Genomic DNA, 48,446 nt, shown 5'->3' with positions numbered 1-48,446 from the left:
AGTTAAGCTCTCTAGCGCCGATGGTAGTTGGGACCTTGTCCCTGTGAGAGTAGGACGTCGCCAAGCAACTAAAACACAAGTCTTTTGACTTGTGTTTTTTTGTATTGTTAAACAGTGCATAAAAGAAGTAATGGTAATACAAACACGTTGCCCAAGAGTAAATCATATTATATAAGAGATGGATGTATATTTTTCTGTAAATTGTTAAGGAATAGAGGTATCAAATATGTTTATTTAAATACAGGGAGGGAAGGTTATGAAATTACAAAGTGAAATTTGCATTGTTTGTGAGACAAAAAGAGAAGAAGGTATATATGTTTATAATAATTTGATATGTCATGAATGTGAAAAAGATATGGTGAGTACTGAGACAGATGATCCAAAATATATATATTATTTAAAACAGCTTCGGAAGTTAGAAGTATTATATTTATAAATAGGCATCTGCCTATTATTTTTTTTGCCTTAATATCTGTATAATAGATACAGAATGAATAATAAGGAAGAGATAGATATGAATCAAAAGCGTATGCCTTTATATGAGGCGTTAATAGAGTTTAAAGAAAGAGAACCACTGTCCTTTCATGTTCCAGGTCATAAGAATGGTGTAAACTTCCCTCAGGAAGCCATTGGGGAGTTTAAAGATATACTATCCATTGATGTAACCGAACTAACAGGGTTAGACGATTTACATAGTCCGTTTGAATGTATAGATGAAGCACAAAAATTATTAGCTGATGTATATGGTGCGGAAAAAAGTTATTTTTTAATTAATGGTTCAACGGTCGGAAATCTAGCAATGATTTTATCTTGCTGCGGTGAGCGTGATATTGTCCTTGTACAAAGAAATTGTCATAAATCGATCATTAATGGATTAAAACTAGCGGGTGCGAATCCAATTTTTCTAGACCCATGGATTGATGAGGCATATAACGTACCAGTAGGAATTGGTGATGAAGTTATTAAAGGGGCAATTAAAAGATATCCTAATGCTAAAGCCCTCATTTTAACGCATCCTAATTATTATGGTATGGGGATAGATTTAGAAGCAAGTATTGCTTATGCACATGCACATAAAATCCCTGTTTTAGTAGACGAAGCTCATGGAGCACACTTTTGCTTAGGGGAACCATTTCCAAAGTCAGCATTAGCATATGGTGCAGATATTGTGGTTCATTCTGCACATAAAACATTACCTGCGATGACAATGGGATCTTATTTACATATAAATAGTCATTTAGTGAATGAAGAAAGAGTTTCTGCTTATTTGAGTATGCTACAATCTAGTAGTCCGTCATATCCAATTATGGCTTCACTTGATATAGCGCGCTTTACACTAGCAAGTATAAAGGAAAAAGGTCATGATGAAATTGTCGAGTTTTTACGGAGATTTAAAAAAGGATTGTGTTCCATTTCGCAAATAGCTGTTTTACAATATCCGTTGCAAGATGATTTAAAGATTACTGTACAAACTCGTTGTCAGTTATCAGGATATGAATTACAGTCTGTATTTGAAAGGGCCGGAATATATACAGAAATGGCAGATCCATATAATGTCCTACTTATTTTACCTCTACAAGCAAAAGAGGAGTACATGAGGGCTATAGAGATAATTCGAGTTGCGTTGGAACATTATGAGGTGAAAGACAAGAACGAATCTATTCGTTATACTTATAAAAGAGAATCCTCTCCTTTACCGTATACATATAAACAATTAGAAGGATACAAAACAAAAGTAGTACCTATAGAAGAAGCGGTAGGGATGATAACGGCGGAAATGATAATTCCATATCCGCCTGGAATTCCATTGATTATGTATGGAGAGAGAATTACTTCAGAACATAAAGAACAAATTATGTATTTAGAGAAAACAGGAGCTCGTTTTCAAGGTAGCACGAAAGATATGAAAGTGTATGATATAGAAAGTAGGTTTTAGGATGAAGGGATTATTTGTAACAATTGAGGGGCCAGAAGGTTCGGGTAAAACAACGTTAATTAAAAAATTATTACCATACTTTGAGCAAAAAGAACAAAAGGTAATGGCGACGAGAGAACCAGGTGGTATAGCAATTTCTGAAGATATTAGAACAATTCTACATAAACAAGAATATACGATGATGGAAGCACGTACAGAGGCGCTTCTTTATGCTGCAGCACGTAGACAACATTTAGTAGAAAAAGTTATGCCAGCGCTTAATGAGAACTATCTTGTATTATGTGATCGTTTTATAGATAGCTCTTTAGCGTATCAAGGATATGCAAGAGGCTTAGGAATGGATAAAGTATTTGAAATAAATCGCTTCGCAACAGAAGACTGTATGCCTAGTGTAACAATTTACTTAGACATTGAACCAGAGATTGGTTTAGCTCGCATTGAAAAAGATGCGGGGCGCGAAGTGAATCGATTAGATATGGAAGATATCTCTTTCCATAACCGTGTACGTGAAGGGTATTTACAAGTTGTAGAACGTTTTTCTGATCGTATTGTATTAGTAAATGCTGATCAACCAATGGAAAAACTTATAGAAGAAGTTGTTCAGATTATAGAAGATAAATTGTTATAATAGAAGGAAAGAATGAAATAAGTGAGGTATGCATTATGACGAAGACGTGGGAGCAGCTTTCTGCTATACAGCCCATCGGTGTAAAAATGTTGATGAATAGCATTGCAAAAGAGCGTATATCCCACGCTTATTTGTTAGAAGGAGGGAAAGGAACAGGGAAGTTTGCAACAGCGATTCAAATGGCAAAGAGTTTCCTCTGCTCTCAAAGGAATGAGGTAGAACCATGTCATGTATGTACAAATTGTAAACGAATTGACTCAGGTAACCACCCTAACCTACATATTGTAAAACCAGATGGATTATCTATTAAAAAGCAACAAATTCATGATTTACAGGAAGAATTTTCAAAAACAGGATTAGAGGCAAATAAAAAAGTTTATATTATCGAGCATGCAGATCGTATGACAGCAAATGCGGCAAATACACTATTGAAATTTCTAGAGGAACCGAGTAGTGATACAACAGCTATTTTACTTACTGAACAAAGTCATCAAATTTTAAATACGATTTTATCTCGCTGTCAAGTTGTTACATTTAGACCGTTACCTACGGAGTCTTTAAGTAGAAGATTACAGGATGAAGGCATTACATCCTCTTTATCAACTCTAGCTGCACAGCTTACGAATAGTTTTGATGAAGCTTTAGCTTTATGTAATGATGAATGGTTTGCACAAGCACGAACTTTAGTGATAAAATTATGTGAAGCGCTCGAAAAAGATAAAGCCTCTATTTTTTTTGTACAAGAAAAATGGGGAAAACACTTTGGAGAGAAAGAACAGTTACAGCAAGGTTTAGATATGTTGCTCCTTATTTATAAGGATTTATTATATGTTCAACTTGGAGAAGAAGATCGTCTTGTTTTTCATGAGCAGAAAGAGATGTTTGAATCTTTTTCCTATGCTCAGAAGCGCATTGTATCAGCTCTCTTTAATATATTAGAGGCAAAAAATAGAATCAACGCTAATGTAAATGCGCAGCTTGTGTTCGAACAGTTAGTGTTGCGGTTGCAGGAGGGATGACCGTTTTGTATGATGTAGTAGGTGTTCGCTTTAAGAAGGCCGGCAAGGTATATTACTTTGATCCGAATCAGTTCGATATCTCTGAGAATGAGTTTGTAATTGTAGAAACGGTAAGAGGTATTGAATACGGAAAAGTAGTTATTACCAAAAAGCAAGTTGATGAAAACGATGTTGTGTTACCGTTAAAAAAGGTTATTCGTATCGCAAATGAAAATGATCGTACCATTGTTGACGAGAACAAACATGCTGCGAAAGAGGCATATCAAGTTTGTCAACAAAAGGTAGTAGAGCATAATCTAGATATGAAACTTGTAGATGTAGAGTATACGTTCGATCGTAATAAGATTATTTTCTACTTTACTGCAGATGGTCGGATTGATTTCCGCGAACTAGTGAAAGACTTAGCGGCAATTTTTAGGACGAGAATTGAACTAAGACAAATTGGTGTTCGTGATGAAGCGAAGATGCTTGGTGGTATTGGTCCATGTGGTCGTATGCTTTGTTGTTCTACTTTTTTAGGAGATTTTGAACCTGTATCCATTAAAATGGCAAAGGATCAAAATTTATCATTAAATCCTGCAAAAATTTCTGGTTTATGTGGTCGCTTAATGTGTTGCTTAAAATATGAGAATGATGAATATGAGGCAGCAAAGGAACAACTTCCTGATTTAGATCAACGTATACAAACACCACATGGTACTGGCCGTGTTATCGGATTAAATATTTTAGAAAGATTAATTCAAGTGGAGCTAGTAGACAAGGAACGGATAGTAGAATATACGTTAGATGAGTTAGTGAATAAAGGGGTCGTTTCGAGTCAAACCACAGATTAATGAGGTGGGTGCTTGTGGAGAAAAAAGATATTTTTGCATCGGTTTCTAGTATGGAAGAGCAAATTGGACATTTATATAAACAGTTGGGTGAATTAAAACAACATCTTGCAGAGTTGTTGGAAGAAAATCAACATATAAAAATGGAAAATGAAAATTTGCGACACCGTTTTGAAGAAGTGCAGAATAAAGAAAAACAAAAAGCTCAAAAACGTAAAGAAGTGAAGCCGAAGACGGATATTGGTGAAGGCTATGACAATTTAGCAAGACTATATCAAGAAGGTTTCCATATTTGCAATCTACATTATGGAAGTGTACGTAAAGAGGGAGATTGTTTATTCTGTCTGTCATTTTTAAATAAAAAGTGAAATTACCTTTCCAATTATAATTGGAAAGGTAATTTTTTATACATGAGAATAGAACAAAATGTATTTGTATATTAGTAGAAGATGAAATAGGGTAGGTTAAGTGTAAGAAAAGGAGTAATATATGAATTTATACGAAGATGAACGTTTAGATTATTTATTAGCGCAAGATATGAAGATTATACAAAGTCCATCGGTGTTTAATTTCTCTTTAGATGCCGTTTTACTTGCAGATTTTGCTTGGGTGCCAATTCAAAAAGGAAATTTACTTGATTTGTGCACAGGTAATGCGGTTGTGCCCCTTCTATTAAGCACGAGAACAAAAGGGAATATTACAGGTGTGGAAATTCAAGAACGTTTATATGATATGGGAATAAGAAGTGTTCAATACAATAAGTTAGAAGAAAGAATTCAACTCATACATGGAGATTTGAAAGATATGCCAGAGAAACTTGGGCGCCATCAATATGATGTTGTTACATGTAACCCTCCTTATTTTCAAACACCTCAAACGTCTGAGAAAAATATGAATGAACATTTAGCAATAGCTCGTCATGAAATTATGTGTACGTTAGAAGATGTTGTATCTGCAAGTAGTCAGCTAGTAAAACAAGGCGGGAAAGTAGCGTTTGTACATCGCCCAGGTCGTTTACTCGACATTGTTACATTAATGCGTAAATACAAAATTGAACCAAAGCGTGTGCGATTTGTTTATCCTAAGGCAGGTAAAGAAGCAAATACATTGTTAATTGAAGGAATTAAGGATGGGAACGCAGATTTGAAAATCCTACCACCTCTTTTTGTATACGAAGAAAATAACGAATATACAAAGGAGATTCGTTCAATTTTATATGGAGAAGAATAAGCATTGTTTTTATGTGGTGGAATGTTCGGATGGAAGTTATTATGCTGGATATACAAATCATATAGAAAAACGGATTCAGACTCATAATAGTGGAAAAGGTGCTAGATATACACGTGCTAGACTTCCAGTTGTTTTAAGGTATGTAGAGAATCATGAGGATAAACGAACAGCTATGCAGGCTGAATATCATTTTAAGCAGTTAACGAGAAAACAAAAAGAAGAATATATGCAAAAAGGAGAACGCTATGTGGCAGCAAAAAAGCTTTCAACAAAATGAAAAGGGGATGTTATATCTAGTACCTACTCCAATTGGAAATTTAGAAGATATGACATTTCGTGCAATTCGGATTTTAAAAGAGGTAGATGTTATTGCAGCGGAAGATACAAGACAAACCAAAAAACTTTGTAATTATTTCGAAATTGAAACACCTGTCATGAGTTACCATGAGCATAATAAAGAAGTAAGTGGAAAGAAAATATTAGAGAAGCTAGAGGAAGGGAAGAATATAGCACTTGTTAGTGATGCTGGTATGCCGTGTATTTCCGATCCAGGCTACGATATTGTTGTCGAGGCCGTAGCTGAGCAATATCATGTGGTTCCGCTTCCTGGGGCAAATGCAGCCCTTACAGCGTTAATTGCATCGGGTCTTGAAACAAAGCAGTTTTATTTCTATGGATTTTTACAAAGAAATAAAAAGGAACGAAAAATGGAATTAGAAAAACTTCGCTATGTGCAAACTACAATGATGTTTTATGAAGCACCTCATCGTCTAGATGACACTTTAATCTCGATGCAAGAAATATTAGGCAATAGGGAAATTGTATTATGTCGAGAGTTAACGAAAAAGTTTGAGGAATTTATTCGAGGAACAATCGAAGAAACAATTGAATGGACGAAGCAAAATGAAGTTCGTGGTGAGTTTTGTATTTTAGTAGCTGGTTCAACGGAAGAACCTGCTCCAGAAGAACAATGGTGGGAATCTATTTCGGTATATGATCATATTGAACATTATATAAATGAAAAAGGCATGAATTCAAAAGAGGCGATAAAAACAGTCGCTAAAGATCGAGATTTGTCGAAACGCGATGTGTATCAAATCTATCATGTCGATAAAAAATAAGCTTCTCATAATTGAGAAGCTTATTTTGCTGTTTCGATATAATCTTGAAGTTCGTTTAAGATTTGCTCAGCGCCTTCTTTGCTTAAGATAATTTTACCTTCAGCTAAAGATAGGTTACCATCAGATACTTCACCAGTTACTTGGCAAGTCATGTTTGGTTTATATTTTTTTAAGATGATTTTTTCGTCATCAACATAAATTTCAAGTGCATCCTTTTCTGCAATACCTAAAGTACGGCGTAATTCGATTGGAATTACAACACGACCTAATTCATCAACTTTACGAACAATACCAGTAGATTTCATAATTCTTTTCCTCCTAAATAAATAGTTTATAAGTTTCGAGTCTATTTTTTTGATTCGTCATTTTTCGACAAAATACCCTATGGACATATGATACCAATCATTTACATTTCCGTCAATTCTTAAATTCTATATTTTTTAAAAAGATTTATAGATTTCTTACTTCTTATATATAATAGAATGGGAGTAATTTTTGCAATTATTTTCTGAAAAATATATTTATTTAAAAGTAGGGTTGTATATTTTGTTTGAATATGAGTAATAGATGATAAAGATATGTAGCATTAACTGGTGTTTATCCCGCGTTAACGAGCAATAAGATTCCCGCTTTAAAATGCGGTTGGAGCAAAGAAGTTAAGTTGGAGTCGGGCTGCTCGTAAAAGATTGATTAGTGAGAGTTAATAATTTGTGGGGGATAAACACCCCTACGGATTAAAGTTTCACTTTATATATGAGTTTTTGATATACTATTTATAAATACATATGAGGTTATTCGGGAGGTCCAAAACAATGACAAAGGAAAATAAGTCCTTTTATATTACTACCCCAATTTATTATCCAAGTGGAAAGTTACACATTGGACATGCTTATACGACAGTAGCAGGAGATGCAATGGCACGATATAAGCGTATGCAAGGCTACAATGTTCATTATCTAACAGGAACTGATGAGCATGGGCAGAAGATCCAAAAGAAAGCAGAAGAGTTAAATGTGACACCACAAGCATACGTGGATAATATTGTTGCAGGAATTAAAGAGCTTTGGGAGAAGATGGATATCTCTTATGATGATTTTATTCGCACAACTGAAGATCGTCATAAAGATGTTGTCGAAAAGATCTTCAAGCAACTAGTAGACCAAGGTGATATTTATCTTGATGAATATGAAGGTTGGTATTCTGTACAAGATGAAACATTCTATACAGCGCATCAATTAGTAGATCCAATTATGGAAGGTGACAAAGTAGTTGGAGGAAAAAGTCCAGATAGTGGTCATGATGTAGAACTTGTTCGTGAAGAATCATATTTCTTTAGAATGGGTAAATATGTCGACAGACTATTAAAGTTCTATGAAGATAATCCACATTTTATCCAGCCAGAGTCTCGTAAAAATGAAATGATTAATAACTTCATTAAACCAGGATTAGAAGATTTAGCAGTTTCTCGTACTTCATTTGATTGGGGAGTTCGTGTTCCAGGCAACCCAAAACATGTTATTTACGTATGGGTTGATGCATTATCTAACTACATTACAGCATTAGGTTATGGAACAGAAAATGAAGAGATGTATAAGAAATTCTGGCCGGCAGATGTGCATTTAGTCGGAAAAGAAATTGTTCGTTTCCATACAATTTATTGGCCAATCATTTTAATGGCATTAGATTTACCTCTTCCGAAAAAGGTCTTTGCTCATGGCTGGATTTTAATGAAGGATGGAAAAATGAGTAAGTCAAAAGGAAACGTAGTAGATCCAGTTACATTAATTGATCGTTACGGATTAGATGCATTACGTTATTACTTACTTCGAGAAGTTCCGTTCGGATCTGATGGCGTATTCACACCAGAAGGATTTGTTGAACGTATCAACTTCGATTTAGCAAATGACTTAGGTAACTTATTAAATCGTACAGTAGCTATGATTGATAAGTACTTTAACGGAGAAATACCTGCATTTAAAGCAAATGTAACGGAATTCGATGAAACGTTAGTAACGTTTGCAAAAAATACATTGCAAAAAGTAGAAGACGCAATGGAAAATATGGAATTCTCTGTAGCGCTAAGCTCAATTTGGCAATTGGTTAGCCGTACGAATAAATATATTGATGAAACACAACCGTGGGTATTAGCGAAGGATGAAAATGATCGTGAAAAGTTAGCTTCTGTAATGGCTCATTTAGCAGAAGTACTTCGTCAAACAGGTATTATGCTTATGCCATTCTTAACAGTAGCACCAAGCAAGATGTTTGCTCAACTTGGTCTTACTGAAGAAGCACATAAATCTTGGGAAAGCCTATCTACAATTGGATGTATTCCAGGTGGAACAAAAGTAGAAAAAGGAAACCCAATTTTCCCTCGTTTGGAAATGGAAGTAGAAGTAGAGTATATTAAAGAACAAATGAAGAGCTCTGCGCCTAAAGTAGAAGAGAAAAAAGAAGAAGAACCGCAGGCAGAAGAAATTACAATTGATGATTTCTTTAAAGTAGAATTACGAGTAGCTGAAGTAATATCGGCTGAACCTGTAAAAAAAGCAGATAAGCTGTTAAAAATCCAGCTTGATTTAGGTACAGAAAAGCGCCAGGTTGTTTCAGGTATTGCAAAATTCTATTCTCCGGAAGACTTACAAGGTAAAAAAGTTATTTGTGTAACAAACTTAAAACCTGTAAAATTACGCGGTGAATTATCACAAGGTATGATTTTAGCGGGTGAAGAGAATGGAGTATTGTCATTAGCAACAATCGACCAAAATCTTCCGAATGGTACAAAAATCAAGTAATTAAGGCAAGAAAAGAGATGTTTCACGTGTAACATGTGTGAAGCGTCTTTTTTCTTTTTAAATTTCCTTTTTTTGCATTAAAATTGTAGTATTGTTATCGTTGAGTTAGAAAGAAAATCGTTTTTCTCTATGATAGAATTGATTTCAATATAAAAGGAGTTATTTATTATGTTGTTTGATACACATTCACATTTAAATGCAGAGCAGTTTGAAGAAGATTTACAAGAAGTTATTGCACGAATGAAAGAAGCAGGAGTTACATATACAGTTGTTGTTGGATTTGATGAAGTAACGATAAAAAAAGCGATTGAATTAGCTGAGGCTTATGATTTTATTTACGCTGCAGTTGGATGGCATCCTGTAGATGCTATCGACATGAAAGAAGAACATTTAGCTTGGTTAGAAGAATTAGCTTCACATCCTAAAGTCGTTGCAATTGGAGAAATGGGACTAGATTATCACTGGGATAAGTCCCCTAAAGAAATACAGAAGGAAGTATTCCGTAAACAAATTGCATTAGCTAAAAAAGTGAAATTACCAATCATTATACATAACCGTGATGCAACTCAAGATATTGTTGATATTCTAGAGGAAGAGAATGCGGCTGAAGTAGGGGGTATTATGCATTGCTTTAGTGGTAGTGTCGAAGTAGCACAGCGATGTGTTGATATGAACTTTTTAATTTCAGTAGGTGGACCGGTTACATTTAAAAATGCTAAGAAACCGAAAGAAGTTGCAGTAGAGATTCCTTTAGAGAAATTGTTAATAGAGACGGATTGTCCATATTTAACACCACATCCATTTCGAGGGAAGCGAAATGAACCGAGTTATGTAAAGCTTGTAGCAGAAGAAATTGCGAATTTAAAGGGGATTTCTTATGAGGAAGTAGCAGAAGTTACAACAAAAAATGCAAAGGCTTTATTTGGTGTTGAATAAAAAAGGAATGGGAGAACCCATTCTTTTTTATTTTTTGAGAAAAGAAATAGTAGAAGCGAAAGAGAAGATAAGGGGAAATTAGGAAGTGTTACAATAAGGAGAGAGAACAAAGTTTGTACCAGTCTATTTTTTAAAATGTAAGAATGGGGAAAATAATAATGGAAAAGTCGTCATTTTTTTGTTTTACTAAGTAGAGACGAAATGAGTGTGGAGGCAAGCATGAAAATTAAAGAGATTATCGTTGTAGAAGGTAAAGATGATACAGTTGCAATTAAGCGTGCTGTTGATGCGGATACAATTGAAACGAACGGTTCAGCAATCGGTGATCATGTTATTGAGCAAGTTAAATTAGCGCAGCAAAAACGAGGCGTTATTATTTTTACAGATCCGGATTATCCAGGAGAGCGTATTCGAAAAATTATTTCTGACAAGGTACCTGGATGTAAGCATGCTTTCTTACCGAAGGAAGAAGCGCTTGCTAAAAGAAAAAAAGGTGTTGGAATTGAACACGCTTCTAATGAATCGATTCGCCGTGCTTTAGAGAATATACATGAAGAAATGGAAGCTTACACAAGTGAAATTAGTTGGAGTGATCTAGTCGATGCAGGCTTAGTGGGCGGAGAAATGGCAAAGAGTCGCAGAGAAAGAATGGGTAAGCTATTAAAGATTGGTTATACAAATGCAAAACAGTTACATAAACGTTTACAGATGTTTCAAGTTTCAAAAGAGACGTTTGCAGAAGCTTATAAACAAGTAATACAGGAGGAAAAGAAATGAAAGATATCGCAACGCCGAATCGTACGAAAGACATTGTTGAAAAGTATGGATTCTCATTCAAAAAAAGTTTAGGACAAAATTTCTTAATTGATACAAATGTATTAAATCGTATTGTTGATCACGCAGAAATCGGTTCAGAAAGTGGTGCAATTGAGATTGGACCAGGTATCGGTGCGTTAACAGAGCAGTTAGCGAAGCGTGCTAAAAAAGTGGTGGCTTTTGAAATTGATCAAAGATTATTACCAATTTTAGACGAGACGTTAGCTCCATATAGTAACGTTACAGTTATAAATAAAGATGTACTAAAGGCAGATGTACACGAAGTGTTTAGTGAGCAATTTGAAGAAGGACAAGATGTAATGGTAGTAGCTAATTTACCATACTATATTACAACGCCAATTTTATTTAAATTGCTTGAAGAAAAATTACCGGTTCGTGGATTTGTTGTTATGATGCAAAAAGAAGTTGGAGATCGTTTAGCTGCTAAACCTGGAACGAAAGAATATGGTTCTTTATCAATTGCTATTCAGTATTATACAGAGGTAGAAACAGTTATGACTGTACCGCGTACAGTGTTTGTACCACAACCAAATGTTGATTCTGCGATTATCCGTCTTCTAAAGCGTCCGAAACCAGTTGTAGAAGTGACAAATGAGACTTTCTTCTTTGAAGTAGTAAGAGCAAGTTTCGCACAGCGCCGTAAAACTTTAATGAATAATTTATCGAATAATTTAAATGGTTTCCCGAAAGATAAAGAGCTGTTGGATCGAATTTTAACAGAAGTAGGAATTGATCCAAAGCGAAGAGGCGAAACGCTATCTATCGAAGAGTTTGCAACATTAAGTAACGCATTAGTTCTTCATAAGTTATCATAAGGATATGAAAGGGACAGTTCAATTTGAGCTGTCCCTTTTGTCACCTTTCCTTTCCTAAATTCATACTTTAAAAACAGGTAAGATGGCCTAACGAGTTTGGAGGTAGGAGAATGGCTTTACATGTTGGAGAATTAGTGGAACGATATTCTCATAATAGGGATATCCTTTTTCGTATTATAGAAATAAAAGGCGAGATAGCTATATTGTTTGGGGAGGAAATTAGACTTGTGGCAGATGCGCCGCTTGAAGATTTAATTAGTATAGATCAACGAGAACATAAAAAAAGAGTGAAGCGTGAAAAAGAAACAATGGAGCGCACGTACCGTTTATTTCAACAAGATTATGTATTGATGAAACAAAGGCATGAACACACTTCAACTGGTGGATACACAAGTGAAGTGAATTACTTTCAAATGCCAGGACGCGTATTGCATATAGATGGGGACCCTTTGTATTTGCGCAAGTGTTTAGACCTATATAATAAAATTGGTGTTCCTGTACAAGGTGTTCATTGTAAGGAAACAGAGATGCACGAAAAGGTAGTAGACTTAATAGATCATTTCCGCCCAGACATTTTAGTTATTACAGGACACGATGCCTATACAAAATCCAAAGGGGTAAAGGGAGATTTAGCAGCATATAGGCATTCAAGGCATTTTGTACAGGCTGTCCGAGAAGTACGAAAAAAATATCCATCATTGGATCAACTCGTTATTTTTGCTGGGGCGTGTCAATCGCATTTCGAGGCGTTAATTCGAGCGGGTGCTAACTTTGCTAGTTCTCCGTCTAGGATTAACATTCATGCACTAGACCCTGTGTATGTGGTTGGTAAAATTAGCTTCACTTCATTTATGGAGAGAGTAAATGTATGGGATGTTGTACGTAATACGATTACTGGTGAAAAAGGACTGGGTGGAATTGAAACGAGAGGGATTTTACGAACAGGATTACCCTTCCAACATTATGAAGAATAAGCAAGGTACATACGTATCTTGCTTTTTTATGCGTAAGAGAATGAAATGAATTTGGATAAAAAATGGTAAGAGCGTAAAGACTATACAATGATACTTTTACAATATAGTATTTCTTCTATCTATTCGAACGCATGATGCTTTTATAATGATATAGTCTGTGAATTGCGGTTAATAATTGGGATAGATATATCGTGTTTTAAGTGTTCAATCTAAATTACAGCGAGGTGTAGCAAGGTATATGTCAAAACGTTTAGATGAAATTAAAAGCGAATTAGATCACCATCTTGGACAGCGACTTATGTTAAAGGCGAATAGCGGAAGAAGAAAAACAGTGGAGCAATCAGGTGTACTTGCAGAAACTTATCGTTCTGTGTTTGTTGTACAGTTAGACCAACAAGAAGATGCATTGCAACGTGTATCTTATAGTTATGCAGATGTTTTAACAGAGACGGTAGAGTTGACATTTTATGGTGAACCCCATAATGAAATTATTTTATAACTCATGTGTCGTTACATATATTCCCACAAATGAAAAGTTATATTATTTTGCATACTAATTATACCGTAGCAAAATAAGGGGGGACTCTGCATTGAGTAGACGAAGAGGTGTCATGTCAAACCAGTTTAAAGAAGAGCTAGCAAAAGAGCTGGGCTTTTATGATGTTGTTCAGAAAGAAGGATGGGGCGGAATTCGTGCGAAAGATGCTGGTAATATGGTGAAACGCGCTATAGAAATTGCAGAACAGCAATTAATGAAACAAAACCAGTAGTTGTAAGATTACTTTCTATGCTACGGTAGCCGAGGAGAGATTCCTCGGCTTTTTGTACTCTGAAAGGTGCCATCATTTTACATAAGTAGTTTCATTCTGAATGCTTTTCGTTATAATTAGGGAAGTGTCATCGTCTTACTATAAATTTATGGTAAAATAAACGATAAAAGATTGAGTACATAGAGTGGGTGAATAGATTGAAGCTACTAGTGAAAGCACCAGCAAAGATTAATCTGTCGTTAGATGTACTGGGAAAAAGACAAGACGGATATCATGAAGTGAAAATGATTATGACAACAATTGATTTAGCGGATCGTTTAGAACTAATGGAATTAGCAGAAGACCGTATTGAAATTTTATCCCATAATCGGTATGTCCCAGACGACCAACGAAATTTAGCTTATCAAGCAGCGAAATTATTAAAAGAGAAGTTTAATGTGAAAAAAGGTGTATCTATTACTATTGAAAAAACGATTCCAGTAGCAGCTGGATTAGCAGGTGGAAGTAGTGATGCAGCAGCGACATTACGTGGTCTTAATAAATTATGGAATTTAGGGCTTACAATTGACGAATTAGCAGAGCTTGGCTCAGAAATTGGATCAGATGTATCGTTCTGTGTATATGGAGGGACAGCAATTGCCACTGGAAGAGGAGAGCGAATTGAGCATATAAAAACGCCACCTTCTTGTTGGGTTATTTTAGCGAAGCCACATATTGGTGTATCTACTGCTGACGTGTATGGAAATTTAAAACTAAATCGAGTTACACATCCAAATGTAGATAAGATGGTTGATGTCATCAATGCTGGGGATTACAAAGGGATTTGTGATACTGTTGGTAACGTCTTAGAAGATGTAACATTTAAGATGCATCCCGAAGTTGCTCGTATTAAAGCACAGATGAAACGATTTGGAGCAGATGCTGTATTAATGAGTGGAAGTGGTCCAACTGTATTCGGACTTGTACACCATGATTCGCGAATGCATCGCATTTATAACGGATTAAAAGGATTTTGTGAACAAGTATATGCGGTACGTTTATTAGGAGAGCGAGAAACGCTTGAATAAAGACGTATAATACGTTATGATTTGTTTAGAATATTCGTGATTTGAGGTGGGCGTATGAAAATTAGACGAAGTACAAGATTAGTCGATATGACATATTACTTGTTACAAAACCCTCGTCAGCTAGTTTCTCTCACTTTTTTTGCTGAAAGGTATCAATCGGCTAAATCCTCTATTAGTGAAGATTTAGTTATTATTAAGCAAACGTTTGAACAACAAGGGGTCGGCACATTGCAAACGGTACCAGGAGCAGCAGGAGGAGTGAAATATATACCATATATAAGTGAAGAAGAGGCAGATCTAATTATTGATGAGCTTTGTAGCTTATTTGAAAATCCAGATCGTATTTTGCCTGGCGGTTACTTATACATGACAGATCTTTTAAGTAATCCTCGTCATATTAATGGTGCAGGTCGTTTGTTTGCTTCTGTCTTTGCTAGGCAACCAATCGATGCAGTTATGACGGTAGCAACAAAAGGGATTCCACTTGCTTATGCAGTGGCAAACTACTTAGATGTACCGGTAGTAATTGCGAGGAAAGATAATAAGGTAACAGAAGGTCCAACTGTTAGTATTAACTATGTATCAGGTTCTTCTAAACGAATACAAACAATGACGTTGGCAAAGCGTAGTCTTCCAGAGGGATCAAACGTTTTAATTATTGATGATTTCATGAAAGCTGGCGGAACAATTCAAGGTATGATGAGTATGCTAGAAGAGTTTAAGGCTAATGTTGTTGGTATCGGTGTATTAGTAGAATCCACAGATATCGAAGAACGACTTATTAATAACTTTGTATCATTAATTCGTCTTTCAGAAGTTGATGTGAAAGAAAAATCGATTCAAGTGGAGAAGGGGAATTATTCACTTACACCATTTGATGAAGGACTTGTAGAGGTTGAATAAAAAAGGTAAAGCAAATGGCTTTATCTTTTTTTATTCTATTTATAAATTATAAAATAGATGGACAAACTGCTTTTCGTGCACTATTTTTAAAGAGTAAAAATAAATAATAAAAGGGTGAAAAATTATGAAAGTTGTTCAAACAAGCAAGGCACCACAAGCAATTGGACCTTATTCACAAGGGATTATTGTAAATAATATGTTTTACAGTTCAGGACAAATTCCATTAACAGCAAGTGGAGAGCTTGTAACGGGAGATGTAACAGTACAAACAGAACAAGTATTTGAAAATTTACAAGCAGTATTAGAAGAAGCAGGTGCTTCATTTGATACGGTAGTAAAAACAACAGTATTCTTAAAAGATATGGATGATTTTAATGCTGTTAATGAAGTATACGGTTCTTATTTCTCTACTCATAAACCAGCACGTTCTTGTGTACAGGTAGCAAAATTACCGAAAGATGTTTCAGTTGAAATCGAAGTAATCGCCCTAGTTAAGTAACCTTTTGTAAGCGATAACCTCTACTAATCCTTATATTCAATTGCAATAAAAATTTTTATCTTAAAAATTTTTAAAAAATTAAAGGGAAAATAGAAAATTTGTGGAATTTATACAAATATATCGCTTATTTAGAAAAGGGTGGTGAACACAAGATGGAAGTGACTGACGTAAGATTACGCCGCGTAAACACAGAAGGCCGCATGAGAGCAATTGCCTCTATTACTCTAGACCATGAATTTGTTGTTCATGATATTCGTGTAATTGATGGTAATAATGGATTATTTGTAGCAATGCCAAGTAAACGTACTCCAGATGGAGAATTCCGTGACATTGCACATCCGATTAATTCTAATACACGCTCTAAAATTCAAGATGCGGTTTTAACGGAGTATCATCGTTTAGGCGAGTTAGAAGAGGTTGAGTTTGAAGAAGCAGGTGCTTCGTAAAATTCGAATGAAAAGGGCTTTTGAAAGAAAGTCTTATAATTTTGTAGCAAACTCCTGTAAGCATTTACAGGAGTTTGTTTTTTTTTTTGACTTTATATAATTTATATTTAAAACATTCATCGTTTATTAAAATGAAGAGAAGAAACTACTAATTTTTTCAAAATCATTTTAAATAGTATAGCTTATTTCTTAAAAAAGATACTAAAGAGTAAAACATCTTATAAGAATTATGGTAAAATTTAATAGTTAAAATGTGTTTCTTGAAATATATGATGATTTAGGATAATATCGTTAATGGATAAATAGGTTGCGATGGAGGGTCTATATGTCAAACAGATTTGCAGTGATTCTAGCTGCAGGTAAAGGCACACGTATGAAGTCTAAGCTATACAAAGTGCTGCATCCTGTATGTGGAAAACCTATGGTACAACACGTAGTCGATCAAGTAACTCAATTAGGATTGCAGAAACTTGTAACGGTCGTTGGACATGGTGCTGAAATGGTACAAGAACAGCTAGGAAACGTAAGTGAGTTTGCATTACAAGCAGAACAACTTGGTACAGCGCATGCTGTAGATCAAGCTGCTAGCGTACTTGCAAATGAAGAAGGAACAACTTTAGTTATTTGTGGTGATACACCTTTAATAACTGCTGAAACGATGGAAGCATTACTTCAGCAACACAAAGAAGCAGGAGCAATGGCAACTGTGCTAACAGCATACATAGAAGAGCCTGCTGGATATGGCCGTATCGTTCGTAACGAAAATGGTCATGTTGAAAAGATCGTTGAGCATAAGGATGCAAATGAAAAAGAATTAGCTATTAAAGAAATCAATACAGGTACGTATTGTTTTGATAATAAAGCTTTATTCGCTTCACTTTCTAAAGTTTCAAATGATAACGTACAAGGTGAATATTACCTTCCAGATGTTATTGAGATTTTAAAAAATGAAGGTCATATCGTATCAGCTTATCAAACAGAGCACTTCGATGAAACGTTAGGTGTTAACGACAGAGTCGCTCTATCGCAAGCGGAAATTATTATGAAAAATCGTATCAACCGAAAGAACATGGTAAATGGTGTTACAATTATTGATCCAAGTAACACATATATTTCTGCTGATGCAATTATCGGTAGTGATACAGTTCTTCATCCAGGAACAATTATTGAGGGGAACACTGTAATTGGTTCTGATTGTGAAATTGGACCGCATACAGTAATTCGCGATAGTGAAATTGGAGATCGTACGACAATTCGTCAATCTACTGTACATGATAGTAAGCTTGGTACAGAAGTATCGGTTGGTCCATTTGCACATATTCGCCCAGATTCAGTTATTGGAGACGAAGTACGCGTTGGAAACTTCGTGGAAATCAAAAAAACTGTTTTTGGTAATAGAAGTAAAGCTTCACACTTAAGTTATATCGGGGATGCACAAGTTGGAGAAGACGTGAATCTTGGTTGTGGTTCAATTACGGTGAACTATGACGGCAAGAATAAATTTAAAACTGTGATTGGTAACGGGGTATTTATTGGATGTAATTCAAATCTTGTTGCTCCTGTAACAGTTGAAGATGGTGCTTATGTGGCAGCAGGCTCTACAATTACAGAGAATGTCCCATCAAAAGCATTATCAGTAGCACGTGCACGTCAAGTTAACAAAGAAGACTATGTTGATCAATTGCTGAATAAGAAAAAATCATAATGTGGAGGGTTAATCTAGATGTCGACTCAATATCTAAATTCTAATTTGAAAGTATTCTCTTTAAACTCTAATAAGGAACTTGCTGAGCAAATCGCAAAGCATATTGGAGTAGGACTAGGAAAATGTTCTGTTGATCGTTTTAGTGATGGAGAAGTTCAAATTAACATTGAAGAAAGTATCCGTGGTTGCGATGTATTCATTATTCAATCTACAAGCTTCCCAGTAAACGAACATATCATGGAATTACTTATTATGATCGATGCATTAAAGCGTGCATCTGCAAAAACAATTAATATTGTTATTCCTTACTATGGTTATGCGCGTCAAGACCGTAAAGCGCGTTCTCGTGAACCAATTACATCGAAACTTGTAGCAAACTTGCTTGAAACAGCAGGTGCAACTCGTGTAATCACTCTAGATTTACATGCTCCACAAATTCAAGGATTCTTTGATATCCCAATCGACCACTTAATGGGTGTACCGATTCTTTCAGATTACTTTGAAACAAAAGGTCTTAAAGACATCGTAATCGTATCACCTGACCATGGTGGTGTAACTCGTGCTAGAAAAATGGCAGATCGCCTAAAAGCGCCAATCGCTATTATTGATAAACGTCGTCCTCGTCCGAATGTATCAGAGGTAATGAACATTATCGGTAACATCGAAGGCAAAACAGCAATTTTAATTGATGACATCATTGACACAGCTGGTACAATTACATTAGCAGCAAACGCTCTTGTTGAGAACGGTGCTTCTGAAGTATATGCTTGCTGTACACACCCAGTATTATCTGGCCCAGCAATTGAACGTATTCAAAATTCGAATATTAAAGAGTTAGTTGTAACGAACTCTATCGTATTACCAGAAGAAAAGAAAATCGACAAAGTACATGAACTTTCAGTTGCTCCATTAATTGGAGAAGCAATCATTCGTGTATACGAAGAAGAATCTGTAAGTGTATTATTCAATTAATTGGATAGAATGAGACGTAACCAAGCTTGGTTACGTCTTTTCGTATCGAAAAAAGAAAGTAGTGGTACAAGAATGAAATTGATAGTAGGACTTGGGAACCCAGGTAGAGAATATGAATTAACAAGGCATAATATTGGATTTATGGCAATTGATGAACTTGCAAAGCGTTGGAACATTTCTTTGAATGAACAGAAGTTTAAAGGCGTATTTGGTGCAGGATTTGTTAATGGAGAAAAAGTAATCTTATTAAAGCCACTTACATATATGAATTTATCTGGGGAAAGTATTCGTCCACTTATGGATTACTATAAAATTGATGTTGATGATTTCGTTGTTATGTATGATGATTTAGATATCCCGGTAGGTAAATTACGCCTTCGTATGAAAGGGAGTGCCGGTGGACATAATGGCGTGAAATCAACAATTTCGCATTTAGGAACGCAAGAGTTTCAACGTATCCGTATGGGAATTGATCGCCCGAAAAATGGGATGAAGGTAGTAGATTACGTATTAGGACGTTTTACATCCGAAGAGATTCCTGATGTCAATCATTCCATTGAAAAAGCAGCGGATGCATGTGAAGAGTGGTTAAATAAGCCTTTTGTCCAAATCATGAATACTTTCAACAGTTAAGGTTATGATTGGGAATATTTTATTTTATTTTTACCCATACTAGTAGTAACTGGATATTTAGGAGGCTAGTATGGAAGGGTATTATTATTGTAGGCATTGCGGGAGTAATGTAGGCTCCGTTACCGCAGAAAAAGTATATAGCGACGTTTTATTTCAACTAACAGAGCAAGAGGTAGTAGAGATGATTCATTTTCATGAGAATGGAAATATATATATAAAAACGATTTGTGAATCGTGCCAAGAAACGCTCGCATCTTATCCTGAGTATTATGAATATGAAAAATTTCTACAATAAAATGTTGTCGCTTTGGCATGTCCAAAGCATTTTTCTGTTTTCTTTTTCCAAAATATTTGCATAAAATATGGTGACTTGCTCTTTATGTTGAGAGGAGTTTTGATAATGATAGGTTTATTAGAGCAATTTTATAAAAATGAAGAAATACAATCGGTTATTAATGGGTTAGAAGATGGTTTAAAAGAACAACTTATATCAGGTATGGCAACATCTTCTCGTTCATTATTAATGGCAGCTTTATATAAAAAAACAAAGAAATCGCAACTTATTGTCACACACAATCTATATCAAGCACAAAAGGTACATGAAGATTTAGTGGCATTACTTGGTGAAAAAGATGTATGGCTGTACCCAGTAAACGAATTAATTGCATCAGAAATCGGTGTTGCAAGTCCAGAATTAAAAGCGCAACGCATTGAGGTGCTAAATCGTTTAGCGGCAGGAGAGAATGGGGTTATTGTAGCGCCAGTCGCAGGATTACGTAGATTTTTACCGATAAAAGAATTATGGAAGCAAAAGCAAATTGAAATTAATCTAGGGCAAGAGATTGATTTAGAGGCGCTCTTGCATACATTACATCATATTGGCTACGAACGTAAGTCGATGGTAGAAGCTCCGGGGGAGTTCAGTTTGCGCGGGGGCATATTAGATATTTACCCATTAACTGAAGAATTACCATTCCGTATTGAATTCTTCGATACAGAAGTCGATTCTATTCGATTATTTGATGTGGATGAACAGCGTTCTCAAGATAAAAAGGAAAGTGTTAAGTTTGGTCCGGCAACAGAGTTTTTATTTTCACAGGAAGAATTGAAATCGGGAATTAAGCATCTTGAAGAAGGTTTGACTAAGACGATGCAAAAACTTTCCGATGACAAATTAAAGACTGCAGTGCTTGAGACAGTAAGTCATGAAATTGAAATGTTGAAAAATGGCCAAAGTATAGAACAGATGTTTAAATATTTATCTATTTTCTATAAAGAACCTGCTAGTCTGATAGATTATTTACCAGAAGATGGTGTTGTAATTTTAGATGAAATCTCTCGTATTCAAGAAACAGCATCACATCTTGAAACGGAAGAAGCGGAATGGTATATATCACTTCTTGGTGAAGGAACAATAATTCAGGATTTATCTTTCTCCCACTCATTTGAGGGATTTCTTCATCATAAAAAAAGAAGTTTTGTATATTTAACGTTATTCTTACGCCATATAGCACATGCGCATCCGCAAAACATTGTGAATGTGACATGTAAAACAATGCAAGATTTCCATGGGCAGATGCAGTTATTAAAAACTGAAATTGATAGATGGAATGAAGGGCACTTTACGACTGTTGTGCTTGGAACAGATGATGAACGTGTAAAAAAACTACAACATATTTTAAGTGATTATGATATTGAAGCGGATATTGTAGAGGGCACAGATATTTTATTGCCTGGAAGATTACAGATTGCTGTAGGTGATTTACATGCAGGATTTGAAATGCCGATGCAAAAGCTCGTTGTCATTACTGAAAAGGAGCTTTTTCATAAGAAAGTTAAAAAATCACAACGTAAGCAAAAGTTATCTAATGCTGAGCGTATTAAAAGTTATTCGGAATTAAAAGTTGGAGATTATGTAGTTCATGTAAATCATGGTATAGGTAAATTTTTAGGTATTGAGACATTAGAGATTAATGGTGTTCATAAAGATTATTTAAATATTAAATATCAAGGTAACGATAAGCTATATGTTCCAATTGAACAAATCGATCAAGTGCAAAAATATGTGGGTTCTGAAGGTAAGGATCCGAAAGTTTATAAATTAGGCGGGAACGATTGGAAGAAGGTCAAAACGAAGGTTGAAAAATCTGTACAAGACATTGCAGATGACCTAATTAAATTATATGCTGAGCGCGAAGCTTCAAAAGGCTATGCATATACACCAGATACGGCAGAACAACAAGAATTTGAATCTTCCTTCCCGTATCAAGAGACAGATGACCAATTACGTTCTATTGAAGAAATTAAGAAAGATATGGAACGCGGACGTCCGATGGATAGGCTCCTTTGTGGTGATGTAGGATATGGAAAGACCGAAGTAGCTATTCGTGCAGCATTTAAAGCAATCATGGATGAAAAACAAGTTGCGATTTTAGTACCGACAACAATTCTGGCACAACAACACTATGAAACAATTCGAGAGCGTTTTCAAGATTACCCGATTAATATAGGGTTACTAAGTAGATTCCGCACGCGGAAACAACAAAACGAAACGCTTAAGGGGTTAAAAGATGGCACAGTAGATATTGTAATCGGAACGCATCGTATTTTATCTAAAGATGTTACTTATAAAGATTTAGGACTTCTTATTATTGATGAAGAACAAAGATTTGGTGTGACGCATAAAGAAAAAATTAAACAATTAAAAGCAAATGTTGATGTGTTAACCCTAACGGCAACGCCAATTCCACGTACACTTCACATGTCTATGCTTGGTGTGCGGGACTTATCTGTCATTGAAACGCCACCAGAAAATCGTTTCCCAGTCCAAACGTATGTGGTGGAATATAATCCAGCGTTAATGAGAGAAGCGATAGAGCGAGAGCTTGCAAGAGGTGGGCAAATTTACTTCTTATATAACCGGGTAGAGGATATCGAAAGAAAAGCAGATGAAATTTCGATGCTAGTTCCAGACGCTCGTGTAACATACGCACATGGGAAAATGAACGAAAGTGAATTAGAGTCTGTTATGCTATCGTTTTTAGAGGGACAGCATGATGTTCTTGTAAGTACAACAATTATTGAAACAGGTGTAGATATCCCGAACGTTAATACGTTAATTGTATTTGATGCAGATCGTATGGGACTATCGCAGTTGTATCAGCTTCGTGGGCGTGTTGGGCGTTCTAATCGCGTTGCATATGCATACTTTGCATACAAACGTGATAAAGTGCTATCAGAAGTTGCAGAGAGACGTCTACAAGCAATTAAAGAGTTCACAGAGCTTGGATCTGGTTTCAAAATTGCGATGAGAGATTTATCAATTCGTGGTGCGGGTAACTTGTTAGGGGCAGAACAACACGGGTTTATTGATTCTGTCGGATTTGATCTATATTCTCAAATGTTAAAAGATGCAATTGAACAGCGCAGAGGAACCGATGGAGTTGAAAATACAGTTAATGTTGAAATTGATTTAGAAGTAGATGCGTATTTACCAGATGCTTATATTTCAGATAGTAAACAAAAGATTATGATGTATAAACAATTTAGAGGTGTTTCTACAATTGAGGATATTGAAGAATTGCAGGAAGAGATGATCGATAGATTTGGTGATTACCCACAAGAAGTTGGTTATTTATTACAAATTGCAAATATTAAAGTATTGGCAATGAAAGAACAAATCGAATTAATTAAGCAAAATAAATTTGAAGTAACAATTCTGTTCTCAGAACAAGCAAGCCAAAATATTGATGGTGGAAAATTATTCATGCTTGGAAATAGTTTTGGGCGTATGATCGGTCTTGGAATGGAAGGATCACAATTGAAAATCGTTATGAAAACGAATGGATTAGAGACATCGAAGTGGTTAACAATTGCTGAAAATTTATTAAAAGGCTTACCAGATGTAAAAAAAGAAGTAATAAATGCCTAATATTAGATAAAAAAATACAATTCGACGTGCATAGAAGAACTAATGTGTAAAATACTATGTCTAACAGTTGGTGATTTTTACATGAACAGGTAAATTCACCACTTTGATCATCAGTAGAAAGTGAGGCAGCATTAGAATGAAAGCAACTGGAATCGTACGTCGAATTGATGATTTAGGCAGGGTAGTAATCCCGAAGGAAATTCGTAGAACTTTACGTATTCGAGAAGGAGACCCACTAGAAATATTTGTTGATCGCGATGGAGAAGTAATTTTGAAGAAATATTCTCCGATTAGTGAATTAGGGGATTTTGCAAAAGAATATACGGAAGCTTTATACGATAGCTTAGGACATAATGTGCTTGTATGTGATCGTGATTCTATTATCGCAGTAGCAGGCATATCTAAAAAAGAATACTTAAATAAAAGTGTTGGCGATTTAATTGAGAAGACAATGGAAGAGCGTAAGTCTGTAATTATGACGGACGAAAGCGAAATTTCAATTATTGATGGAGTAACAGAAAAAGTTAGCTCCTATACAATTGGCCCGATTGTTGCGAATGGGGATCCAATTGGAGCTGTTATTATCTTCTCTAAAGAGGCTATTATAAGTGAAGTAGAGCATAAGTCAGTAAATACAGCAGCGAGCTTCTTAGCGAAGCAAATGGAGCAGTAAAGATATATAATTTTAGAAGTTGCAATCTTTCCTAATTATGATATTTCTTTTGAAAAATCAATTATTTGGAGATATAGGTATATTGAATAAAGGTAGCGCTTTGCTACCTTTTTTCGTTGAACATTTTTAGTTTTGTAAGAACTCTTTATTACTCGTGGGTGTAAGGGAGCCTGTTTTTTCTTTGTGATATAATACGAGAGGTGAGAATAGAAAAAGGAGTTTTCTTGTATGGAAGCGAAGAAGTATCAAGCCTTTTGGCGTGGGGCTATTATATTAACGATCGCAAGTTTTATTACAAAAGTATTAAGCGCTTTTTACCGTATTCCATATCAAAACATAGCGGGAGATGTTGGTTTTTATATTTACCAACAAATTTATCCGTTTTATGGATTTTGTTTAATTTTAGCTACTTATGGATTCCCTATTATAATTTCAAAAATGGTTGCAGAAAGATTAGAAAGAGGAAAACAAAAAGAAGCAGAAGAAATAATTTGTGTATCTTTTTGGTTTTTATTAGGGATTGGCTTTATAGGGTTTTTCACATTGTTCTTTGGTGCCGAAACGATTGCATCGGCTATGGGTGATGTACACTTATATAAGTTATTACGTGTTATTTCATTTTCATTCATATTAATGCCATTCTTATCCGTAGCGAGAGGATATTTTCAAGGATTTAATAATATGATGCCGACGGCTGTTTCACAAGTAATTGAACAAACGATTCGTGTATCTATTATTGTCTTTTTATCACTATTCCTTATTGCTCACGGATTTGATCTATATACAGTCGGTGCAGGTGCTATGTTAGGTTCGATTGCAGGCGGGCTTATTGGGATTATCGTACTTTTACTTTATATGCGTCATGATTTTCGCGCCATTTTCTTTAAAAGCTTGAAGAGAATTGGGGGAAAAAGAAGAATTGTTAAAATCCTTTTTTGGCAAGGAATAGCTATTTGTGTTAGTAATTTAGTCCTTATTTTTATACAAATGGCAGATTCGGTTTCCTTCTATACTTTACTCATTGGGGCAGGGGAACAGGCTGAAAGTGCAAAGGTACTAAAAGGTGTTTATGACAGAAGTATCCCTCTCATGCAATTAGGTACTGTCGTGACAACGTCTTTCTCATTGTCACTTATTCCGATTATTACAGCGGCAAAGGAAAGAGGAGATCTTGCTTTTATTCAAGAAAAGGTAAAGTTAGCGATGAAAATAACACTTGTTATTGGATTTGCAGCAGCCATCGGATTAACTTGCATTATTCAGCCTACAAATATTATGTTATTTGAGAATAGTGATGGGTCAGATGTGTTATCGATTTTATCTTTATCTATTTTATTTAGTTCATTGTCAATTACAACTGCTTCTATTTTACAAGGGCTGGGACAAACATTAAAACCAGCAATATTCGTTGTATTTGGAGGTTGTTTGAAGTTAGTTTTAAACTATATGTTAATGCCGCATTTTGGAGTTAAAGGAGCTGCGATTGCAACTTTAATTGCGCTTGTTGTAATTGCCTTGTTAAATAGTGTATTACTTATGCAATCTGTATCGGGGTCGCTTATTAATAAGCAGAAGATGTTCGGTATAGTTATTAGTGGTATCGGTATGGGATTTGTATTAATAATGTTTATTCGTGTGTTACAAATGTCTGGGTTAGTAATTGATGGGAATCATAGAGGAATCGCGACATTTGAAGCGTTGTTAGGTGTAGCTATTGGCGGATTGACATACATGTTTTTAATTTTAAAATTACGTGTATTTACAAAAGAAGAATTAGGATCCGTTATGAAAAAAGAGAAAAAAGAAGGTTCATTGAAGAAGAGTGGATAGAGGTGACAGGTTGTGAGTGGAATCATTACTATTTTAGGATTAGGTGCTGGTGAATTAGATCAGCTGACGATGGGCGTATACCGAAAGATAAAAGTAGCAGACCATATGTTTGTTAGAACGAAGGAGCACCCGGTTATAGAAGAGTTGGAGAAAGAAGGTATAAAATATACGGCTTTCGACAATATATATGAAGCGCATGATACATTTGAAATTGTATATGAAACAATTGCGAATACATTGCTAGAACAAGCTGAAGGTGCAGAAATTATTTATGCTGTTCCAGGTCATCCGCTAGTAGCAGAAAGAACAGTTCAGCTACTTTTAGAAAAAGGAGAAGTAGCAAATGTTGAAGTGCGAATTGAAGGTGGACAAAGTTTCCTTGATCCAATGTTCGCAAGTTTAAAAATCGATCCGATTGAAGGATTCCAATTAATTGATGCTACATCATTTGAAAGAGGGCAATTAGAATTACGTCAACATTTAATCTTTTGCCAAGTGTATGATGCGTTCGTTGCTTCAGATGTGAAGTTAACATTAATGGAAATATTGCCAGATGATTATGAAGTGTATATCGTAACAGCTGCAGGAACTTCGTTTGAACAAGTCAAAAAGGTACCGTTGTACATGTTAGATCATGAAACAGAATTGAATAATTTAACGAGTGTGTATGTACCACCAGTTCAGGAACGTGCATCCTTGTATCAACAGTTTGATGTACTGAGAGAAATTATTGCAGACCTTCGTGGACCGAATGGTTGTCCGTGGGATAAAAAGCAAACACATCAATCTTTAAAGAAGTATTTAATTGAGGAAGCTTATGAAGTATTGGAAGCAATTGATGAAGAGGACGATGATCACTTAGTAGAAGAGCTAGGTGATATATTATTACAAGTCATGCTTCATGCCCAAATTGGAGAGGATGAAGGTTGGTTCTCCATCGATGATATTATTCGAACTTTATCGGAGAAAATGGTTCGTCGTCATCCACATGTGTTTGGAAATGCAGATGTAAATAATGCTGAAGAAGTGATTGCGAATTGGGAAGAAATTAAAAAACAAGAAAAGGGATTCGTAAAAGAATCTGTTTTAACTGGAATTCCAAAAAGTTTGCCGCAATTAATGCGTGCCTATGAAATTCAGAAGAAAGCTGGAAAGGTTGGATTTGATTGGGTTGATGTACAGCCAATGATAGAGAAAGCCCTAGAAGAATGGCAAGAATTCCAGCAAGAAGTTATAAATATGGATGAGGAAAAGATGCTAGGTGAATTTGGCGATTTACTATTTGCATTTGTTAACATAGCTCGTCATTATAAATTAGATCCAGAAGAAGCATTACGTTCAACTAATGAGAAATTTATGGGGCGTTTTTTATACATGGAAGCAAAAGTAGCTGAAATGAATAAAGAAATGCAAGATCTGTCATTAGAACAGTTGGATGTTTTATGGGAAGAGGCAAAGCAAACAGAGCGTTAATAGGGGGATTTGATATGCGTCTAGATAAATTTTTGAAAGTGTCACGTTTAATTAAAAGAAGAACATTAGCAAAAGAAGTATCTGATCAAGGAAGAATATCTATCAATGGTCAAGTCGCAAAAGCGAGTTCAGATGTGAAAGTGGCTGATGAATTAACAATTCGTTTCGGTCAAAAAATAGTAACGGTGAAAGTAAATGAATTGAAAGAAACAACAAAAAAAGAAGATGCAGCAAATATGTATAGCCTAGTTCGCGAAGAAAAAGTAAAAGCAGAAGAGGGCTTGTTCTAAAATCTGCTATCCCTTCATACATTACTATTAGCTAGTATAAAGCTATGGGGGGATTTTCGTGAATAATGGTTACTCACCTATGTCTTCTAATCAACAAAATGTTTCTGTAGAGCATGATATTATTATGCGTGGTAGGCGTGTGATCGATATTACTGGTGTAAAACAAGTAGAGAGTTTTGATAGCGAAGAATTTTTACTCGAGACTGTGATGGGTTTTTTAACAATTCGTGGACAAAACTTGCAAATGAAGAATTTAGATGTGGAAAAAGGTGTTGTATCGATTAAAGGCAAGATTCATGAGATGTTGTATATTGATGAGAATCAAGGGGAGAAAACTAAAGGCTTCTTTAGTAAGTTGTTTAAATGAGTCTAACAATTCAGTTGTATACAATGCTTTCGATGATCGGAATGGGTGCTTGGATTGGAGCATCATTAGATACATACCAACGTTTTTTAAAGCGTCAGGAACGTAAACGTTGGCTTGTATTTATACATGATATACTATTTTGGGTTGTCCAAGCATTATTCGTTTTTTATGTATTACTTCTCGTAAATGAAGCTGAACTACGTATATATGTATTTTTGGCATTATTATGTGGTTTTGCGGCATATCAAAGCTTATTGAAAGCACTATACATGAGGTTGTTAAATTTTCTCATCTATATTTTTGTGCAAACAACACATTTTTTTGTTCGAATTATACAGCTACTCATGATAAAACCTGTTATTATTATAGCGCAGCTATTTATTGCATTTATATTATTCTTATTTCGTATACTGCTTTCAATTGGACATGTGTTATGGAAAATGGTGATTTGGATATTACTTTTCATATGGAAAGTTTTTTTCTGGCCTGTTCGATTTATTGCTTTGCTCATATGGAAACTTCTCCCTAATCGTGTTAAACTTTTTATAATGAAACATGTAGGGTTCCTGCAATATATAGCAAAATTGAAGGGACACATCTTCCAACTATGGGAGCGTATAAAAAAGAAGTTAGGGGGACCTCGGAAATGAGGGAACTGAGACAAAGAACAATCGAAAAACAGAGTCCAAATCCTGTTAAAGAGCATATAATACAAACGGATGAGAACAGGAAGCGACTTTATCGCCGTTTAGCGGTTTTTCTTGTCTTTGCTTTTACAATTATTGCGAGTATTAGTGTAACTTTTTATCAACAAAACAGTTCCATTAAAGCAAAAGAAGCAAAAGTTAAGGACATGAAAAAAGAACTAGATTCATTAACGAATAAAGAAAAAAGTCTAAAAGACGAAGTTCAAAAGTTAAATGATGAAGAGTACGTATTAAAGATTGCTAGAAGGGATTATTTCTTCTCCGGAAAAGGGGAGATAATTTTTCCTGTTTCTAAGTAAAGTATGTCTTATTGACACTATATTTTAGGATTATATATAATAAAGTAAAATTTGACTTTTTAATCACTAAGGAGGAGCATTTTTTTTATGTCAATCGAGGTAGGCAGCAAGTTACAGGGTAAAGTAACAGGTATTACAAATTTTGGGGCTTTTGTGGAGCTGCCAGAAGGCTTAACGGGTCTTGTTCATATTAGTGAAGTTGCTGATAATTATGTGAAAGATATTAACGATCACTTAAAAGTGGGCGACCAAGTAGAAGTAAAAGTTATTAATGTTGAAAAAGATGGGAAAATTGGTCTATCTATTAAAAAAGCGAAAGAACGCGAAAAAACAGAAGGAGATCGTCCACGCGGTGAATACCAACGCGGTGGTGATCAACAACGTTCTGGACGTCCACAACGTAATAATCGCTCTTTCAACAGAGATAATCGCGGTGGCGGTAACGACCGAGCTCCAAAAGAAACATTTGAGCAAAAGATGGCACGCTTCTTAAAGGATAGCGAAGATCGTTTAACTTCTTTAAAGCGTAACACAGAGTCTAAACGTGGTGGCCGTGGCGCACGTCGCGGATAATAAGAACGTTTAGTTTTTAACATATAGAGAGGTACCCAGAGTGATGGCTCAGGGTGCTTTTTTATATGCGAAAATATATTTTTTAAAAAAGTTTTTGAGATGTGTTGACTTTAAATGATATCTGATGTAAGATACTAATTGTCCGTTAAATAAGACGACATGGCGGTGTAGCTCAGCTGGCTAGAGCGTACGGTTCATACCCGTGAGGTCGGGGGTTCGATCCCCTCCGCCGCTATATTTAATTTAACGGCCCGTTGGTCAAGTGGTTAAGACACCGCCCTTTCACGGCGGTAACACGGGTTCGAATCCCGTACGGGTCATCTAAAAAGATCATGCAAACTTGCATGATCTTTTTTTGTTAAATAAAAAAGTAAGACATACAATACTTCTACAAAATCACCTTAAATTTTCTGAATCTTCAATATAATAAAGAGAGATAAATTACATACTATGTATATATGTAGAGTTATTTCGAATAAAAAGTCGAACGATTATAAAAGTGAAAACTGTTGTTTTGACAAAAATCCCAATAAGCATCTTTTATAATGACAGTAATTAAACTATGCAGGTGGTGTTAAAAATATGCCTAAAGCAGGAAGGAATACTATGAATACAAGTGCATTGGCAATGAATGAAAGTCAGCTTGGAGGAATAAAGTGGACGAGTAAGTTGCGAATGAAGTTTGAACAAGTTTTCTTTAGATGGGGATTTATTATTGTTGTTATTGGTTTTCTTTTGGGAAGAGCATATATATTAACAAACATTTTACCGTTTGCATTACCGTTTTTCGCTGCCGTTTATGTTATGAAGCGAGATAAAATGCCGCTCGCATTCCTAGCTTTAATGGGAGGAGCACTTTCAGTTTCGATAGATAATTTATTTTTTACTTTCGCGTCTATCTTTACTTTCTTCATTTATAATATCTTCTTTAGTCGGTTTACACGTAAAACTGTTGGACTTGTACCATTCCAAGTATTTATCTCCGCATTAACCGCACATTTAGTTGTTGTATATTTTGCACAGCAAACTATCACCATGTACGATTTGCTCGTTAGCACGATTGAAGCGGGGCTTAGTTTCGTATTAACGATGATATTTTTACAAAGTGTTCCGCTCTTAGTAGAAAGGAAAGGGAAACAACAAGCATTAGAGACAGAAGAAATTGTTTGTTTAATTATATTACTAGCATCTGTTTTAACAGGTACGACGGATTGGTTTGTATATGACGCTTCTATTCAACATATTTTCACTAGATATTTAGTGTTAGTATTTGCCTTCATCGCCGGCGCTGCTACAGGATCCACAGTTGGGGTTGTCACCGGCTTAATATTAAGTTTAGCGAATGTGTCCAGTTTGTCTCAGCTTAGCCTTCTTGCTTTTTCTGGATTGCTTGGAGGGTTATTGAAAGAAGGGAAGCGTCTAGGCGTTAGTTTAGGTTTGTTAATTGGGACAAGCTTAATTACATTATATGTAGATAAGCAAACGAACATTGTAACAACTTTAATTGAATCAGGTGTGGCAATTGTTTTCTTTTTATTAACACCGAAACTTGTTCTGGATCGCATTGCTAAATTTATGCCGGGAACACAAGAGCATTCACAAGATCAACAACAATATTTAAGAAGAATGCGCGATGTTACAGCGAACAAAATTAATCAATTTGCAAATGTGTTTGCGGCTTTATCTAATAGCTTTTCTGTATATGGTTATGTGGAGGAGGAAGATAAAGAAACAGAGGCAGATTTATTTTTAAGTACAATTACTGCGAAAACATGTCAAACGTGCTTTAAAAAGGATCAATGCTGGGTGGTTAATTTCGACAAAACGTATGATTATATGAAACAAATAATGAGTGAAACGGAAGAAGGAACACTGCAGCATAATCGGAAGTTAGTTCGTGAATGGGACAAGCATTGTGTGAGAGGTAAGAAAGTAACAGATTTAGTAGCCGGTGAATTAGATCACTTTTATGAGGGACAAAAATTACGAAAACAAATGAAAGAAAATCGCAGAATAGTAGCGGAGCAATTATTAGGCGTATCAAAAGTTATGGAGGATTTCGCACAGGAAATACAAAGAGAGCGAGAAAATCATCAAGTACAGGAAGAACAAATTTTGCAAGCGTTTCGTGATTTTGGCGTCGAAGTGGAGCATGTTGATATTTATTGTTTAGATAGAGGGAGCATTGATATTGAGATGTTAATTCCGGCTGCATCTAATGAGCATGGTGAGTGCGAAAAATTAGTTGCGCCGATGCTTTCGGATATTCTAAAAGAAAATATTGTCGTTAAACATGAAGAAAAGTCTTCTTATCCAAATGGTCACAGTTTAATATCATTTGGTTCAGCAAAGACGTATTCTCTTGATACGGGGTTGGCTACAGCTGCAAAAGGCGGTGGGTTTGTTTCGGGGGATTCTTATGCGATGATGGATTTGAGTGTGGGTAAATATGCACTTGCGATTAGTGACGGTATGGGAAATGGGCAACGAGCTCATATGGAGAGTAAGGAAACGGTAAAATTATTACAAAAGATACTTCAATCAGGTATCGATGAGGAAATAGCAATTAAATCGATCAATTCAATTCTTTCTTTAAGAACGACAGAAGAGATGTTTACAACGCTGGATTTGGCGATGGTAGATTTACGGGATGCGAATGCGAAATTTTTAAAGATCGGATCGACGCCGAGTTTTGTTAAACGCGCAAATAATATTTTGAAAATTGAAGCAAGTAATTTGCCAATGGGGATCATTGAAGATGTTGAGGTTGATGTAGTGGGTGAGCAATTAAAAACGGGCGATATTCTTATTATGATGAGCGATGGTATTTTTGAAGGAGCGCAGCATGTGGAGAACCATGAATTATGGATGAAACGAAAAATTAAGGAACTGCAAACCGAGGACCCGCAAGAAATTGCTGATATCATTATGGAAGAAGTGATTCGTTCTTGTGATGGTTATATAAATGACGATATGACAATTGTTGTGGCGAAAGTAAAGAAGAATATGCCAAAGTGGGCTACGATTCCAATTGTAGGAATGCAGGCGCAATAAAGTAAAACTTTTATCTGCTACTGATTCATATAGTCTATTCTGAAAAACCTAGGCGAATTCCTAGGTTTTTTTGCTTTAAAAGGTAATGTTATTATTTTTTTGAATATGTGCGGAGGATGTAAGATAAAAATGTAATTTTTGTATATCTTTTTTTTGCACAATGTTTGTAAAAGTTGTACCATTATAGACAAGGTAACTAACGTTGCTGTTCTTGTTTAATGAAAGGTGATTACGAAGTTGAAAGATACATTTGTTGAAAAGGTAGATGACTTTGTAAAGCAGCATGATGTATTAAAGGAACGTTCAACAATTGTTGTAGGAGTTTCGGGTGGCCCTGACTCTTTAGCTCTTCTATATTATTTGTTAGAAAAAAGGGCAGAAAAACAGTTGGAAATTGTAGTAGCGCATGTGGATCATATGTTTAGAGGCGATGAATCTCATGAGGATCTACAGTTTGTGCAGGATCTTTGCAAAGGACTGGGAGTTATTTGCGAAACGATAAGGGTTAACGTGTCGCAATATCAACAGCAATACGGAATGAATGCGCAGGTTGCTGCTAGAGAATGCAGATATGCATTTTTGGAAAGAATAATGAAGAAATATGATGCGAGATATGTAGCTCTTGGGCATCATGGAGATGATCAAGTAGAAACGATTTTAATGCGCCTTGTACGAGGGAGTACTCCGAAAGGGTATGCAGGAATTGCAGTGAAGCGTCCTTTTCATAATGGATATTTAATTAGGCCTTTACTTGGAGTAACGAAGGAAGAAATTGTTAATTACTGTAATGAGCTAAATTTAATTCCCCGTATAGATCCGAGTAATAAAAAGGAAGTATATACAAGGAATCGATTACGTAAATATGTCCTTCCTCATTTGAAAGAAGAAAATCCACAAGTGCATGAGAAATTTCAAAAATTTAGCGTGCAGATGCAAGAGGATGAGGCTTATTTGCAGGAATTAGCTTTTGAGAAAATGAATAAAGTAATTACAAAAAAAAGTGATAAACAAATTAGCTTATCAATTCCTGCCTTTGAATCCATGTCTATGCCTTTACAAAGAAGAGGGATTCAACTAATATTAAACTATCTTTATGAATATAAGATTCCATCTTCTCTTTCCTCTATACATATTGACAAAGTGATTGAGTTTTTTAAGCGGACACAACCTTCGGGTTCACTTGATTTCCCAGGTGATTTAAAAATTGTTCGCACATACGAGGAGTGTAGCTTTGGATTTAAACAAGAAATTGTTTCTCCTTTTTCGCAAGATTTATCAGTACCCGGGACAATTACGCTATCGAACGGGGATGAACTTGTAATAGAGGTGAGCGAAGATATACCAAGTAACATGAATGAAACAGTATTTGTTGCTAAGTATAATGATATATCATATCCACTTCGTATTCGTTCTAGGGAAAATGGAGATCGCATGTCAATACAAGGTATGAATGGCACAAAAAAGATAAAAACTATTTTTATCGAAGCAAAAGTACCAAGAGAAAAAAGAGAAGCATGGCCGGTCGTTTGTGATGCAAGTGGGAATATTATTTGGATACCCTTGTTGAAGCGATCTGCATTTGCTGTTTCGAAAGAGATGGCAAAGAAGGATAAATATATGATTATTCACTACAAAAGCAAGGAGTCTTCCGGGAGGATAATGAAATGATGAATCAAGATATCGAAAAAGTATTAATTTCTGAAGAACAAATACAAGAAAAGGTGCGCGAATTAGGTGCAATTATTGCAGAGGATTATAAAAACACAGTACCTCTTGCAATTGGTGTATTAAAAGGCGCAATGCCATTCATGGCAGATTTATTAAAGAGAACAGATACATATCTTGAAATGGATTTTATGGCTGTATCTAGTTACGGTCACTCTACTGTTTCAACAGGCGAAGTGAAAATTTTAAAAGATCTTGATACTTCTGTAGAAGGTCGCGATATTTTAATCGTTGAGGATATTATTGATAGCGGTCTTACGCTAAGTTACTTAGTGGACCTATTTAAATATCGTAAAGCGAAGTCTGTAAAAATTGTTACGTTATTAGACAAACCAACAGGCCGCAAGGTAGATTTGAAAGCGGATTATGTTGGATTTACTGTCCCACATGAATTTGTTGTAGGATATGGATTAGATTATAAAGAGCAGTACCGTAATCTTCCTTATGTAGGAGTATTAAAACCAAGCGTTTACTCAAATTAATTAAATACAGGCGTTACAATTGTATAGGAAAGTTTTTCTATGTTACGATTTACAATAGTGTTTATGCCGTGAGAGGAGGTTAGGAATGAATCGTATCTTCCGTAATACCATCTTTTATTTACTGATATTCCTAGTAGTAATTGGAATCGTGAGCTATTTTAATGGTTCAACGCAAAAAACGACATCAGTTAGCTACGATAAATTCATTACTAAACTAGAAAAAGGTGAAGTGCGCAATGTGCAACTTCAACCGAAAAATGGTGTGTTTGAGGTAAAAGGACAATTTAATACTTCTAGCCAAGGAGAACAATTTGTTACTTATGCACCAAATACTGAGGAATTACAAAAGAAAATTAATGATAAAGCGCAAGGTGCTGAAGTTAAGTATCAACCAGCAGAAGAAACAAGTGCTTGGGTAACCTTCTTTACTTCTATCATTCCGTTTGTCATTATCTTCATTTTATTCTTCTTCTTATTAAACCAAGCTCAAGGCGGCGGTAGCCGTGTTATGAACTTCGGGAAAAGTAAGGCGAAGTTATATAATGACGAAAAGAAAAAAGTTCGTTTCAGAGATGTTGCTGGAGCGGATGAAGAGAAACAAGAGCTTGTTGAGGTAGTTGAATTCTTGAAAGATCCTCGTAAGTTTGCTGAAGTTGGTGCCCGTATTCCTAAGGGTGTTCTGTTAGTGGGACCTCCAGGTACAGGTAAAACTTTATTAGCACGTGCTGTTGCAGGTGAAGCTGGCGTTCCGTTCTTCTCTATCAGTGGTTCTGACTTCGTAGAGATGTTTGTCGGTGTCGGTGCATCCCGTGTACGTGATTTATTCGAAAATGCAAAGAAAAATGCTCCTTGTATCATTTTCATTGATGAAATTGATGCAGTAGGACGTCAACGTGGCGCAGGTCTTGGTGGTGGCCATGATGAGCGTGAGCAAACGCTGAACCAATTACTTGTTGAAATGGATGGATTCGGTGCAAACGAAGGTATTATTATCATCGCTGCAACAAACCGTCCCGATATTCTTGATCCAGCATTATTACGTCCAGGTCGTTTTGACCGTCAAATTACAGTAGATCGTCCAGATGTAAATGGTCGTGAAGCTGTACTTAAAGTACATGCTCGTAATAAACCGCTTGATGATCATATCAACTTAAGAGCAATTGCAACTCGTACACCAGGGTTCTCTGGTGCCGATCTTGAAAACTTATTAAACGAAGCTGCTTTAGTAGCTGCGCGTCAAGATAAGAAGAAAATTGATATGAGTGACATTGATGAAGCGACGGATCGTGTTATTGCAGGTCCAGCTAAGAAAAGTCGTGTTATCTCTGAAAAAGAACGTAATATCGTTGCATTCCATGAAGCTGGCCATACTGTAATTGGTGTTGTCCTTGATGAAGCAGATATCGTTCATAAAGTAACAATTGTCCCTCGTGGTCAAGCTGGTGGATATGCAGTAATGCTTCCGAAAGAAGATCGTTACTTCATGACAAAACCAGAGTTACTTGATAAAATCACTGGTTTACTTGGTGGTCGAGTAGCTGAAGAGATTGTGTTTGGTGAAGCAAGCACAGGTGCTCACAACGACTTCCAACGTGCGACTGGTATTGCAAGACGTATGGTTACGGAGTTCGGTATGAGTGATAAGCTTGGACCGATGCAATTCGGTAGCTCGCAAGGTGGTCAAGTGTTCTTAGGAAGAGACTTCCATTCAGAACAAAACTATAGTGATGCAATTGCACATGAAATTGATGTGGAAATGCAAACGATTATAAAAGAATGTTATGCCCGCGCGAAACAAATTCTTACTGAAAAACGTGATAAGCTAGATATTATTGCGAAAACGTTACTTGAAGTAGAAACGTTAGATGCAGAGCAAATCAATCATTTATATGATTACGGCAGATTGCCAGAGCGTCCAACATCTTCAGATGATATAAAAGTAAACATCAATATGAAGAAGGACGATGAAGACGTAGAAGATAAGTAAGAGATAAAGGAGTGACAATTGTCACTCCTTTTTTATTTGTAGAAAAATACTAAGTCGGAAAAATTTTTAATAAAATTAGTATTAAAAATTGAAATAGAGAGTAATCTTTTTGTAAAATGATGAGGATAGAAAAGCTGATTATATAAGTATGTGTGATATGATGTTTTTATAAGTTTTATACATACTACATAAATATAGATTAAATAAGATAAGTGGTGAGAATATGATTTTTGTATTGGATGTAGGGAACACAAATGCTGTACTAGGCGTATTTCAAGATGGGGAACTTCGTCAGCATTGGCGTATGGAAACAGATCGTCACAAGACGGAAGATGAATATGGAATGCTTGTAAAGCAGTTACTTGAGCATGAGGGTCTTTCATTTGAAGATGTGAAAGGTATTATTGTGTCTTCAGTTGTACCACCAATTATGTTTGCTTTAGAGCGCATGTGTGAAAAGTATTTTAAAATTAAACCGCTTGTAGTAGGGCCCGGGATAAAAACAGGGCTAAATATTAAATATGAAAATCCGCGTGAAGTAGGCGCAGACCGAATTGTAAATGCAGTAGCGGGAATCCATTTATATGGAAGTCCGCTTATTATTGTCGATTTCGGTACGGCTACCACATATTGTTATATTAACGAAGAGAAGCATTACATGGGTGGAGTTATTACACCGGGAATTATGATTTCAGCGGAAGCCTTATATAGTAGAGCGGCAAAACTTCCTCGTATTGAAATTACAAAACCAAGTAGTGTTATTGGGAAGAATACAGTAAGTGCGATGCAATCTGGTATTCTTTACGGATATGTTGGACAAGTGGAAGGTATTGTTAAGCGTATGAAAGAGGAAGCTAAACAGGAACCAAAAGTTATTGCAACAGGTGGATTAGCGAAATTAATTTCAGAAGAATCAAATGTAATTGATATCGTAGATCCGTTTTTAACGTTAAAAGGTTTGTATATGTTATATGAGCGTAATGCAAATTTACAGTATGAGAAAGGTGAATAAATAAGTATGAAAGATTATTTAGTAAAAGCTTTAGCATTTGATGGAGAAGTACGTGCGTATAGTGTGCGTACAACAAATACAGTAAGTGAAGCGCAAAGACGTCACGACACGTGGAGAACTGCTTCAGCAGCGCTTGGCCGTTCTTTAACTGCGGGTACAATGATGGGTGCGATGTTAAAAGGTAATCAAAAGTTAACAATTAAGGTAGAGGGTAACGGTCCGATTGGTCCAATCTTAGTGGATGCTCATGCAAATGGGGATGTACGTGGTTATGTAACGAATCCGCATGTTGATTTTGAAGGAACAGAACAAGGAAAACTACGTGTATATCAAGCGGTGGGAACAGAAGGATTTGTAACTGTAATTAAAGATATTGGTATGCGCGAGCCGTTTATTGGTCAATCTCCAATTGTTTCAGGTGAATTAGGAGAAGACTTCACGTACTATTTTGCAGTTTCTGAACAGACGCCTTCTTCTGTTGGTGTTGGTGTTCTTGTAAATGGAGATGACAGCGTATTAGCGGCGGGTGGATTTATCCTTCAAATTATGCCGGGCGCACAGGAAGAAACAATTTCATTCATTGAAGATCGTTTGCAAAAAATCCCTCCTGTATCAACATTGATCGAACAAGGTCTTTCTCCAGAAGAGCTACTATATGCAGTTCTTGGGGAAGATAAAGTAAAAGTATTAGAAACTATGGATGTTCAATTTAATTGCACTTGCTCACGTGAACGTATTGAGAGTGTGTTAATTAGTTTAGGTAAAACAGAATTAGAGCAAATTCGTGAAGAAGAAGAAGAGACGGAAGTGCACTGTCATTTCTGTAATGAACGATATAAATTCTCTAAAGAAGATATTACAAGCATAATTGTGAACTTGTAATAAGGAAGTTTGGGTGGAGAATTGTTCGCTCGGATAGATTGACAAACAGGGAATTTTCTGACAAAATCTAAATATAGATAAAACCAATAAAAATACTCGGTGTTAGGAGTGACAGGAATGCGAGTGGCACAATCAGTTTCAGAATTAATCGGGAAAACGCCGATCGTTAAGTTGAACCGCATCGTAGAATCAGACAGCGCAGATGTATACTTAAAATTAGAATTTATGAATCCTGGGAGCAGTGTTAAAGATCGTATTGCATTAGCTATGATTGAAGATGCTGAAAAGAAAGGATTATTAAAAGAAGGCGATACAATCATTGAGCCAACAAGTGGTAACACAGGAATTGGTTTAGCGATGGTAGCGGCCGCTAAAGGATATAAGGCGATTTTAGTAATGCCAGAAACAATGAGTATTGAGCGTCGTAATTTATTACGTGCTTACGGTGCTGAATTAGTATTGACTCCAGGTCCTGAAGGAATGGGTGGGGCAATTCGTAAAGCGACTGAATTAGCGAAAGAGCATGGCTACTTTATACCGCAACAGTTCCAAAATCAATCAAATCCAGAAATTCATCGTTTAACAACAGGTCCAGAAATTGTTGAACAAATGGGTGATCAATTAGATGCGTTTATTGCAGGTATTGGTACAGGTGGAACAATTACTGGTGCTGGTGAAGTGCTGAAGGAAGCGTATAAAGATATTAAAATTTATGCAGTAGAACCTGCGGACTCACCAGTATTATCTGGTGGGAAGCCGGGTCCACATAAAATCCAAGGAATTGGGGCGGGATTCATCCCAGAGACATTGGATGTAAAGGTATATGATGAAATTATTCAAGTAAAAACAGAGCAAGCGTTTGAATATGCGAGAAGAGTGGCTAAAGAGGAAGGTATTTTAGTTGGTATCTCTTCAGGAGCAGTTATTTATGCAGCGACAGAAGTTGCGAAAAAATTAGGTAAAGGGAAAAAAGTACTTGTTATTATTCCAAGTAACGGTGAACGTTATTTAAGTACACCACTTTATCAATTTGAATCATAATTGAATGTGATTGAAAAGCATCCTTGAAAAAGGATGCTTTTTTCTTTTTGGATTGGAAATAGGAAAAGAGTGATTGACTAGAAAACTTCATGTAAAATAAGAGGTAGTATAATTAATTTATTTTCACTAACCTTCGAGTATAATCATTTTCTATATAAAGAGCTTATGTAGTTTGAGGTGGTTAATCTAAGAGGGTGGGATAAAAGAAGACGGGGTGTTGATATGCAACGAAGAAAATCTTTAGCGCTTTCTATTCCATATCAGTTAGATTTCTTTAAGCAATATAAATTTCTTTCTCAGGATAAGCCGCAACATATTTTGCTAGAAAGCGGACGTGGCGGTCGTTATAACATAGTGGGGTTAAACCCAGTAGCGGTAATCCAAGGGAAGGGTGAAACGTTACATATAAGCGAAAGTGGTAAGGAAACAATAAAGCGAGGGAATCCATTAGATTTAATGCAAGAATATATGGAAAAATGGAAAACAGACTACAATCCAGAGTACCCGCCGTTTCAAGGTGGTGCGATTGGCTACTTTAGTTATGATTGTATCCGTTATATCGAAAAACTCCCTTCTCTTGCAGAGGATGATCTGAATATACCCGATATATTCTTTTTATTATTTGACGATGTGTTCGTCTATGATCAAGAAGAAAAAGTATTGTGGATTATTACACATTATGTAGATAAGCATGCAGAGGCGGAAGAACGATTACATGAATGGAAGAATCTTTGGGCGGCAGAAGTGCCTGAAGTGACTATGCCGTTTGAACGTCCTGAAAAGAAAAATGAAGCGGTTGCTTTTACAGAAGAAGGCTTTATGAAGGCTGTTGAACGTATTCAAGAATATATTGGAAATGGTGATGTGTTTCAAGTAAACTTGTCGACAAGGCAAGAAAGAACTTTACAAACGCATCCGCTAGAAATTTATACAAGTCTTCGTAAAATTAATCCATCTCCATATATGGGATACTTGGAGCTTGGGGATTTTCAAATTGTTAGTGCTTCGCCTGAATTGCTAATTAAAAAACAAGGGCAAGAAGTAAGTACAAGACCAATTGCTGGTACAAGATCCCGCGGTGCGAATGAACAAGAGGATGAAGAATTAGCGAGGGAATTAATTGAGAACGAAAAGGAACGAGCGGAGCATGTAATGCTTGTAGATTTAGAACGAAATGATTTAGGGCGCGTTTGTAAATATGGCACTGTAGAAGTAGATGAATTTATGGTAATTGAAAAGTACTCACATGTTATGCATATCGTTTCTAATGTGCGTGGTGAGGTGGAAGAAGATAAGGATGCTTTCGATTTAGTGAAAGCTGTATTCCCTGGTGGAACAATTACCGGTGCCCCGAAAATACGTACGATGGAAATTATTGAAGAATTAGAACCTGTTCGACGAGGGATTTATACAGGTTCAATTGGTTGGATTGGTTATTCTGGAGATACGGAATTGAATATTGTAATTAGAACGCTTCTTGCTAAAGATGGGCAAGCGCATGTGCAAGCAGGAGCGGGAATTGTAATTGATTCAAATCCGAAAAATGAATATAAAGAGTCGTTAAAAAAGGCAATTGCTTTATGGCGTGCAAAAGAAAGTAGCGAAGAAACGGTTAGGTGAGAGAAATGATATTAATGATTGATAATTATGATTCTTTTACATTTAATTTAGTGCAATTTCTTGGAGAACTTGGACAAGAGCTTGTTATTAAGCGTAATGATGAAGTGACTATTGCAGATATTGAGAATATGAAACCAGATTTCTTAATGATTTCACCAGGTCCATGTAGTCCGAATGAAGCGGGAATTAGTATGGAAGCTATTAAATACTTTGCAGGAAAGCTTCCGATTTTTGGAGTTTGTCTTGGGCATCAATCTATTGCGCAAGTCTTTGGTGGAGAAGTTGTTCGAGCAGAGCGATTAATGCATGGGAAAACGTCGCCTATGCATCATGATGGAAAGACGATTTTCTCGGACATTCCTAATCCATTTACTGCAACGCGTTATCATTCCCTTATTGTTAAGAAAGAGACGTTACCTGATTGCTTAGAGGTAACATCTTGGACAGAGGAAGGGGAAATTATGGCGCTTCGTCATACAACATTACCGATTGAAGGTGTGCAGTTCCATCCGGAATCTATTATGACTTCTCATGGGAAAGAATTATTACAGAATTTCATTCGCAAATATAGTCCAAGCGTGGCATCATGTTAATTTACGTAAATGGTGAATATGTAGAAGCGAATGAAGCGAAAATTTCTCCTTATGACCATGGTTATTTATACGGACTTGGAGTTTTTGAGACGTTTCGTATTTATAATGGTCATCCTTTCTTGTTGGATGATCATTATAAACGTTTAATAGATGCGCTAGATACATTGCAAATCAAATGGACAATGACAAAAGATGATGTAATGCTTATTTTGAAAAATCTCTTCGTTAAGAATGAATTGGAGCATGCATATGTTCGTTTCAATGTATCGGCGGGTGTAGATGAAATAGGATTGCAAACGGAAATGTATGAAGAGCCGTCGGTTATTGTTTTTATAAAACCTTTACCAGCCCCAGGGGATATAGTGGAAAAAGAAGGGGTTGTTTTAAAACAAGTGCGAAATACACCAGAGGGTGCGTTTCGCTTGAAGTCCCATCATTATTTAAATAACATTTTAGGGAAACGCGAAATTGGAAATGTTGTGGATAAGGAAGGTATTTTCCTTACTGAAGCAGGTTATGTTGCAGAGGGTATTGTTTCGAATCTCTTTTTTGTGAAAGACAATGTTTTGTATACGCCTTCGCTAAAAACAGGGATTTTAAATGGTATCACTCGTGCATTTATTATAAAGGTTGCAGAGGAGCTTCGTATAGAAATAAAGGAAGGTTTCTTTACGAAAGATGAATTGCTTTCAGCAGATGAAGTTTTTGTAACGAATTCCATTCAAGAAATTGTTCCGCTTTATCATATAGAGGGACGAGATTTCCCGGGTAAAGTCGGAATGATTACAAAAAGGTTTATGCATCTTTATGAAATGCAGAGAGAGAAATTGTGGAGTAGAAATGAATTGCGAAGAGGAGATGTGTAATTTGAAGTGGGATTATGATTTGCGCTGCGGCGAATATACATTGAATTTAAATGAAAAGACATTAATTATGGGGATTTTAAATGTAACGCCAGATTCATTTTCTGATGGTGGGAGTTACAACGAAGTGGATGCTGCGGTGCGCCATGCGAAAGAAATGAAAAATGAAGGTGCTCATATTATTGATATTGGTGGTGAATCTACTCGCCCGGGTTTCGCTAAAGTTTCGGTGGAAGAAGAAATTAAACGAGTTGTTCCGATGATCCAGACGGTTTCGAAGGAAGTGGAATTGCCTATTTCTATCGATACGTATAAAGCAGAAGTTGCGAAACAAGCAATTGAAGCTGGTGCTCACATTATTAATGATATTTGGGGGGCGAAGGCGGAACCGGAAATTGCTGAAGTTGCAGCTCATTATGATGTACCTATCATCTTAATGCATAACCGTGACAATATGAGTTATCGTAATTTAATGGCGGATATGATTGCTGATTTGTATGACAGTATTAAAATTGCTAAAGCTGCTGGTGTACGAGATGAGAATATTATTTTAGACCCAGGTATTGGTTTTGCTAAGACGCCTGAACAAAATTTGGAAGCGATGCGTAATTTAGAACAGTTAAATGTACTAGGTTATCCAGTTCTTTTAGGCACTTCAAGAAAGTCCTTTATTGGACATGTACTAGATTTACCGGTAGAGGAACGTCTTGAGGGAACTGGAGCTACCGTTTGTCTCGGTATTGAAAAGGGCTGTGAATTTGTTCGTGTTCATGATGTGAAAGAAATGGCGCGTATGGCTAAAATGATGGATGCGATGATTGGTAAGGGGGTAAAGTAATTGGATAAAATTTATATCCATGATATGGAGTTTTACGGTTATCATGGTGTATTCCCAGAGGAAAATAAATTAGGTCAGAGGTTTAAAGTTGATTTAACGGTAGAATTGGATTTGAAACGTGCAGGAGAAAGTGATGACTTAGAGCATTCTGTCAATTATGGAGAGCTTTTTGAATTGTGTAGGAAAGTTGTCGAAGATAGAACGTATAAGCTTGTAGAGAGCATCGCTGAAAATATCGCTACAAATATATTGAAACAATATGAGAGTATTTCACGATGTACAATTAAGGTAATTAAACCAGATCCGCCGATACCAGGGCATTATCGCGCTGTAGCGGTAGAAATTACGAGAGAACGTTCATGAATAATATAGCGTACATTGCATTAGGTTCGAATATTGGAGAGCGTTATACGTATTTGACTGAAGCGATTCAGTTTTTAAATAAAAGTCCGTATATCCAAGTTGATGATGTTTCATCAGTGTATGAAACTGATCCAGTTGGCTATACTGACCAAAGTTGCTTTTTAAATTTAGTTATAAAAATTTCTACCAATTTATCACCACAAGAATTATTGAAAGTAACGCAAAAAGTAGAGAATGACCTAGGAAGAAAAAGGGAAATTAGATGGGGTCCGAGAACCATCGACCTTGACATCTTACTCTATAATCAAGAAAATATTGAAGCAGAGAATCTTATTGTTCCGCATCCGCGGATGTTCGAAAGAGCTTTTGTTATCGTTCCGTTGTTAGAAATTAATCAAGATATAAAACAAGACATTTCACGTTCACAAGTAGAAGAAATGAAAAGGCGAGAGGGAGTAACGGTATGGAAGCAGAAAAATGGGGAAGACGCATTCGTGCTTTTCGAAAGCTGAAAGGCTATACACAAGAAGGTTTTGCTAAAGAATTAGGGGTATCTGTATCTGTTTTAGGTGAAGTTGAGAGAGGGAATCGATCGCCTTCCCAAGATTTTGTAGTAGAAGTTGCTAAAGCATTAAAGGTCTCGATAGAGGAACTAATGCCAAAGTAATTATGAAGGAAGGAGTAAATCGAGTGTTAAAGATTGCAAATATTGAGATGAAAAATCCGGTTGTACTAGCACCGATGGCGGGAGTGTGTAACTCTGCATTCCGTTTAACAGTAAAAGAATTTGGTGCAGGCTTAGTTTGTGCTGAAATGGTAAGTGATAAGGCGATATTACTTAATAATAAGAGAACGTTAGATATGTTATATATCGACGAGAGAGAAAAGCCATTAAGTTTACAAATTTTTGGTGGAGAGAAAGAAACGCTTGTAGATGCTGCGAAATATGTAGATAAATATACGACAGCAGACATTATTGATATTAATATGGGTTGTCCAGTACCAAAAATCACTAAGTGTGATGCAGGAGCAAAATGGCTTTTAGATCCAAATAAAATATATGAAATGGTAGCGGCAGTTGTAGATGCTGTTGAAAAGCCAGTTACAGTTAAAATGCGTATTGGTTGGGATGAAGAACATATTTTCGCAATAGAAAATGCTAGAGCTGTTGAGCGTGCTGGTGGACAGGCAGTGGCAGTTCATGGACGTACACGAGTGCAAATGTATGAAGGAAAAGCAGATTGGGATATTATTAAACAAGTAAAGCAAGCTGTGAATATCCCGGTTATTGGAAATGGTGATGTTGAAACACCGCAAGATGCGAAGCGTATGCTTGATGAAATTGGTGTAGATGGTGTTATGATTGGTCGTGCTGCTCTTGGGGATCCGTGGATGATTTATCGTACGGTAAAGTATTTAGAGACGGGTGAATTAATGCCGGAACCAACAGTGCGCGAGAAAATTGATGTATGTATGTTGCATCTAGATCGTCTTATCGATTTAAAGAATGAAAATGTTGCTGTAAGAGAGATGAGAAAGCATGCGGCTTGGTATTTAAAAGGTGTTCGTGGTAATGCGAGTGTGCGTAATGGCATCAATACTTGCAACACACGTCAAGACCTTGCGAATGTATTAGGTGCATTTGTAGAAGAAGTAGAAGCGAAACAACAAACAATTTATGTTGGTTAATAAGGGAATGTAGAAGATTGACATTCTTCTACACACTTCCTATAATTACGTGAAAGAAAGAAGAACTGCCAGTTAGTTGCTGGCAGTTTTTCTAGTTGAGTAGAAAATGCTATACTGTATATATTGTAAAAATTAATAGAGCTGGAGTGATATCAATATCATGGATAACATGAACCACGAAGAATTAAACGACCAATTGCTTGTTCGTCGTGAAAAGCTACATAATTTACGTGAGCAAGGAATCGATCCGTTCGGTAAACGATTTGAACGCACAAATTCAACAACGGACTTAGTAAGTCTATATGGAGAATTCTCTAAAGAAGAATTAGAAGAGAAAGAAATCACTGTTTCTATCGCTGGTCGTATTATGACAAAACGCGGTAAAGGAAAAGCTGGATTCGCGCACATTCAAGATTTACACGGACAAGTTCAAATTTACGTTCGTAAAGATACTGTTGGAGATGAAGAGTACGAATTATTTACGACAGCAGATTTAGGTGACTTAGTAGGTATTGAAGGTAAAGTGTTCAAAACGAACGTTGGAGAACTTTCAGTAAAAGCAACAGGATTTACACTTTTAACGAAATCCCTTCGTCCATTACCGGATAAATACCATGGATTAAAAGATGTTGAACAACGTTACCGTCAACGTTACTTAGACTTAATTACAAGTATGGAAAGTCGTGAAACATTTGTTACTCGTAGTAAAATCATTCGTGAGATGAGAAGATATTTAGATGACAACGGTTATCTTGAAGTAGAAACGCCTATGATGCACGCGATTGCAGGTGGAGCATCTGCTCGTCCTTTCACAACGCACCATAATGCGTTAGATATGGAATTATATATGCGTATCGCAATTGAACTTCATTTAAAACGTCTTATTGTGGGTGGATTAGAAAAAGTTTATGAGATCGGCCGTGTATTCCGTAATGAGGGTGTATCAACTCGTCATAACCCTGAGTTTACGATGATTGAATTATATGAAGCATATGCTGATTATAATGATATTATGAAACTAACAGAAAATATGGTTGCTCATATTGCGAAAAAAGTATTGGGTACAACAACGATCCAATATGGTGATTATGAAATTAATCTAGAACCAGAATGGACACGTCTTCATATGGTAGATGCAATTAAGCAACACTCTGGAGCTGATTTCTGGAATCCAATGAGTGTAGAAGAAGCGCGTGAACTTGCAAAAGAACATAATGTAGAAATTAAGGATACAATGGAAGTTGGTCATATTATTAATGAGTTCTTCGAACAAAAAGTAGAAGATAAATTAATCCAACCAACATTTATTTATGGTCATCCGGTAGAAATTTCGCCACTTGCGAAAAAGAATGACGAGGATCCGCGATTCACAGATCGTTTCGAGTTATTTATCGTTGCACGTGAACATGCAAATGCATTCACTGAGTTAAACGATCCAATCGATCAAAAAGAACGTTTTGAAGCTCAATTAAAAGAGCGCGAGCAAGGTAATGATGAAGCTCACATGATGGATGATGATTATATCGAAGCTCTTGAGTACGGTATGCCTCCTACGGGCGGATTAGGAATCGGTATTGATCGTTTAGTTATGTTATTAACAAATGCACCATCTATTCGCGATGTACTATTATTCCCTGCTATGCGTCATAAGCAAGACTAAGCTTTGGAGATTTCTCCAAAGCTTTTTTTATTTTACTATGAGTGATTTGAAGGAAGTGGGTTTTGATAGGGATCGTTTAGAAATTATATTTATATAGAAGAAACATGCTATTTTTATGCTTTTTTACTAAGTTAAAAATTTTATTAGAAAAACTATTGCATTTTAATAAGCGAACTGGTATATTTATATTCGTTGCCACGAGAGGTAACAAAAGAAACAAACGAAAAACAACTTATTTAAAAAAAGTTGTTGACGAAAATATAACAAAATGTTATATTGATAAAGTCGCTTCTGAGCGACGAAGTAGTTCTTTGAAAACTGAACGAAACAAACAACGTGAAACGTCAATTTTTATTTTTAGATGCTAGACAAACTAAC

The 48,446-nt window shown here is 36.0% G+C and carries 50 protein-coding genes and 2 tRNA genes; 51 read left to right on the top strand and 1 reads right to left on the bottom strand.

Annotated features, from left to right (window positions below):
* The first annotated feature begins 256 nt into the window (after positions 1-256).
* The 9 genes from JDS92_RS17665 (at position 257) to rsmI (ending at position 6,764) form a co-directional block, all read left to right on the top strand.
* Positions 257-436 carry a sigma factor G inhibitor Gin gene (locus JDS92_RS17665; protein ID WP_199632212.1) on the top strand — a complete coding sequence of 60 codons (180 nt, stop codon included), beginning with the start codon at positions 257-259 and terminating at the stop codon, positions 434-436.
* A gap of 78 nt (positions 437-514) precedes the next feature.
* On the top strand, positions 515-1,936 hold the full coding sequence (locus JDS92_RS17660) for an aminotransferase class I/II-fold pyridoxal phosphate-dependent enzyme (RefSeq protein WP_199632211.1): 1,422 nt from the start codon (positions 515-517) through the stop codon (positions 1,934-1,936).
* Between the two features lies 1 nt (position 1,937).
* Positions 1,938-2,564, top strand: a complete 627-nt coding sequence (gene tmk / locus JDS92_RS17655; RefSeq protein WP_199632210.1) for a dTMP kinase — start codon at positions 1,938-1,940, stop codon at positions 2,562-2,564.
* A gap of 35 nt (positions 2,565-2,599) precedes the next feature.
* Positions 2,600-3,583: a DNA polymerase III subunit delta' gene (gene holB / locus JDS92_RS17650; protein ID WP_000169567.1), complete on the top strand. Its 984-nt coding sequence runs from the start codon at positions 2,600-2,602 to the stop codon at positions 3,581-3,583.
* A gap of 5 nt (positions 3,584-3,588) precedes the next feature.
* On the top strand, positions 3,589-4,416 hold the full coding sequence (locus JDS92_RS17645) for a PSP1 domain-containing protein (RefSeq protein ID WP_000272428.1): 828 nt from the start codon (positions 3,589-3,591) through the stop codon (positions 4,414-4,416).
* A gap of 14 nt (positions 4,417-4,430) precedes the next feature.
* Positions 4,431-4,781: a DNA replication initiation control protein YabA gene (yabA, locus tag JDS92_RS17640; RefSeq protein WP_000412058.1), complete on the top strand. Its 351-nt coding sequence runs from the start codon at positions 4,431-4,433 to the stop codon at positions 4,779-4,781.
* A gap of 121 nt (positions 4,782-4,902) precedes the next feature.
* Positions 4,903-5,643: a tRNA1(Val) (adenine(37)-N6)-methyltransferase gene (locus JDS92_RS17635; protein ID WP_001055365.1), complete on the top strand. Its 741-nt coding sequence runs from the start codon at positions 4,903-4,905 to the stop codon at positions 5,641-5,643.
* On the top strand, positions 5,630-5,920 hold the full coding sequence (locus tag JDS92_RS17630; protein WP_000414346.1) for a GIY-YIG nuclease family protein: 291 nt from the start codon (positions 5,630-5,632) through the stop codon (positions 5,918-5,920). Before JDS92_RS17635 ends, JDS92_RS17630 begins: the two co-directional genes overlap by 14 nt.
* Complete coding sequence (gene rsmI / locus JDS92_RS17625) at positions 5,889-6,764, top strand: 16S rRNA (cytidine(1402)-2'-O)-methyltransferase (RefSeq protein ID WP_000267798.1); 876 nt, start codon at positions 5,889-5,891, stop codon at positions 6,762-6,764. The genes JDS92_RS17630 and rsmI overlap by 32 nt, the downstream gene beginning before the upstream one ends.
* A 20-nt stretch (positions 6,765-6,784) precedes the next feature.
* Here rsmI and JDS92_RS17620 read toward each other — a convergent pair whose 3' ends face one another.
* Positions 6,785-7,069, bottom strand: coding sequence for an AbrB/MazE/SpoVT family DNA-binding domain-containing protein (locus tag JDS92_RS17620; RefSeq protein ID WP_000843036.1), 285 nt, complete (start codon positions 7,067-7,069; stop codon positions 6,785-6,787).
* A gap of 507 nt (positions 7,070-7,576) precedes the next feature.
* Here JDS92_RS17620 and metG point away from each other — a divergent pair.
* The 42 genes from metG to lysS all read left to right on the top strand — a co-directional run bounded on the left by metG (position 7,577) and on the right by lysS (position 48,068).
* Complete coding sequence (gene metG / locus JDS92_RS17615) at positions 7,577-9,559, top strand: methionine--tRNA ligase (protein ID WP_237672286.1); 1,983 nt, start codon at positions 7,577-7,579, stop codon at positions 9,557-9,559.
* Positions 9,560-9,727: 168 nt separating this feature from the next.
* A complete protein-coding gene (locus JDS92_RS17610) occupies positions 9,728-10,495 on the top strand; it encodes a TatD family hydrolase (RefSeq protein ID WP_199632209.1) in 768 nt (255 codons plus the stop codon).
* A gap of 219 nt (positions 10,496-10,714) precedes the next feature.
* Complete coding sequence (gene rnmV, locus JDS92_RS17605; protein ID WP_000692838.1) at positions 10,715-11,272, top strand: ribonuclease M5; 558 nt, start codon at positions 10,715-10,717, stop codon at positions 11,270-11,272.
* Positions 11,269-12,147 (top strand): 16S rRNA (adenine(1518)-N(6)/adenine(1519)-N(6))-dimethyltransferase RsmA, encoded by an 879-nt coding sequence (rsmA, locus tag JDS92_RS17600; protein ID WP_000651557.1) that lies wholly within the window; start codon positions 11,269-11,271, stop codon positions 12,145-12,147. The genes rnmV and rsmA overlap by 4 nt, the downstream gene beginning before the upstream one ends.
* A 110-nt stretch (positions 12,148-12,257) precedes the next feature.
* Positions 12,258-13,121 carry a sporulation peptidase YabG gene (gene yabG, locus JDS92_RS17595; RefSeq protein ID WP_001173740.1) on the top strand — a complete coding sequence of 288 codons (864 nt, stop codon included), beginning with the start codon at positions 12,258-12,260 and terminating at the stop codon, positions 13,119-13,121.
* Between the two features lie 238 nt (positions 13,122-13,359).
* Entirely contained in the window at positions 13,360-13,620 is a 261-nt protein-coding gene (gene veg / locus JDS92_RS17590) for a biofilm formation stimulator Veg (RefSeq protein WP_000044348.1), read from the top strand.
* A 91-nt stretch (positions 13,621-13,711) separates the two neighbouring features.
* Positions 13,712-13,891 (top strand): acid-soluble spore protein SspF, encoded by a 180-nt coding sequence (sspF, locus tag JDS92_RS17585; RefSeq protein WP_001985066.1) that lies wholly within the window; start codon positions 13,712-13,714, stop codon positions 13,889-13,891.
* Positions 13,892-14,088: 197 nt separating this feature from the next.
* Positions 14,089-14,958: a 4-(cytidine 5'-diphospho)-2-C-methyl-D-erythritol kinase gene (gene ispE / locus JDS92_RS17580; RefSeq protein ID WP_000772089.1), complete on the top strand. Its 870-nt coding sequence runs from the start codon at positions 14,089-14,091 to the stop codon at positions 14,956-14,958.
* 54 nt (positions 14,959-15,012) lie between these two features.
* A complete protein-coding gene (gene purR, locus JDS92_RS17575; RefSeq protein WP_000702479.1) occupies positions 15,013-15,861 on the top strand; it encodes a pur operon repressor in 849 nt (282 codons plus the stop codon).
* 124 nt (positions 15,862-15,985) lie between these two features.
* Positions 15,986-16,360, top strand: coding sequence for a RidA family protein (locus JDS92_RS17570; RefSeq protein WP_000869822.1), 375 nt, complete (start codon positions 15,986-15,988; stop codon positions 16,358-16,360).
* Between the two features lie 152 nt (positions 16,361-16,512).
* Positions 16,513-16,806, top strand: coding sequence for a septation regulator SpoVG (spoVG, locus tag JDS92_RS17565; protein WP_000454042.1), 294 nt, complete (start codon positions 16,513-16,515; stop codon positions 16,804-16,806).
* A gap of 325 nt (positions 16,807-17,131) precedes the next feature.
* A complete protein-coding gene (glmU, locus tag JDS92_RS17560; RefSeq protein WP_000071045.1) occupies positions 17,132-18,511 on the top strand; it encodes a bifunctional UDP-N-acetylglucosamine diphosphorylase/glucosamine-1-phosphate N-acetyltransferase GlmU in 1,380 nt (459 codons plus the stop codon).
* Between the two features lie 18 nt (positions 18,512-18,529).
* Complete coding sequence (locus tag JDS92_RS17555; protein WP_000107420.1) at positions 18,530-19,483, top strand: ribose-phosphate diphosphokinase; 954 nt, start codon at positions 18,530-18,532, stop codon at positions 19,481-19,483.
* A gap of 72 nt (positions 19,484-19,555) precedes the next feature.
* On the top strand, positions 19,556-20,116 hold the full coding sequence (pth, locus tag JDS92_RS17550) for an aminoacyl-tRNA hydrolase (RefSeq protein WP_307838331.1): 561 nt from the start codon (positions 19,556-19,558) through the stop codon (positions 20,114-20,116).
* A 70-nt stretch (positions 20,117-20,186) separates the two neighbouring features.
* Positions 20,187-20,411 carry an anti-sigma-F factor Fin family protein gene (locus JDS92_RS17545; RefSeq protein ID WP_000399441.1) on the top strand — a complete coding sequence of 75 codons (225 nt, stop codon included), beginning with the start codon at positions 20,187-20,189 and terminating at the stop codon, positions 20,409-20,411.
* A 105-nt stretch (positions 20,412-20,516) separates the two neighbouring features.
* The gene (gene mfd / locus JDS92_RS17540; protein WP_199632207.1) at positions 20,517-24,047 is read left to right on the top strand and encodes a transcription-repair coupling factor; all 3,531 of its coding nucleotides are present in this window, start codon (positions 20,517-20,519) and stop codon (positions 24,045-24,047) included.
* A gap of 136 nt (positions 24,048-24,183) precedes the next feature.
* Positions 24,184-24,720 carry a stage V sporulation protein T gene (spoVT, locus tag JDS92_RS17535; RefSeq protein WP_000648310.1) on the top strand — a complete coding sequence of 179 codons (537 nt, stop codon included), beginning with the start codon at positions 24,184-24,186 and terminating at the stop codon, positions 24,718-24,720.
* Between the two features lie 228 nt (positions 24,721-24,948).
* Entirely contained in the window at positions 24,949-26,550 is a 1,602-nt protein-coding gene (locus JDS92_RS17530) for a putative polysaccharide biosynthesis protein (RefSeq protein ID WP_199632206.1), read from the top strand.
* A gap of 12 nt (positions 26,551-26,562) precedes the next feature.
* Complete coding sequence (gene yabN, locus JDS92_RS17525) at positions 26,563-28,023, top strand: bifunctional methyltransferase/pyrophosphohydrolase YabN (RefSeq protein ID WP_087948811.1); 1,461 nt, start codon at positions 26,563-26,565, stop codon at positions 28,021-28,023.
* Between the two features lie 14 nt (positions 28,024-28,037).
* The gene (locus tag JDS92_RS17520; RefSeq protein WP_001234879.1) at positions 28,038-28,313 is read left to right on the top strand and encodes an RNA-binding S4 domain-containing protein; all 276 of its coding nucleotides are present in this window, start codon (positions 28,038-28,040) and stop codon (positions 28,311-28,313) included.
* 58 nt (positions 28,314-28,371) lie between these two features.
* The gene (yabP, locus tag JDS92_RS17515; RefSeq protein ID WP_001059100.1) at positions 28,372-28,680 is read left to right on the top strand and encodes a sporulation protein YabP; all 309 of its coding nucleotides are present in this window, start codon (positions 28,372-28,374) and stop codon (positions 28,678-28,680) included.
* A complete protein-coding gene (gene yabQ, locus JDS92_RS17510; protein ID WP_000059779.1) occupies positions 28,677-29,330 on the top strand; it encodes a spore cortex biosynthesis protein YabQ in 654 nt (217 codons plus the stop codon). The genes yabP and yabQ overlap by 4 nt, the downstream gene beginning before the upstream one ends.
* A complete protein-coding gene (gene divIC / locus JDS92_RS17505; RefSeq protein WP_001208736.1) occupies positions 29,327-29,686 on the top strand; it encodes a cell division protein DivIC in 360 nt (119 codons plus the stop codon). The genes yabQ and divIC overlap by 4 nt, the downstream gene beginning before the upstream one ends.
* An 87-nt stretch (positions 29,687-29,773) precedes the next feature.
* The gene (locus JDS92_RS17500; protein ID WP_000021451.1) at positions 29,774-30,259 is read left to right on the top strand and encodes a S1 domain-containing RNA-binding protein; all 486 of its coding nucleotides are present in this window, start codon (positions 29,774-29,776) and stop codon (positions 30,257-30,259) included.
* A 161-nt stretch (positions 30,260-30,420) separates the two neighbouring features.
* Positions 30,421-30,494, top strand: a tRNA-Met gene (locus JDS92_RS17495).
* Positions 30,495-30,507: 13 nt separating this feature from the next.
* A tRNA-Glu gene (locus JDS92_RS17490) sits at positions 30,508-30,579 on the top strand.
* A 262-nt stretch (positions 30,580-30,841) separates the two neighbouring features.
* Positions 30,842-33,313, top strand: a complete 2,472-nt coding sequence (gene spoIIE, locus JDS92_RS17485; protein ID WP_001123547.1) for a stage II sporulation protein E — start codon at positions 30,842-30,844, stop codon at positions 33,311-33,313.
* 237 nt (positions 33,314-33,550) lie between these two features.
* Positions 33,551-34,981, top strand: a complete 1,431-nt coding sequence (gene tilS / locus JDS92_RS17480) for a tRNA lysidine(34) synthetase TilS (protein ID WP_070174023.1) — start codon at positions 33,551-33,553, stop codon at positions 34,979-34,981.
* Positions 34,978-35,520: a hypoxanthine phosphoribosyltransferase gene (gene hpt / locus JDS92_RS17475; protein ID WP_000981842.1), complete on the top strand. Its 543-nt coding sequence runs from the start codon at positions 34,978-34,980 to the stop codon at positions 35,518-35,520. Before tilS ends, hpt begins: the two co-directional genes overlap by 4 nt.
* Before the next feature lie 85 nt (positions 35,521-35,605).
* Positions 35,606-37,507 carry an ATP-dependent zinc metalloprotease FtsH gene (ftsH, locus tag JDS92_RS17470; RefSeq protein ID WP_199632205.1) on the top strand — a complete coding sequence of 634 codons (1,902 nt, stop codon included), beginning with the start codon at positions 35,606-35,608 and terminating at the stop codon, positions 37,505-37,507.
* A gap of 223 nt (positions 37,508-37,730) precedes the next feature.
* Positions 37,731-38,519, top strand: a complete 789-nt coding sequence (locus tag JDS92_RS17465; protein ID WP_000578374.1) for a type III pantothenate kinase — start codon at positions 37,731-37,733, stop codon at positions 38,517-38,519.
* 6 nt (positions 38,520-38,525) lie between these two features.
* On the top strand, positions 38,526-39,401 hold the full coding sequence (hslO, locus tag JDS92_RS17460; protein WP_000656375.1) for a redox-regulated molecular chaperone HslO: 876 nt from the start codon (positions 38,526-38,528) through the stop codon (positions 39,399-39,401).
* 117 nt (positions 39,402-39,518) lie between these two features.
* Positions 39,519-40,442, top strand: a complete 924-nt coding sequence (gene cysK / locus JDS92_RS17455) for a cysteine synthase A (protein WP_001261721.1) — start codon at positions 39,519-39,521, stop codon at positions 40,440-40,442.
* A 222-nt stretch (positions 40,443-40,664) separates the two neighbouring features.
* Positions 40,665-42,062, top strand: a complete 1,398-nt coding sequence (gene pabB / locus JDS92_RS17450) for an aminodeoxychorismate synthase component I (protein WP_001189707.1) — start codon at positions 40,665-40,667, stop codon at positions 42,060-42,062.
* Between the two features lie 5 nt (positions 42,063-42,067).
* A complete protein-coding gene (pabA, locus tag JDS92_RS17445; RefSeq protein WP_000602280.1) occupies positions 42,068-42,655 on the top strand; it encodes an aminodeoxychorismate/anthranilate synthase component II in 588 nt (195 codons plus the stop codon).
* Complete coding sequence (gene pabC / locus JDS92_RS17440; RefSeq protein WP_098711665.1) at positions 42,649-43,521, top strand: aminodeoxychorismate lyase; 873 nt, start codon at positions 42,649-42,651, stop codon at positions 43,519-43,521. The genes pabA and pabC overlap by 7 nt, the downstream gene beginning before the upstream one ends.
* A complete protein-coding gene (folP, locus tag JDS92_RS17435; protein WP_002176114.1) occupies positions 43,496-44,356 on the top strand; it encodes a dihydropteroate synthase in 861 nt (286 codons plus the stop codon). Before pabC ends, folP begins: the two co-directional genes overlap by 26 nt.
* The gene (gene folB, locus JDS92_RS17430; protein WP_000358065.1) at positions 44,357-44,719 is read left to right on the top strand and encodes a dihydroneopterin aldolase; all 363 of its coding nucleotides are present in this window, start codon (positions 44,357-44,359) and stop codon (positions 44,717-44,719) included. It begins immediately after the preceding gene.
* Positions 44,716-45,231 (top strand): 2-amino-4-hydroxy-6-hydroxymethyldihydropteridine diphosphokinase, encoded by a 516-nt coding sequence (gene folK, locus JDS92_RS17425; RefSeq protein ID WP_001059455.1) that lies wholly within the window; start codon positions 44,716-44,718, stop codon positions 45,229-45,231. Before folB ends, folK begins: the two co-directional genes overlap by 4 nt.
* Positions 45,183-45,386 (top strand): helix-turn-helix domain-containing protein, encoded by a 204-nt coding sequence (locus JDS92_RS17420; protein ID WP_000387028.1) that lies wholly within the window; start codon positions 45,183-45,185, stop codon positions 45,384-45,386. The genes folK and JDS92_RS17420 overlap by 49 nt, the downstream gene beginning before the upstream one ends.
* 23 nt (positions 45,387-45,409) lie before the next feature.
* Complete coding sequence (gene dusB / locus JDS92_RS17415) at positions 45,410-46,408, top strand: tRNA dihydrouridine synthase DusB (protein ID WP_000912241.1); 999 nt, start codon at positions 45,410-45,412, stop codon at positions 46,406-46,408.
* Between the two features lie 160 nt (positions 46,409-46,568).
* Positions 46,569-48,068, top strand: coding sequence for a lysine--tRNA ligase (gene lysS, locus JDS92_RS17410; protein ID WP_000369685.1), 1,500 nt, complete (start codon positions 46,569-46,571; stop codon positions 48,066-48,068).
* The last annotated feature ends 378 nt before the right edge of the window (positions 48,069-48,446 follow it).

The sequence above is a fragment of the Bacillus cereus group sp. N12 genome (assembly GCF_016483575.1).
In the GTDB taxonomy this organism is placed as follows: Bacteria; Bacillota; Bacilli; order Bacillales; family Bacillaceae_G; genus Bacillus_A; species Bacillus_A toyonensis.
This window is presented reverse-complemented; position numbering and strand designations above follow the sequence as displayed.

Excerpts from the sequence above, each read along its gene's own strand:
- JDS92_RS17665 (WP_199632212.1), top strand. The coding sequence starts at position 257 with ATGAAATTACAAAGTGAAATTTGCATTGTTTGTGAGACAAAAAGAGAA.
- JDS92_RS17660 (WP_199632211.1), top strand. The coding sequence starts at position 515 with ATGAATCAAAAGCGTATGCCTTTATATGAGGCGTTAATAGAGTTTAAA.
- tmk (WP_199632210.1), top strand. The coding sequence starts at position 1,938 with ATGAAGGGATTATTTGTAACAATTGAGGGGCCAGAAGGTTCGGGTAAA.
- holB (WP_000169567.1), top strand. The coding sequence starts at position 2,600 with ATGACGAAGACGTGGGAGCAGCTTTCTGCTATACAGCCCATCGGTGTA.
- JDS92_RS17635 (WP_001055365.1), top strand. The coding sequence starts at position 4,903 with ATGAATTTATACGAAGATGAACGTTTAGATTATTTATTAGCGCAAGAT.
- JDS92_RS17630 (WP_000414346.1), top strand. The coding sequence starts at position 5,630 with ATGGAGAAGAATAAGCATTGTTTTTATGTGGTGGAATGTTCGGATGGA.
- rsmI (WP_000267798.1), top strand. The coding sequence starts at position 5,889 with ATGTGGCAGCAAAAAAGCTTTCAACAAAATGAAAAGGGGATGTTATAT.
- JDS92_RS17620 (WP_000843036.1), bottom strand. The coding sequence starts at position 7,069 with ATGAAATCTACTGGTATTGTTCGTAAAGTTGATGAATTAGGTCGTGTT.
- metG (WP_237672286.1), top strand. The coding sequence starts at position 7,577 with ATGACAAAGGAAAATAAGTCCTTTTATATTACTACCCCAATTTATTAT.
- JDS92_RS17610 (WP_199632209.1), top strand. The coding sequence starts at position 9,728 with ATGTTGTTTGATACACATTCACATTTAAATGCAGAGCAGTTTGAAGAA.
- rnmV (WP_000692838.1), top strand. The coding sequence starts at position 10,715 with ATGAAAATTAAAGAGATTATCGTTGTAGAAGGTAAAGATGATACAGTT.
- rsmA (WP_000651557.1), top strand. The coding sequence starts at position 11,269 with ATGAAAGATATCGCAACGCCGAATCGTACGAAAGACATTGTTGAAAAG.
- yabG (WP_001173740.1), top strand. The coding sequence starts at position 12,258 with ATGGCTTTACATGTTGGAGAATTAGTGGAACGATATTCTCATAATAGG.
- veg (WP_000044348.1), top strand. The coding sequence starts at position 13,360 with ATGTCAAAACGTTTAGATGAAATTAAAAGCGAATTAGATCACCATCTT.
- purR (WP_000702479.1), top strand. The coding sequence starts at position 15,013 with ATGAAAATTAGACGAAGTACAAGATTAGTCGATATGACATATTACTTG.
- JDS92_RS17570 (WP_000869822.1), top strand. The coding sequence starts at position 15,986 with ATGAAAGTTGTTCAAACAAGCAAGGCACCACAAGCAATTGGACCTTAT.
- spoVG (WP_000454042.1), top strand. The coding sequence starts at position 16,513 with ATGGAAGTGACTGACGTAAGATTACGCCGCGTAAACACAGAAGGCCGC.
- glmU (WP_000071045.1), top strand. The coding sequence starts at position 17,132 with ATGTCAAACAGATTTGCAGTGATTCTAGCTGCAGGTAAAGGCACACGT.
- JDS92_RS17555 (WP_000107420.1), top strand. The coding sequence starts at position 18,530 with ATGTCGACTCAATATCTAAATTCTAATTTGAAAGTATTCTCTTTAAAC.
- pth (WP_307838331.1), top strand. The coding sequence starts at position 19,556 with ATGAAATTGATAGTAGGACTTGGGAACCCAGGTAGAGAATATGAATTA.
- JDS92_RS17545 (WP_000399441.1), top strand. The coding sequence starts at position 20,187 with ATGGAAGGGTATTATTATTGTAGGCATTGCGGGAGTAATGTAGGCTCC.
- mfd (WP_199632207.1), top strand. The coding sequence starts at position 20,517 with ATGATAGGTTTATTAGAGCAATTTTATAAAAATGAAGAAATACAATCG.
- spoVT (WP_000648310.1), top strand. The coding sequence starts at position 24,184 with ATGAAAGCAACTGGAATCGTACGTCGAATTGATGATTTAGGCAGGGTA.
- JDS92_RS17530 (WP_199632206.1), top strand. The coding sequence starts at position 24,949 with ATGGAAGCGAAGAAGTATCAAGCCTTTTGGCGTGGGGCTATTATATTA.
- JDS92_RS17520 (WP_001234879.1), top strand. The coding sequence starts at position 28,038 with ATGCGTCTAGATAAATTTTTGAAAGTGTCACGTTTAATTAAAAGAAGA.
- yabQ (WP_000059779.1), top strand. The coding sequence starts at position 28,677 with ATGAGTCTAACAATTCAGTTGTATACAATGCTTTCGATGATCGGAATG.
- divIC (WP_001208736.1), top strand. The coding sequence starts at position 29,327 with ATGAGGGAACTGAGACAAAGAACAATCGAAAAACAGAGTCCAAATCCT.
- JDS92_RS17500 (WP_000021451.1), top strand. The coding sequence starts at position 29,774 with ATGTCAATCGAGGTAGGCAGCAAGTTACAGGGTAAAGTAACAGGTATT.
- spoIIE (WP_001123547.1), top strand. The coding sequence starts at position 30,842 with ATGCCTAAAGCAGGAAGGAATACTATGAATACAAGTGCATTGGCAATG.
- hpt (WP_000981842.1), top strand. The coding sequence starts at position 34,978 with ATGATGAATCAAGATATCGAAAAAGTATTAATTTCTGAAGAACAAATA.
- ftsH (WP_199632205.1), top strand. The coding sequence starts at position 35,606 with ATGAATCGTATCTTCCGTAATACCATCTTTTATTTACTGATATTCCTA.
- JDS92_RS17465 (WP_000578374.1), top strand. The coding sequence starts at position 37,731 with ATGATTTTTGTATTGGATGTAGGGAACACAAATGCTGTACTAGGCGTA.
- hslO (WP_000656375.1), top strand. The coding sequence starts at position 38,526 with ATGAAAGATTATTTAGTAAAAGCTTTAGCATTTGATGGAGAAGTACGT.
- cysK (WP_001261721.1), top strand. The coding sequence starts at position 39,519 with ATGCGAGTGGCACAATCAGTTTCAGAATTAATCGGGAAAACGCCGATC.
- pabB (WP_001189707.1), top strand. The coding sequence starts at position 40,665 with ATGCAACGAAGAAAATCTTTAGCGCTTTCTATTCCATATCAGTTAGAT.
- pabA (WP_000602280.1), top strand. The coding sequence starts at position 42,068 with ATGATATTAATGATTGATAATTATGATTCTTTTACATTTAATTTAGTG.
- pabC (WP_098711665.1), top strand. The coding sequence starts at position 42,649 with ATGTTAATTTACGTAAATGGTGAATATGTAGAAGCGAATGAAGCGAAA.
- folP (WP_002176114.1), top strand. The coding sequence starts at position 43,496 with ATGAATTGCGAAGAGGAGATGTGTAATTTGAAGTGGGATTATGATTTG.
- folK (WP_001059455.1), top strand. The coding sequence starts at position 44,716 with ATGAATAATATAGCGTACATTGCATTAGGTTCGAATATTGGAGAGCGT.
- JDS92_RS17420 (WP_000387028.1), top strand. The coding sequence starts at position 45,183 with ATGGAAGCAGAAAAATGGGGAAGACGCATTCGTGCTTTTCGAAAGCTG.
- lysS (WP_000369685.1), top strand. The coding sequence starts at position 46,569 with ATGGATAACATGAACCACGAAGAATTAAACGACCAATTGCTTGTTCGT.